53 protein-coding genes and 3 pseudogenes (1 of these 56 only partly in view) are annotated in these 57,671 nt (G+C 67.9%); 36 read left to right on the forward strand and 20 right to left on the reverse strand.

Annotated features, from left to right (window positions below; translation table 11 throughout):
- Nucleotides 1–207 precede the first annotated feature (207 nt).
- Nucleotides 208–1,470 carry an IS256 family transposase gene (locus GIY23_RS12775; protein WP_154078814.1) on the reverse strand — a complete coding sequence of 421 codons (1,263 nt, stop codon included), beginning with the start codon at nt 1,468–1,470 and terminating at the stop codon, nt 208–210.
- Nucleotides 1,471–1,682: 212 nt separating this feature from the next.
- On the opposite strand from GIY23_RS12775, the gene GIY23_RS12780 reads away from it, so the two are divergent.
- Complete coding sequence (locus GIY23_RS12780) at nt 1,683–2,966, forward strand: IS256 family transposase (RefSeq protein ID WP_222850145.1); 1,284 nt, start codon at nt 1,683–1,685, stop codon at nt 2,964–2,966.
- Nucleotides 2,967–2,973: 7 nt separating this feature from the next.
- Here GIY23_RS12780 and GIY23_RS23425 read toward each other — a convergent pair.
- The 3 genes and pseudogenes from GIY23_RS23425 to GIY23_RS12795 form a co-directional block, all read right to left on the reverse strand.
- Nucleotides 2,974–3,563: pseudogene (locus GIY23_RS23425) on the reverse strand (IS30 family transposase); the annotation flags it as partial.
- 569 nt (nt 3,564–4,132) lie between these two features.
- Nucleotides 4,133–4,450: an RNA polymerase-binding protein RbpA gene (locus tag GIY23_RS12790; protein ID WP_154076866.1), complete on the reverse strand. Its 318-nt coding sequence runs from the start codon at nt 4,448–4,450 to the stop codon at nt 4,133–4,135.
- Between the two features lie 549 nt (nt 4,451–4,999).
- A complete protein-coding gene (locus tag GIY23_RS12795) occupies nt 5,000–5,380 on the reverse strand; it encodes a hypothetical protein (RefSeq protein ID WP_154076867.1) in 381 nt (126 codons plus the stop codon).
- An 809-nt stretch (nt 5,381–6,189) separates the two neighbouring features.
- Here GIY23_RS12795 and GIY23_RS12800 point away from each other — a divergent pair.
- On the forward strand, nt 6,190–7,431 hold the full coding sequence (locus GIY23_RS12800) for a helix-turn-helix domain-containing protein (protein ID WP_154076868.1): 1,242 nt from the start codon (nt 6,190–6,192) through the stop codon (nt 7,429–7,431).
- Between the two features lie 20 nt (nt 7,432–7,451).
- Entirely contained in the window at nt 7,452–7,928 is a 477-nt protein-coding gene (locus GIY23_RS12805) for an NUDIX domain-containing protein (RefSeq protein ID WP_154076869.1), read from the forward strand.
- Here GIY23_RS12805 and GIY23_RS12810 read toward each other — a convergent pair.
- Complete coding sequence (locus tag GIY23_RS12810; protein ID WP_187351863.1) at nt 7,925–10,267, reverse strand: AAA family ATPase; 2,343 nt, start codon at nt 10,265–10,267, stop codon at nt 7,925–7,927. The two genes, GIY23_RS12805 and GIY23_RS12810, sit on opposite strands and share 4 nt — an antisense overlap.
- A gap of 250 nt (nt 10,268–10,517) precedes the next feature.
- Between GIY23_RS12810 and GIY23_RS12815 the strand changes: the two genes are divergently transcribed.
- The 25 genes and pseudogenes from GIY23_RS12815 to GIY23_RS12935 form a co-directional block, all read left to right on the forward strand.
- Complete coding sequence (locus GIY23_RS12815; protein WP_154076871.1) at nt 10,518–11,147, forward strand: hypothetical protein; 630 nt, start codon at nt 10,518–10,520, stop codon at nt 11,145–11,147.
- A gap of 196 nt (nt 11,148–11,343) precedes the next feature.
- Entirely contained in the window at nt 11,344–12,381 is a 1,038-nt protein-coding gene (locus tag GIY23_RS12820; RefSeq protein WP_228717263.1) for a diguanylate cyclase, read from the forward strand.
- Nucleotides 12,382–12,508: 127 nt separating this feature from the next.
- Entirely contained in the window at nt 12,509–13,135 is a 627-nt protein-coding gene (locus tag GIY23_RS12825) for an A24 family peptidase (protein ID WP_154076873.1), read from the forward strand.
- 48 nt (nt 13,136–13,183) lie between these two features.
- The gene (locus tag GIY23_RS12830; protein ID WP_154076874.1) at nt 13,184–13,699 is read left to right on the forward strand and encodes a hypothetical protein; all 516 of its coding nucleotides are present in this window, start codon (nt 13,184–13,186) and stop codon (nt 13,697–13,699) included.
- Nucleotides 13,699–14,634 carry a hypothetical protein gene (locus GIY23_RS23030; RefSeq protein WP_228717264.1) on the forward strand — a complete coding sequence of 312 codons (936 nt, stop codon included), beginning with the start codon at nt 13,699–13,701 and terminating at the stop codon, nt 14,632–14,634. The genes GIY23_RS12830 and GIY23_RS23030 overlap by 1 nt, the downstream gene beginning before the upstream one ends.
- Nucleotides 14,635–14,700: 66 nt before the next feature.
- Entirely contained in the window at nt 14,701–15,390 is a 690-nt protein-coding gene (locus GIY23_RS12840; protein WP_154076875.1) for an SAF domain-containing protein, read from the forward strand.
- Between the two features lie 31 nt (nt 15,391–15,421).
- Nucleotides 15,422–16,267, forward strand: coding sequence for a hypothetical protein (locus GIY23_RS12845; protein WP_154076876.1), 846 nt, complete (start codon nt 15,422–15,424; stop codon nt 16,265–16,267).
- Nucleotides 16,267–17,631, forward strand: coding sequence for a CpaF family protein (locus tag GIY23_RS12850; RefSeq protein ID WP_154076877.1), 1,365 nt, complete (start codon nt 16,267–16,269; stop codon nt 17,629–17,631). The genes GIY23_RS12845 and GIY23_RS12850 overlap by 1 nt, the downstream gene beginning before the upstream one ends.
- Complete coding sequence (locus GIY23_RS12855) at nt 17,625–18,476, forward strand: type II secretion system F family protein (protein ID WP_154076878.1); 852 nt, start codon at nt 17,625–17,627, stop codon at nt 18,474–18,476. The genes GIY23_RS12850 and GIY23_RS12855 overlap by 7 nt, the downstream gene beginning before the upstream one ends.
- A complete protein-coding gene (locus GIY23_RS12860; RefSeq protein WP_154076879.1) occupies nt 18,476–19,363 on the forward strand; it encodes a type II secretion system F family protein in 888 nt (295 codons plus the stop codon). The genes GIY23_RS12855 and GIY23_RS12860 overlap by 1 nt, the downstream gene beginning before the upstream one ends.
- 56 nt (nt 19,364–19,419) lie before the next feature.
- Nucleotides 19,420–19,650 (forward strand): hypothetical protein, encoded by a 231-nt coding sequence (locus GIY23_RS12865; protein WP_154076880.1) that lies wholly within the window; start codon nt 19,420–19,422, stop codon nt 19,648–19,650.
- Nucleotides 19,651–19,666: 16 nt separating this feature from the next.
- On the forward strand, nt 19,667–20,056 hold the full coding sequence (locus tag GIY23_RS12870; protein ID WP_187351865.1) for a TadE/TadG family type IV pilus assembly protein: 390 nt from the start codon (nt 19,667–19,669) through the stop codon (nt 20,054–20,056).
- A gap of 3 nt (nt 20,057–20,059) precedes the next feature.
- A complete protein-coding gene (locus GIY23_RS12875) occupies nt 20,060–20,494 on the forward strand; it encodes a TadE/TadG family type IV pilus assembly protein (RefSeq protein WP_154076882.1) in 435 nt (144 codons plus the stop codon).
- A complete protein-coding gene (locus tag GIY23_RS12880) occupies nt 20,491–20,901 on the forward strand; it encodes a hypothetical protein (protein ID WP_154076883.1) in 411 nt (136 codons plus the stop codon). The genes GIY23_RS12875 and GIY23_RS12880 overlap by 4 nt, the downstream gene beginning before the upstream one ends.
- Complete coding sequence (locus tag GIY23_RS12885; protein WP_154076884.1) at nt 20,898–23,186, forward strand: LysM peptidoglycan-binding domain-containing protein; 2,289 nt, start codon at nt 20,898–20,900, stop codon at nt 23,184–23,186. Before GIY23_RS12880 ends, GIY23_RS12885 begins: the two co-directional genes overlap by 4 nt.
- 1,095 nt (nt 23,187–24,281) lie before the next feature.
- A complete protein-coding gene (locus tag GIY23_RS12890; RefSeq protein WP_154076885.1) occupies nt 24,282–24,884 on the forward strand; it encodes a hypothetical protein in 603 nt (200 codons plus the stop codon).
- 88 nt (nt 24,885–24,972) lie between these two features.
- Entirely contained in the window at nt 24,973–25,467 is a 495-nt protein-coding gene (locus GIY23_RS12895; protein WP_154076886.1) for a hypothetical protein, read from the forward strand.
- 96 nt (nt 25,468–25,563) lie between these two features.
- On the forward strand, nt 25,564–26,772 hold the full coding sequence (gene dnaN, locus GIY23_RS12900) for a DNA polymerase III subunit beta (RefSeq protein ID WP_154076887.1): 1,209 nt from the start codon (nt 25,564–25,566) through the stop codon (nt 26,770–26,772).
- A gap of 74 nt (nt 26,773–26,846) precedes the next feature.
- A complete protein-coding gene (locus GIY23_RS12905; protein ID WP_154076888.1) occupies nt 26,847–27,476 on the forward strand; it encodes a hypothetical protein in 630 nt (209 codons plus the stop codon).
- Nucleotides 27,477–27,491: 15 nt separating this feature from the next.
- The gene (locus GIY23_RS12910) at nt 27,492–28,463 is read left to right on the forward strand and encodes a hypothetical protein (protein ID WP_154076889.1); all 972 of its coding nucleotides are present in this window, start codon (nt 27,492–27,494) and stop codon (nt 28,461–28,463) included.
- Nucleotides 28,464–28,791: 328 nt separating this feature from the next.
- Nucleotides 28,792–29,556, forward strand: coding sequence for a hypothetical protein (locus GIY23_RS12915; RefSeq protein ID WP_154076890.1), 765 nt, complete (start codon nt 28,792–28,794; stop codon nt 29,554–29,556).
- Nucleotides 29,557–29,755: 199 nt separating this feature from the next.
- Nucleotides 29,756–30,625, forward strand: a complete 870-nt coding sequence (locus tag GIY23_RS12920; RefSeq protein ID WP_154076891.1) for an N-6 DNA methylase — start codon at nt 29,756–29,758, stop codon at nt 30,623–30,625.
- A gap of 271 nt (nt 30,626–30,896) precedes the next feature.
- A complete protein-coding gene (locus GIY23_RS12925; RefSeq protein WP_187351866.1) occupies nt 30,897–31,577 on the forward strand; it encodes an EndoU domain-containing protein in 681 nt (226 codons plus the stop codon).
- Complete coding sequence (locus GIY23_RS22650; protein ID WP_187351867.1) at nt 31,574–31,891, forward strand: hypothetical protein; 318 nt, start codon at nt 31,574–31,576, stop codon at nt 31,889–31,891. The genes GIY23_RS12925 and GIY23_RS22650 overlap by 4 nt, the downstream gene beginning before the upstream one ends.
- Before the next feature lie 79 nt (nt 31,892–31,970).
- Nucleotides 31,971–32,870: pseudogene (locus tag GIY23_RS12935) on the forward strand (IS256 family transposase); the annotation flags it as partial.
- A gap of 4 nt (nt 32,871–32,874) precedes the next feature.
- Here the strand turns inward: GIY23_RS12935 and GIY23_RS12940 are convergent.
- Nucleotides 32,875–33,689 (reverse strand): IS5 family transposase gene (locus GIY23_RS12940; RefSeq protein WP_187351868.1). Its coding sequence is split into 2 segments (ribosomal slippage): nt 32,875–33,359 and nt 33,359–33,689, totalling 816 coding nucleotides; the frame shifts between segments, so codons are not numbered across the junction.
- A 25-nt stretch (nt 33,690–33,714) separates the two neighbouring features.
- Here GIY23_RS12940 and GIY23_RS12945 point away from each other — a divergent pair.
- Together GIY23_RS12945 and GIY23_RS12950 are read left to right on the forward strand one after the other, a co-directional pair.
- Nucleotides 33,715–34,122, forward strand: a complete 408-nt coding sequence (locus GIY23_RS12945) for a transposase (RefSeq protein ID WP_456061936.1) — start codon at nt 33,715–33,717, stop codon at nt 34,120–34,122.
- 643 nt (nt 34,123–34,765) lie between these two features.
- Nucleotides 34,766–35,224, forward strand: a complete 459-nt coding sequence (locus tag GIY23_RS12950) for a hypothetical protein (RefSeq protein WP_154076894.1) — start codon at nt 34,766–34,768, stop codon at nt 35,222–35,224.
- Between the two features lie 648 nt (nt 35,225–35,872).
- On the opposite strand, the gene GIY23_RS12955 is transcribed toward GIY23_RS12950, so the two are convergent.
- The 11 genes from GIY23_RS12955 to GIY23_RS13005 form a co-directional block, all read right to left on the reverse strand.
- On the reverse strand, nt 35,873–36,832 hold the full coding sequence (locus GIY23_RS12955; RefSeq protein ID WP_154076895.1) for a M23 family metallopeptidase: 960 nt from the start codon (nt 36,830–36,832) through the stop codon (nt 35,873–35,875).
- Nucleotides 36,829–37,878: a replication-relaxation family protein gene (locus GIY23_RS12960; protein WP_154076896.1), complete on the reverse strand. Its 1,050-nt coding sequence runs from the start codon at nt 37,876–37,878 to the stop codon at nt 36,829–36,831. Before GIY23_RS12960 ends, GIY23_RS12955 begins: the two co-directional genes overlap by 4 nt.
- 60 nt (nt 37,879–37,938) lie before the next feature.
- Nucleotides 37,939–40,419, reverse strand: a complete 2,481-nt coding sequence (locus tag GIY23_RS12965) for a type IV secretory system conjugative DNA transfer family protein (RefSeq protein ID WP_187351869.1) — start codon at nt 40,417–40,419, stop codon at nt 37,939–37,941.
- A 46-nt stretch (nt 40,420–40,465) separates the two neighbouring features.
- Entirely contained in the window at nt 40,466–41,278 is an 813-nt protein-coding gene (locus GIY23_RS12970) for a GP88 family protein (RefSeq protein WP_187351870.1), read from the reverse strand.
- An 87-nt stretch (nt 41,279–41,365) separates the two neighbouring features.
- A complete protein-coding gene (locus GIY23_RS12975; RefSeq protein ID WP_154076898.1) occupies nt 41,366–41,632 on the reverse strand; it encodes a hypothetical protein in 267 nt (88 codons plus the stop codon).
- Between the two features lie 13 nt (nt 41,633–41,645).
- Nucleotides 41,646–43,457: a VirB4 family type IV secretion system protein gene (locus GIY23_RS12980; RefSeq protein WP_154076899.1), complete on the reverse strand. Its 1,812-nt coding sequence runs from the start codon at nt 43,455–43,457 to the stop codon at nt 41,646–41,648.
- Complete coding sequence (locus GIY23_RS12985) at nt 43,457–44,494, reverse strand: PrgI family protein (RefSeq protein WP_154076900.1); 1,038 nt, start codon at nt 44,492–44,494, stop codon at nt 43,457–43,459. Before GIY23_RS12985 ends, GIY23_RS12980 begins: the two co-directional genes overlap by 1 nt.
- Nucleotides 44,491–45,411, reverse strand: a complete 921-nt coding sequence (locus GIY23_RS12990) for a hypothetical protein (protein ID WP_154076901.1) — start codon at nt 45,409–45,411, stop codon at nt 44,491–44,493. Before GIY23_RS12990 ends, GIY23_RS12985 begins: the two co-directional genes overlap by 4 nt.
- Before the next feature lie 24 nt (nt 45,412–45,435).
- A complete protein-coding gene (locus GIY23_RS12995) occupies nt 45,436–46,131 on the reverse strand; it encodes a hypothetical protein (protein ID WP_187351871.1) in 696 nt (231 codons plus the stop codon).
- A gap of 218 nt (nt 46,132–46,349) precedes the next feature.
- Nucleotides 46,350–46,799, reverse strand: coding sequence for a pilin (locus tag GIY23_RS13000; RefSeq protein WP_222850147.1), 450 nt, complete (start codon nt 46,797–46,799; stop codon nt 46,350–46,352).
- Nucleotides 46,800–46,846: 47 nt separating this feature from the next.
- Nucleotides 46,847–47,677 carry a hypothetical protein gene (locus GIY23_RS13005; protein WP_154076903.1) on the reverse strand — a complete coding sequence of 277 codons (831 nt, stop codon included), beginning with the start codon at nt 47,675–47,677 and terminating at the stop codon, nt 46,847–46,849.
- A 505-nt stretch (nt 47,678–48,182) separates the two neighbouring features.
- Between GIY23_RS13005 and GIY23_RS13010 the strand changes: the two genes are divergently transcribed.
- The 4 genes from GIY23_RS13010 to GIY23_RS13030 are packed head-to-tail and all read left to right on the forward strand — an operon-like array spanning nt 48,183 to nt 51,977.
- The gene (locus GIY23_RS13010) at nt 48,183–49,013 is read left to right on the forward strand and encodes a hypothetical protein (protein ID WP_154076904.1); all 831 of its coding nucleotides are present in this window, start codon (nt 48,183–48,185) and stop codon (nt 49,011–49,013) included.
- A complete protein-coding gene (locus GIY23_RS13015) occupies nt 49,013–49,894 on the forward strand; it encodes a TRM11 family methyltransferase (protein WP_187351872.1) in 882 nt (293 codons plus the stop codon). The genes GIY23_RS13010 and GIY23_RS13015 overlap by 1 nt, the downstream gene beginning before the upstream one ends.
- Complete coding sequence (locus tag GIY23_RS22810; RefSeq protein WP_222850148.1) at nt 49,891–51,117, forward strand: DNA cytosine methyltransferase; 1,227 nt, start codon at nt 49,891–49,893, stop codon at nt 51,115–51,117. Before GIY23_RS13015 ends, GIY23_RS22810 begins: the two co-directional genes overlap by 4 nt.
- Nucleotides 51,117–51,977, forward strand: a complete 861-nt coding sequence (locus GIY23_RS13030; protein ID WP_154076905.1) for a DNA cytosine methyltransferase — start codon at nt 51,117–51,119, stop codon at nt 51,975–51,977. Before GIY23_RS22810 ends, GIY23_RS13030 begins: the two co-directional genes overlap by 1 nt.
- Nucleotides 51,978–52,026: 49 nt before the next feature.
- On the opposite strand, the gene GIY23_RS13035 is transcribed toward GIY23_RS13030, so the two are convergent.
- From GIY23_RS13035 to GIY23_RS13045, 3 genes are read right to left on the reverse strand one after another with little or no spacing between them, the layout of a single operon-like run.
- The gene (locus tag GIY23_RS13035; protein ID WP_154076906.1) at nt 52,027–52,578 is read right to left on the reverse strand and encodes a DUF6262 family protein; all 552 of its coding nucleotides are present in this window, start codon (nt 52,576–52,578) and stop codon (nt 52,027–52,029) included.
- Nucleotides 52,556–55,036: a tyrosine-type recombinase/integrase gene (locus tag GIY23_RS13040; protein ID WP_154076907.1), complete on the reverse strand. Its 2,481-nt coding sequence runs from the start codon at nt 55,034–55,036 to the stop codon at nt 52,556–52,558. Before GIY23_RS13040 ends, GIY23_RS13035 begins: the two co-directional genes overlap by 23 nt.
- A gap of 3 nt (nt 55,037–55,039) precedes the next feature.
- Nucleotides 55,040–56,179, reverse strand: coding sequence for a tyrosine-type recombinase/integrase (locus GIY23_RS13045; protein WP_154076908.1), 1,140 nt, complete (start codon nt 56,177–56,179; stop codon nt 55,040–55,042).
- Nucleotides 56,180–56,329: 150 nt separating this feature from the next.
- Between GIY23_RS13045 and GIY23_RS22655 the strand changes: the two genes are divergently transcribed.
- Together GIY23_RS22655 and GIY23_RS23430 are read left to right on the forward strand one after the other, a co-directional pair.
- Nucleotides 56,330–56,500, forward strand: a complete 171-nt coding sequence (locus tag GIY23_RS22655) for a hypothetical protein (protein ID WP_222850149.1) — start codon at nt 56,330–56,332, stop codon at nt 56,498–56,500.
- 375 nt (nt 56,501–56,875) lie between these two features.
- A pseudogene (locus GIY23_RS23430) lies at nt 56,876–57,671 on the forward strand (recombinase family protein); its annotated part runs 365 nt beyond the window's last position; the annotation flags it as partial.

A 57,671-nucleotide genomic window follows, 5' to 3' on the forward strand; every position in this document is an offset into this window, starting at 1 on the left:
AAGAAGCCCTAGGGAACGCCTGTTCGATCACGTACCAGCGAGGCCGCCGCGCCGGTCGGGGGACGACCGGCAGGTTCGTCCGCTGGCCGGTGTGGGTGGATCTCGCGCGTCTGTACCCAAGCCCGCAACCGGTACGACCGTTCCCGCTCGGTGGAACCTTCACGAGGGGGGTGTGTCCGATGAACGGTGGATCTGGCTTGGTGTTGGTTAGTTCCCGCTGGGGGTGATGCGGCCTTCGAAGGTGATGGCGAAGGCGTTGAGTGCGGGTTTCCACCGTGCAGCCCATCGTGCCCTGCCGCGCCCGGTGGGGTCCAGGGAGCGGGTGGCGAGGTAGAGACACTTCAACGCGGCTTGCTCGGTCGGGAAGTGCCCACGAGCGCGGATCGCTCGCCGATAGCGGGCGTTGACCGACTCGATCGCGTTGGTCGAGCAGATGACCCTGCGGATCTCCACGTCGTAGTCCAGGAACGGGATGAACTCGCTCCAGGAGGTTTCCCAGAGTCGGATGATCGCCGGGTACTGCTGGACCCAGGTTGAGGCGAACTCGGCGAATCGTTCGGCTGCGGCGGCCTCGGACGGTGCGGTGTAGACGGGTTTGAGGTCACGGGCCATCGCGTCCCAGTACTTGCGGGAGGCGTAGCGGAAGGTGTTGCGAATCAGGTGGATCACGCAGGTTTGCACGATCGCGCGGTCCCACACGGTGGTGATGGCGTCTGGGAGGCCCTTGAGTCCGTCGCAGACCACGATGCACACATCGGCCACGCCCCGGTTCTTGATCTCGGTGAGCACCGCGAGCCAGAACTTCGCGCCCTCGCCACCGTCACCAGCCCACAACCCGAGGATGTCGCGCTCACCGCCGACGGTGACCCCGATCGCGACGTAGACCGGTCGACTGGTGACCTGGCCGTCCCGGATCTTGACGTGGATAGCGTCGATGAACACCACCGGATACACGCGATCCAGCGGGCGGTTGGACCAATCCGTCATCTCCGCTACGACCTTGTCGGTGATCCGCGAGATCGTGTCCTTGGACACCGACGCCCCGTAGACATCACCAAAGTGCGCTGCGATCTCCCCGGTCGTGAGGCCCTTCGCCGACAGCGACAGCACGATCTCGTCGATGCCGGTCAGGCGCCGTTGACGCTTCTTGACGATCTGCGGATCGAACGACGAGTCGGTATCGCGGGGCACCTCGATCTCCACCGGGCCGATCTCGGTGAGCACCGTCTTCGCCCGGGTGCCGTTGCGGGAGTTGCCGCCATTGCGCCCGGACACCTCATGCTTGTCGTAACCCAGGTGCTCGGTCATCTCCGCATCGAGCGCGGTTTCGAGCACGTTCTTCGTCAACTGGTTGAGCAACCCATCCGGCCCGACCAGGTCCACACCCTGCTCCTTGGCCTGCGCCAGAAGCTGCTCCGCCAACCGCTGCTGATCCACTCCATCAGTCACAGGCTCCAGTGTTTCGGTCATCATCGATCCTTCCCACCAAGCACCACGCTCGGCGTGTCAGACCAAGACCAGATCCACCGATGATCAGACAGTCCCGCGTGCCCGCCGTAGCCGACGTGAAAACACCCTTAGGTTCAACCGGTCAAGGCAACGGCTTCGGGGCTGTCCGTGATCTTGTGGGTGGTGGGTGATCTTGACCATGCTGGAGCGGTCGGCTCCGGTGGGAAGGATCCATGGTGACAAGTGAAGACACGGCGGCCGATTCGGCTGGCCCGGCTCCTGCTCATGACGAACTCGATGTTCGGGTAGCGCGGGAGTTGATCGACAAGGCCCGCGAAGATGGCGTGTCGCTGGTCGGCCCGAACGGACTGTTGCGGCAGGTAACCAAAACGGTGCTGGAATCGGCGCTGAACGGCGAACTGGACGACCATCTTGGCTACGAGAAAGGCGACGTTGCGGAGAAGTTCGGGGTCAACGAGCGGAACGGATCGTCGTCGAAGACGGTGCGGACCGATGTGGGTGACGTACGGATCGACGTGCCCCGTGATCGAGACGGTACGTTCACTCCGCAGATCGTGCCGAAGTACGCTCGCCGGGTCGAGGGTTTCGACGACACGGTCATCTCCCTGTATGCGAAAGGGTTGACGACCGGGGAAATTCAAGCACACCTGGCCGACATTTATGACGCACGGGTGTCACGTGAGCTGATCTCGAAGATCACCGACAAGGTGGTCGACGACCTGAATTCCTGGCAAATTCGACCGTTGGATCGCGTGTATCCAGTTGTGTTGATTGATGCCATTCATGTCAAGATTCGGGATGGTGCGGTGGCGAACCGTCCCGTCTACATCGCGGTCGGGATCACCCTGGCTGGTGAGCGGGACGTGCTGGGCATGTGGGTCGGTACTGGTGGCGAAGGAGCCAAGGGATGGCTGAACCACTTGTCGGACCTGAAGAACCGTGGCGTCGAGGACATCCTGATCGTCGCCTGTGACGGCGTGAAAGGGCTGCCCGAGGCGATCTCTGCGTTGTGGCCACAAGCAGAGGTCCAACTGTGTGTCGTGCACCTGGTGCGGGCCAGCCTTCGCTACGCATCGAAGAAGTACTGGCCGGCGATCACTAAACGACTCAAACTGATCTACACCGCCCCCACCATAGAAGCCGCAGAAGTAGAGTTCACCGAATTCTGTGCCGAATGGGAGGATAAGTATCCCGCGATGATCCGGCTGTGGCGCCACAGTTGGGAACAGTTCACGCCGTTCCTCGCCTATCCGCCCGAGTTGCGAAAACTGGTGTACACCACGAACGCGATCGAAAGCCTGAACTCCCGGTTCCGTCAGGCCACCCGACGCCGAGGCCATTTCCCCAACGAACAGGCCGCACTCAAAGTGCTCTATCTCGTGATCAAAAATCCACTCAAAAATCGTTCCAACATCACCGGGAAAGTAGTAGGTTGGAAACAGGCGTTGAACACGCTCGCCATGCACTACGGCGACCGCCTCGACGCGCAGCACTGACAGGTGATCACATCATCACCCACAAGATCGCCGACACTCCCACGGCTTCTGCGGGTGTGCGGAAGTCGAGGCATTTCCGGGGTCTGGTGTTGAGCTTGGTGGCGATCGCGTCGAGCTCGGCCTGGGTGAACGTCGCGAGGTTCGTGCCCTTGGGGAGGTATTGGCGCAGCAGCTTGTTGGTGTTTTCGTTCGTGCCGCGCTGCCAGGGGCTGCGTGGCGCGGCGAAGAACACATCGACCCGGTGGCAGCGGTGAGTCGCTTGTGTTCGGCCAGTTCCATGCCTCGGTCCCACGTCAGCGTGTCGCGTAGCCGCGGATCCAGGCCGGCGTAGTTCGTGATCAACTCGGGAACGACGATCGTGCTGTGGCGGCTGGGGAGCTTCACGATCACGAGGTAGCGTGATTTGCGGTCTACCAGGGTGGCGACTTGACTGTTGTTCGAGCCGATCACGAGGTCACCTTCGAGGTGCCCGAGCGTGCTGCGGTCCTCGGCAGTCTCGGGGCGCTGCTCGATCGGCCGGGCGTCGATGATCTGGGACCGCCATTGACCTTTGACCGTGTGGCGCTTGTTTTTTCGGATCGTCACTCCCAGTCGGAGCAGGTGTTCGTGGATCCTCTGCGGCTTCCGGCCGGTCTGTGCTGCTAGCGCGGTGATCGACATCCCTGCCTGATAACGGGCGACCAGTGCCCGGTCCTTGACAGTGCGGCTCAGGTCGTCGGGGTTGAGGCTGATCCCGCCTTCGGCCAACAGCCGACGAACGAGGACAGAGCGCCGTCCCACAGCTTCGGCCAGGTCCTCGACAGAGACCTCGCCCGTACGGAACCGGGCCGCCAAGAGCTGAGCGAACTCGCGACGCTTCTGGCCACGAAGTTCAGTGGGGCGTGCGTTAGCCACTGTGCTGCCATCTCCTAACCTTGCGATGACGAAGCACCAGATCCACTGGTGCAAGGACAGGACGGACCGGTCGGGTGCTCATGGGGGTCGGTGTGCACCCAACCGGCCGACGACGCGACCGGAATGGGGACGGGCCGCGCCGAATCGTTCGAGTCGCTGGAGCGGCGACACGGAACCGAGTTGGACGCCCGCCCGGGACGTCGTTGTCCCGGGCGGGCACGGACGCATGTCGGCCGGGGAAATCGACATGCGCCCGGGTCTCAAGGAACGGGTCAGCCACGAAGGAGCCGCAACCGCTCCGCAAGGAGGTCTTCTAACTCGGGGATGCTTCGGCGTTCGAGCAGCATGTCCCAGTGCGTACGGGCGGGTTTCGCGTGCTTCTGCTCGTGCTCCGGCTCGTGGAGGATCGTTGCTTCCGTGCCGTGCTGGCGGCAGTCCCACACAGCAGGTGCGTCCACATCGGACGCGAGCGGCACCTCGAAGGTGTGGCCGTGCGCGCAGGAGTACCCGACGCTCCGGCGCCCGGCGGGCTCGTAGGACCCGGGATGCTCGTAGGACGTCCGACCGTGGCGGTCTCCCCGGAGTTTCACGCCGCCACCCCCAACCCACGATCGACCGGGCCTGATGCGGGAACACGGAGGTATCGCACCGAGGCCAGCTCCGCCCCGGTCTCGCACTCGGATGTTGTCGGAGGCAGTGCCAGGGCAGGCAGCAGCACTGTCGGTGTCTCCGCACACGGATCAACTTCCGGCCACACCGGGGACAATGCCCAAACAGGCGGCGCGCGGAACACGCGCGGCACTGCGTATCCGAGCGCGTCCAAACACGCCGGACACACCGACCGTCCGGCCTCCACCACACCCACCGGGATCGGCGGAGCTACGGCAATGCGGCGATGCACCGGACTCTGCACGGTGCCGTGAACGATATGCCCACACAGCATCTCCATCGACCGACCGCAGGCCGACACCAACGCGGCGTGCCACCGTGATTCGCCCACCGCCGCTACCCACGCACGCACCATCACCGCGTACTCCGCTCGTGGTCGCCTTGTCGGCGCTGCACGTCCCGCGCGGTGAGACAGTCGATCCCGACTGCCAACGCCAGCGCCACCACGACGACGAACAGCATCGCGCCCGTCATGCCGTCGCCTCAGAGGTGGCGCGCTCGCGGTGTTTGCCGAGTTCGCGGTACAAGTCCTCGGTTTGGGATGAGTCAAGGACGAAGAACTCCCCATCCGGCGTCAGTACAGATAACCCACTGCCGCCCAACGCATCGCTCAAGCGGAGAACGCGCTCACGACTGGCGACATCGCGGCAGCCAACGGTGATCATCTCAACCCTGGTCACAGCTATCCTTCCTGCTGCTGATCGACCGACCATGCGTTGCCGCCGGAGGCATTGGCACCTGGCCGGATTCATTGACGTCACCGCGCCGGTCTGAAACAGCAGTGACGCGAGAAGATCGCGCTCGACCGGTGGCGAATGGATGAGGTTCGACAGATGTGGAACCTGGCCCATCGATCGCGGCGTCTAGAAATCCCAGTTCGTCTCTCGTGCGTCGAGCTTGCCGACTTCCCGACAGCACTTCGGGCATCGGCCGTTCACCCGTTTCGACTTGGGTACGCGATCGTTCGGGGTGGGCATCGGAACCTTAAACTCGCATCCGCCAACCGCCTCGACCAACTGGCCATGCACCAACGCACCGGGCCGCTTCGTCGTCGCATGACGCACAAGCACACCTGTTTCCGGCGGCGTCGAGGGACAGATCCACCACACGAAAACTGTCGCCGTTGCACATGATGCCGCGTCTGTTTCACGATTCATAATTGGTCTTTCCCTGCGAATTTGCCGCTCCTGGTGCACATGCGAAACAACAGCCGCGCACGTTCCGATTCGCCTTGTCGGCTCCCTGAATAACGGTCGATTCAGGATCTCCTGGCCGACACGGAATTCTCTCAATCGTCGTGGCCACCTCCCGCCTGTATTGTTGTGATCTTCGCCAGGTATGAGAGGTGCAGTCGGATCGCATCCATGAGCCTGATCGCTTGCATCGGTGTTAGGTGGACGACGACGTCACCGCTGAGACGCAGAGTGAGCAGTCCTTCTCTGCGGTCCACGGTCAATCCGGCGTCGGTGCCGTTGCCATGCGGTTTCGGTACGGCGTGCATAGGAACCACCATTGCCCACACGGAAAGGGACCGGAATGTCTCCGGCTGGTCGTTCAGAGAACGCAGATCGCGCCAACTAGTCGTTTTACGACCAGTTGGCGGCGGTCGGACGTGTTTGCCGGTTAGTACCGTTACGCTTGCTGCATCGCGCACGGACGCATGAGCAGAGAGGCTGTGGAAGTTGTGGACGGGCAGGTGATCGGCAACAACATCGCACGTCTGCGCCATGCCCAAGGGATTACGCAGGAGGATCTGGCCACACGCTCAGGGGTCTCCGTGGTGACGATCAGTCGCTTGGAACGAGGGCACCGCAACATGGTGCGGTCTTCCACAGTCGTCCGGCTGGCAGCCGCCCTGGATGTCAAGCCAGCGATGCTGTATCACCACGAACGCACCTCACCCGCCGTCGGCGCGGACGTCCATCGGCACGCCGCAGCGTTGCGCAGAATGATTCGTGGAAACACGAGCGATGCCCTGGACTTCGTCGAGGACGTCGATGTCAGCCCGAGCGCGTCCCTGCGCGCCGATACGTCGCACGCCTGGCAGGACTACCTCAGCGGTCACCACGCCGCGCTGCTAGACGCCCTGCCCGCCCTGTTCGCCGACGCACGCCGCGCCGTGCACGCGGCATCAGGGGATGCCGCCGCAGACGCACAAGAGATCTTGTGCGTGGCCTACCGCCTGGCCACTGGCCTGGCTGGGCGACTCGGCCTAACCGATCTGGCACTATTTGCCGGTCACCGGGCACTGGACACAGCGAGGCTGACCCGCGAGCCCGCCATCGAATCGGCAGTGGCGACGCGGTATCTCGTATGGGTGCTCGTCCGCCAGGGCGAGTACTCGGAAGCCGAGCAGATCGCCGTCTCAACGGCGGAGCGCCTGGACCCCGGGCTGGCCACACCCGACCCCGAGACACTGGGCGTGTTCGGAAACCTTCTCTTCAACGCAGCCACCGCTGCCTTACGACGCGGGAATGGCCAACGCGCCGACGACCTCCTCACCGTCGCCCGAGCCGCTGCACTGCGTTCAGGCCAGGATCGGGTCACCGAGACCGGCATTTTTGGTCCTCGGTCGGCCGCGATCCAGCACCTCGACCACACGATCCGTGCCGGTGATCCAGAACGCGCGCTCCGTCTCGCCATCGACATGCCACCCTCAGCGGGCGCTGTACCCGCGTTCTGGGAGGCGGGCCACCAACTTCACCTCGCCTCCGCAGCCGCCGATGTCGGCCTAGCCGATACGGCCCTCGACAAGTTGCTCACCGCTCGCGACCTCGCGCCCGACTGGGTGGCAGTACAACCACTCAGCGCCTCGATCGTCCGCGACCTGCTTCCGCACTGCCCAAAACGCCGACGCCCCGAACTCACCGCGATAGCCGCGCACGACGGCTGCACCGACTAGCCCGCCAGGTTGGAATCCCCATGTGGTCAGACACCATCCCCGACACCTTCACCCAAGCCTATGCCGCCTCCGCCGCACTGTTCACGGACGACGCGGGACGACTGGTCGCTGTGAAGCCCACGTACAAGAGCACCTGGGACATCCCCGGAGGCTTCATCGACAAGGGCGGAGAAACGCCACACCAAGCCTGCGTTCGAGAGGTCGCCGAAGAACTCGGGCTGACCACGAACCCACGGTCCCTACTGGCGATCGACTGGGCACCCTCTGAACGGGAAGGCGACAAAGTCTTCTTCCTATTTGACGGCGGCAATCTCACAGCGGACCAGCTCGCGAGCATCACGCTGCCCGCCGATGAACTCGAATCGTTCGCGCTGATCACACCGGATCAGTTCCCCGACCGGTTCGTCCCTCGCCTCGCCAACCGAGTCAGCCACGCACTCGACGCCAAACACCACGGCCATGCCGCCTACCTCGAACACGGCCAGCGGCTCTTCTAGCCGGGAAGTTGGTCGAGGCGTTGACGGAGTTCGGCTTCGCGGGGGTCGCTGAGGCTGTCGGCGATGCTGACGGCCAGGCGTAGGTGATGGCGTGCTTCGTCGGAGGTGACGCAGTCAGCGAGGGTGGATAGGGCGGCAATGCGATACCAGTCAGCGTCGTGGTCGCGTGCGTGTTCGTCGGCCGTGCGTGCGGTCTCGGCTGCCTCGTCTGGGCGGTCGAGGTGGAGTTGGGCGTCGGCCAGAGCGGTCCCGATATAGCTGGTGATCGCCGGGTCGCCGACCTCGGGGGCTTGGTCGAAGGCTTCTTGGAGGAAGGCGGCGGCGGTGTCCCAGTCGCCTCGTCGGGCGTGCAGGCCGCCGTAGAAGGCTTTCCCGAGCACGACCCCGGCCGGGAAGCGAATGGACTCGTGAGCTTCGACGGCTTCATCGATCAGTGGCGTGATCTCGTCGTCGGTGGCTCCGGCAGCGAAGGCGAACCGTGCTGCGTTGATTGCCGACCAGCCGATGTCGCGGACGTGGCCGAGGTCGCGGCGGTGGTGCAGCGCGGTGAGCAGATGCCCAACGGCGCGGTCGAAGTCGCCCCTGTCTCCGGCCACAAGTCCGCGTGCTTGGTGCATCCACGCGATCCCTTCGGTGTCATTGGCCTGTTCGGCAGCGATGAGTGCGTCGCGTGCGGCGCGGTCCCAACTGGACAGTGGTTTGGCGATGAACACGTAGTTGAGTGCCACGGCCACCAACTGCCAGGCCAGCCTGGTCCAACCACGTTCGAGGGCGGCGTGGATCGGGGCGGGGTCGTTGTGCCAGTGGGCGTCGGTCCAGGCCATGCCTTCGACGTAGTTGGCGATCACCGGTGGTTCGACGTCATCGGGGCAGGGCACCAGGTTCAGCGGGGTGTCGTCGCGCCCGGCGATGTGGATCGCCGCGCGGGCGCTGCCGTGCAGGATCCAGGTCAAGCCTCGGTAGACGGCCGCGTCCCGCTCCTCGGCGCTGTCCATGCGGCGGGATTCGCGGCGGGCGAAGGCCAAGTGCAGGTCGTGGTAGCGCCAGCCTCCACCGACGGAGTTGAGCAGACACGCATCTGCGGCGCCGTTGAGCAGGCGTCGACTCACGGGCTGGGAGCGGCCAATCATCGCAGCGGCCTGCCCGAGACTCGGCGTGCCGCTGGTCAGCGCACACAGTCGCCACGCTTGCTGCACGTCGTCATCGAGTTCGGCGTAGCTGCGGCGGGTCGCACGGTCGATCGGGCTGAGTTCGTCTAGTTCGGCGTAGGCGCGAGCCATCTGCATGATCGTCTCCTCCGTTTCGTGCTGGCGTGCATCGAGCCCGGCAACCTGCAACGCCAACGGCAGGCCACCGCAACGCGGGATGAGAGGCGCCAGCGCCTCGGTGCTCATGCCGGACTGCACAGCGAGCAATTCGGCTGCGTGGGTGTCGTTGAGGGGCCGCACCTCGTGCTGGATCGCACCGGTGACGTCGGTCAGACGATCACGGGTGGTGACCACAACGAGGCTGCTCCCCGAGGCGGGAATCAACGGGCACACTTGTTCGCGGCGCGCGTTGTCAATGAGGATGACCAACCGTTGCTGTTCGGAGGTAGTGCGCCACACTCCGATGAGTTCGTCGAGGTCACCGCCGAGCGCTTGCGCGGCGGTGTTCAGGCTCCGGCACCAGTTCCGGAGAACCCCGTCGAGCGGTTTGGGATCGAGTTCGTCGTCCCACCCACGAAGGTCGGCGAACAGACTCGGCATCCCCTCAGCGAGCTGGTGCGCGACAGCCACGCCCAGCGCTGTTTTCCCGACTCCACCCGGACCGGTCAGGATCAGCACCGGCGGTGTCGTGCAGGTGCGGTCTGTTTCGGCGGCGATGCGGTGCTGGACTGTGGCGATCTCGTCGTCGCGGCCGACGAGCGGATGCTGCTGCGGCGGTAGCTGCCTGGGCACTGCCTGCGGCCAATGCTCCGACGGCTCGCGGAGTGCGGCGTACGCGGTGGTGATCTCGCGGTTGGCGTGCAGGGCTTCGTCGAGGCGTTCGGCGAGTTGCTGGCTCACGGCACGTGTGCCGCTTTCCAAGTGGAAGATCATCGTGTGGGTGACGTGAACGCGTTGGGCCAGCCCGCGAATGCTGAGCGGGTCATCCGGGTTGGTGGGACTGGGCTGTGCGAGCCGTCGTGCGCGAAGTAGCTCGCCGAACGAGACGCGATCCACTCTCACCTCGCAGCGCTGTATCGGGTTGGTGTGTCCATTCAGGTCGTGTACTACACCACCACTGACACCGCTGAGGCGATACACCCACCCGAGTGATTCAGGGGTGTTTACCAGAATTGTTGACACGGTGAACACTGCCGATCTCGGCTCCACCGCGGCAAGACTCGACATCACTCACAACACACGAATGGCAGGCCGGGGTCTTTTCTGATCACCGCGTCAATCTGCGGTTGTGAGTACACAGTTCCGACGTCGATATGCACGAGCAGCCATACGGGGGTCGACAATGACGAGATCACTCATCCCACGGTCCGAGCAAGCACCACGCCACCGTGAGCCAGGCGCGGCCGAGCTACGCCTCGCCGGTACAGGAACGTCTCAGCGGATGCGCGGCCGGTCGGATCAACGCCCCGGGCTGAACACAACCGACCTCATCAACTCCTCCGGCGCGGAGATCGCATTCCTGCGCGATCGGCTTGCTGATGCGGAGTCGTTCATGGACACACTCGGCGCGTTCGTCGGCACGGAGCTGCACTTGGACCCGCCTCGACGGACGCACTGTTCGCTCGATGACGTGCAGAAGGTGTTGCTCTGCGAGGCGGCCGACATTCCCCATGACACCGATCCGGCCGAGATCCGCAGTCTCGTCCGCGGCCTTTACCACCGCCGCAGCTTGGTCCGAGCCGGTGTCACGGTCGTCGCCAGTGTCGAATCGATCATCATTCCGCGGCGCCTGCCAGTGGCGAAGGTGGACGGTCCGTCGGCGACCGATCTGTTGTTCAGCACGAACCTTCCGCTCGGCAAGGTGCTTGAGCCCTATGGTGCTCGTCGGCAGACCCACGATGTCGGGGTGCGTTGGTGGGCCAGCGACGACACCCCACCTAGCTGGGATACCGACATCCTGCGCATCACCGGGCAACTCGACCTCGAACTCCCGGTCGCTTGGCTGACCGAAACCGTCGATGCCAGCGCCCTACACCTCCACCGCGCGAACCGGATCGGAGCCTCACGGTGAGGGCCGCCCGCGCACCAAGCCCTTGGGGCATGTGTGGCTACAGGTTCAAGCCCTACGGCGAAATCCCATGATGAACAACAGCAATCACGCGCAGATCCGCTGCTGCGTTCAGGCGAGCGCGAACTGTCGAGCACGACATCATCTGGGGAGGGTGAACATGCAAGTACCGGACGGAACGAATTGTCGAGACTGCCCGATGTTGTGCTCCGGCGGTGGGGTCGACAAGTTGACCGGGTTGATTGGCCGTGAGACGTGGGATGCCCGCGCACATCGGATGGTGGGCTCGTGTCGGGACCGTGGCGTGACGGTGTCGTTGATCCTGGCTGACCTGGACGGTTTCAAGGCGGTCAACGATCGGTGGGGGCATCAGGCTGGGGACACGGTGCTGGCTGCCGTGGCCGACGTGCTGCGCAGGGTGGTGGGTGCGCAGGCGCTACTGGGCCGGTATGGCGGCCACGGTGGTGACGAGTTCCTGGTGCTGCTGCCGGACACCGACGAACGCACCGCTCGGGAGTTGGCCGAACGGATCCGGCTGCGACTGCGGAGTGTGGCACTGCGGCTGACCACCACTGCGGGCGATCACGCCCAGTTGAGTGGGGTGTCTGCGTCGTTCGGTGTCACCGCGTGCCGTGCGCAGGACGCGTTGTCGTTGGAGCAGTTGATCCTGTGTGCGGATGCGGGTTTGCAGAACGCAAAGTCCTGCGGACGGGACCACGTCTGTACCGAGCCTGCTATGCGGAAACCTCCCTCCACGGGCGGGATCGTGCACGCCGCTCCGAGGCCGACCGTTGACGAGTTGGCGACGGAGATGCTGGACCGGGACGCGTGCCTGTACCACCTGCTGAACTTCTGCCATGTCCTCCAGGGGCGTTGGTGTCCGGATGTGCTGCTGGCGTTGGCGGCGGGGCCACGTCGCTACAACGAGCTGTTGGCGGCGGTACGGGGCGCGCGGGTGGTGGATGGGTGGTCGGGGCGTAGTCGCCAGATTCAGCCCAGCATCCTGGCTCACACGGTGCGTCGGCTGGAGCGTGACGGGATGCTCCACCGCATCGTGGACGGCGACAGGGACCCACGCGCGGTGCGCTACGAACTCAGCCGCCCTGGGCACGATCTGCTCACCGCGATTGTCCCGGCGGTGTTGTGGAGCCGCGACCACTCCGAGGAGATCGGCCGCGCACAACAACGGTCTCGCCTCCCCCATGTGAAGCCGGGATTTCAGGGGAGATTCTCATGATCTCTTGGCAATGGACCTGTTTGCACCTTGAAGTCACCAATGGTCCCGCGTGTACACCGGAGGGCGTCGCCGGAGAGAAGCCGTTCGTCGCCGTCATTTCCGTCTGGTGCACGAGAGGAGGTGTGCCATGGCAGTACCGACAGTGGCGATCTGGTCCGTGATCGGGCTGATTTCCGGCCTGGGACTGGGAAAGCAGCTACATCCGTGGACCCCGCACGTGAGCCTCGTGAAAGCACGGGTGGCGATGGCGTTGGTGTGCGGTGGGGTGTCAGCGGCGGTGGGCTGGGGGTTCACCGGTGACCCGGCGGTGGTGGCGTGGTGGTGGCTGGCGATCCACAGCGTGGGCTTGTCGGTCGTCGACCTGGTGAGCCACCGCCTGCCGCGCCCCTGGGTCGTTATGACCGCGCAGGGCGGACTTCTCGTGTTCCTTGTCGTCACCTCGCAGTCGGGGGACGTGGGGCCGTTGTTGCGGGCGATGGCGGCGTGCATGGCGGTGTTCGCTGTCGGCCTGGTGTGGCACGACTTCGCTGGGAGTGATCTCGGGTTCGGCGACGTGACGGTCTTCGCCGTGGTCGCGTTCTACTGCGGCTGGCTGGGCTGGCGCGCGGTGGCCATCGGACTCGGCGCCGGAGTGCTGCTGCTGGGCGCGGTCGCCGCAGTCCTGTGGGCCGTGGGGGTGTGCGACCGCACGTCGCGGATCGCGGCCGGGCCGTGCCTGTTGGCGGGCCCCTGGGTCGCGGTAGCGATGTCGTAGAAGTGCACGACACGAACTGATCAAGAACAACGAATAGGAGCGTCCACAATGGTCATCAAGCAGTGTGTGGTGTGGTGCTGCGTGGGGATGAGTCTCGCGGCGTGCTCGGCACAGGCCCCACAGGCAGGACCGGGTGTGCCGACCATCGGCGCCCCACCTGCGCAGGGGGGCGAGCAGGAGGCGGTCACCGCCGTCTACACCGAGTTCTGGAAAGTGTCGTGGATCGGCAAGCGGGAGCCCGACGAACAGTGGGCACATGACGTCCGCGACGTGTCCGGAGACCCCATCGCCGGGCGGGTGATCGAACGGTCCCGCGCGCAACGCGCTTCCGGGGTCGCCTTGTACGGCACGGTCACCACCCGGGTCACCGATGTCCGTGTCGACGGCGACCGAGCCACGGTGACCGATTGCCAGGACGCCAGCCACTCCGGGCAGGCTGATGCCGCTACGGGCGAGCCCCGCACGGTCGGGGTAGCCCGCAACCCGGTGCGCGGCACCCTCACCCAGGTCCCCGGCCAAAGGTGGAAGGTCGTCGACATCACCTACCCAGGCGGTGACTGTTGATGCCGCGGCGAGCAATGAGCGCAGGTGCGGCGGCAGGGCTGATGCTGACGATGTTGGCCAGCACCCCGGGCGCGGCGCAGGGCGAGGTGGTGGTGGGCCCGGGTGATCACAGCGGGAACTTCGCACCACCGACCGTGGATCTGGGGGCGAGCAGTCCCGGCTCCCCGGGCAGCGAGGGCAGTCAACAGTCACCGGCGGAGTCCGGTTCGAGCCCGCAGACCGGGTCGGAGACAGGTGGCGGTGGGGAGGATCTTCCGGTGCCGTTGTTGAGTGCGGATTTCGGGGCGAACCCCCACGGGCCACCCGTCCCGATTAACGACAATCTGTCCTATCTGTGCATATTCCCGCAGAATCGGCACTTGTGCCGCCCCGTGGCCGCGCCGCCGCCAGGACCGGGTGGTGCGCCGGAGCCGGTGTTGCTGCCGAGCCCGGAGTTGTTGGCTCGGCAGGCGGCGGAGCAGTTGGTGTTGCCGTTGCCGGTGCCACGGCATTCGCCGGATCTGCGGCTGGCGGACGGCCGGGCGGCGACGGTGGTGGGTGAGCACACCTGGTTTTGGACCGACCCCGACACCTGGCGGGTCCAGCGGGAGCGGGTGCAGGCCGGGCCGGTGTGGGCCGAGGTCACCGCACGCCCGACCCGACTGCGCATGAACCCCGGCAACGGTGCCACGCCGGTGTCGTGTGCGGGCCCGGGCACACCGTATGAGCGGTCGTTCGGGTTGCACGCACCGTCGCCGGATTGCTCGCTGGTCTACGAGTCCTCGTCGGCCGGTCAGCCCGGCGAGCAGGTGACGGCCAGGTGGTCGATCACGTGGGAGATCACCTGGCGCGGCAACACCGGCACCGCACCCGTCGGCGGAGTCCTGCCGCCGATGACCTCCACCGCCGAAGCCCGCTTGGCCGTGGCCGAAGCACAAGCACTACGCACCGAATAGCACCATTCGAATAGCGGATCTTCCGCACTGTTTTTCTTTTCTTGTCTTTGTTTCTGGGAGAGAACTATGTCTATGACCGACATGCGCGCCCCGAATACCTCCAGCGCGCAAACCAATTCCGCCCCGCAGTCCGTGCGGCGCGAGAGTCCTCGGGTGCCGCGTCGGGGCCGCACCTGGCTGCTGGTGTCCGCCGTGGTGCTCGTGTGCGCGGCGGTGGCCGGTAACGCGTGGCTGTTCACCGCCGCCCACGCCGACGAGCCGATGCTGCGCCTGGCCCGCGACGTCGGCTGGGGACAGCGCATCGGCCCTAGTGATGTGACCACAGTGGACCTTCCCGCCTCGGCGCGGGAGTTCGCGATACCGGAGTCCGCGCGCGCCACGGTGTACGGGCAGGTCGCCGCCCGCCCGCTGCAAGCGGGCGCGTTGCTTGGGGATGCGGATGTCAGCGCACAAACCGTGCCCGGACCGGGTGAGCAGGTGGTCGGGATCCGCCTGGAACCGGGACGGATCCCCGCCCGCGGCCTACACCCGAACGATCTCGTCGCCGTCGTCCCCGTCACCGAACAGTCCAGTGTGGACACCGGGGGTGCGGTGTCGGGTGGTGGGGAGTTTCGGGCGCGGGTGGTGCAGTCCTCACCGCCGGATGCCGACGGCGCCGTGACTGTCGATGTCCTCATCGAGTCGTCCGTGCAGACCAAGGCCAGCGCCGCTGCTGCGGGTGGGGCGTTGGTGATCGTGCTCGGACCCCAACAGTGAACAACCCCGTTGCGACACATGGAGGTGTGTGATGGCTGTGATCAGTTTCCTGTCGGCGAAGTGCGCGCCGGGCGTGACCACGACGGTCGCGGCGTTGGCTGCGCTGTGGCCGGGCCCGGTGTTGGTCATCGATGCCGACCCTGACGGTGGCGACCTGCTGTCGGGATGGGCGGGGCCGTGGTTGGTGGACGGCCACATGGGGGCGGACAAGAGCGTGGTCAGTTTCGCCAGCTCGACCCGGCACATGACCGCGATTCCCGCCGAAGGACTCGCCGACCACGTCCAGTTGGTCCTGTCCAGTCCGCATGTGCGGCTGCTCAGCGGTGTCACGTCCCGGGCACAAGCGCAGGCCATCGGTGTGGAGGGCTGGCGACGGTTGGCGTCGGCGGCGGTGGAGCTGTCGACGTCCGGGGAGCCGGATGTGCTCGTCGACGCCGGACGGTGGGGCGCACAGACCCCGTGGCCGTTGCTCTCGGACGCGGACCTGGTCCTGGTCGGCGTGCGGCCGACTCTGCGGCACGTCACCGCCACGCTCCCGTTGGTGGACGCGTTGCGGGAGAGCGTGGCTGCCGAGCGTATCGGCGCGGCGGTGTCGGTCACGACGAGCCGGGAGGCCGACAACGTCGCCGAAGCCCTCGGTATCCCGGTAGGGGTGGAACTGCCCGACGATCCCGCCGGGGCTCGGATGTTCAGCGACGGCAGCGCCACGCACCCAGTCGCGAATCGACGGTCGCCGCTGGTGCGTACCGCAAGCACGGCCGCTCGCCGACTGCACCACCGCGTCAACCCCCACTCATCGACACGTCCCGAACCACACAGCGATGCCACCCAGGCGGCACGTCGCGCCCTGGTGGCCACCAGCACAGGAGGCCAGTGATGCTCCCTCACCCCGACGAATACCGAAACACCGAGGCGACGGCGGAGATGCGGGCGGTGCAAACGCTGCGGCAAGCCGTGGCCGCGCGACTCGGCGGCACCGACCCCGACCCGCAGGAACTCGACCGCCTCGTCGAGGAAGAAATCTCTGCGTGGACCCGGCAACGCGTCGCTGCGGGGCTCGCTCCGGTTCCGGTCGCCGACGAGCAGCGGCTGGCCGCTGCGGTCATCGCGGCCCTGTCCGGGCTGGGCGGGTTGCAGCCGCTGCTGGACCGAGACGACGTCGAGAACATCCACATCCACGGCCACGACCGCGTGTTCCTCGAACTCGCCGACGGCACCGTGCAGGAGCGGCACTCCCCGGTCGCGGCCTCCGACACCGAACTGGAGGAGATGCTGACCACCATGTTCGCCCGCCTCGGGCAAACCAGCCGCGAGTTCTCCCCAGCCCAACCGATCGGCACCCTCCGTTTGCCCGCGGGAGGCCCGCTCGGGGCCCGACTGGCCGCCGTCCGCGAGGTCACCGACCGGCCCAGGGTCGCGATCCGACGACACCGGCTGCACCACGCCACCCTCGACGATCTCCGCGCCAACGGCACCCTCGACGACCCGGTCCACCAGTTTCTGACCGCTGCGGTAGCCGCCGGGGCCAACCTGCTGGTGACCGGCGGGCCGTTCGCGGGCAAGACCACTCTGCTGCGCGCTCTGTGCCACCAGATCCCGCGGCTGGAGCACGTGATCACGGTCGAGGACGACCTCGAACTCGGGGTGCATCTGGACACCGGGAGGCATCCGTTGGTGACCGCGATGGAAGCCCGTGAAGCCAACGCCGAAGGCGCCGGGCAACTCACCCTCGACACCCTGTTGAAACAAGCCTTGCGACACTCGCCGTCGCGGGTGGTGGTCGGCGAGGTCCGGGCTGGGGAAATCACCGCGATGCTGCGTGCCCTTGGCAACGGCGCGACCGGCGGCATGGGCACGCTGCACGCGCTGTCGGCGCACGCGGTGCCCGACCGTATCGCCGCGCTCGGGCAACTCGCCGACCCGCCGCTGCCGATCGAGGCCGCGCACCGCTGGACAGCCTCCGCACTCGACTTCATCGTGCACTGCACCCGACGCGACACCCGCGACAGTCGGGAGCGGTTCGTCAGCGAGATCGTCGAAGTCGGCGCCCTCGGCGACGCCGCCACCCCCGACCTCACCACCCTGTTCGCACCCGATCCCGACAGCGGGCGAGCCAGGCCCGCGTGCCCACCCAGCCCACCGTTGCGGGCCCGGCTCCAGGAGCACGGACTCGATCCCACCCTGTTCCATCCCGACCAGCGGCTCCCGTTCGGCAACGGTGGAGGTGGGCCGACATGGTGACCACCGTGCTGGCCGGAGGATGCGGAGCACTCGCCGCCATCGGAGTGCTCCTGGCGCTGGCCGCCCACACCACCAGCCGTGAACGTCCCACGCGGCACCGCCGCCGCACCCAGGTCGTCCTCAGTGGACGGTGGCGGACCGTCGCGCTGGCGCTCGCTGCCGCGTGCGCCGCGTGGTGGGCCACCGGGTGGCCGGTCGCCGGGGTGGCTGCTACGGCTGGGGTGGTGTGGCTTCCGGTGTTGCTGGCGCCGTCGGCTCCTCGGGAGTCGATCGCGCTGGGTGAGGCGCTGACGTCGTGGACCCGCAGGGTGGCCGATCTGCTGGCCTCCGGCGCCGGGGGCCTCGACCACGCCCTGGCCCGGTCGGCGGCCACCGCCCCTGAACCGCTGACCGAACCGGTGCGCCGCCTCGCGGAAACCAGCCGTGCTGTCGGTGCGCACCGGGCGTTGACCGAGTTCGCCGACGACCTCGCCGACCCCTGGGTCGATGAACTCGTGCTCGCGTTGCTGTTGCGGTTGCGCACCGGCGGACGTGGGTTGGCCGATCTCCTGCACGCCCACGCCACCTCGCTGTCGGCGGCAGTGGCCGCGCGCCGGGAGGTCGAGGCCGACCGCGCGAAACCCCGCACCACCGTGCGCTGCCTGGTCGGCCTCACCCTCGCCATGATCACCGGACTCATGCTGTTCGCCCACGACTTCCTCACCCCCTTCAACAGCCCCTCTGGCCAAGTGGCGCTCGCCGGAATCTTCGCGCTCATGGCGGCTTCCCTGAGGTGGATGCACCGCCTGGCCTCCACTACCCCGGCCTGCCGCTACCTCGGACGCCCCAGCGAAGGGAGCACCTGATGCTGCTGCTGTCCCTGGCCCTCGGGCTCCTGTTCGGTCTCGGCCTCGTGCTCGCTGTGCGGGCCGTCGCGGGCCCCGCGCCGATGGATCTGGCCGCCGCCTGCGCCCAACTCCACCAACCCCACACCGGTACCGGTTCGCGGTGGGGGTGGCGCGCCCGCACCGACCGCGCCCTCCACCACCTCACTCGGCGCGCCGAGCACACCGCGCACCCCTGGCTCGGCGTCCCGACCAGTGATCTCGACCTACTCGACCGCACACCCTCGAACTACGTGCTGCACCGTCTCCGCAGCACCGCCACGTCCACCGGTATCGCCCTAGTAGGCGGAGTGATCCTCGGCGCGCTCGGCATCCCCGGCGTCCTGGTGCTCCTACTGGTGGTCGGCGCTGCGGTGTTGGGGGCGATGCTGCCCGCCTGGCAGGTCCGCGACCAGGCCCGTGTGCGTCGACAGGACGCGCGGCGGGGGCTGGCGGTGTATCTCGACCTCGTGGCCCAAGAACGCGCCACCGGTCGCGCACCCAGCCAAGCCCTCCGCGAAGCCGCCGACACCGGCCACCACTGGCTGTTCACCCGCCTCCGCTACGCCCTCGCGCACGCCGACCGCATCGGCCAACCACCCTGGGACGCCGTCCGCGACCTCGGGGCCCGGCTGCGGATCACCGATCTGACCGACCTTGCCGACCTGGCGGCCACCGCCGCTGACGGGGCGGCGATCTACACCAGCCTGCGCGCCAAAGCCACCAGCCTGCGCCACAGCACGCTCTCCGACGACAAGGCCGAAGCCAACGCCCGCAGCGAACGCCTCACCCTCCCCGTCACCGTCTTGCTCGTCGGGTTCCTGCTGCTCGTGCTCTACCCGACAGCGCTACGTCTGCTGACTGCGTGACCGATTGTCCCTGCACCACAACCGAAACCACACCCAGTTGGAAGGTCGTGATCGTCATGTTCCGCAACCCCGTCCCCGCCGTCCGCGCTGTGCTGCTGGTGCTCGCGGCGTGGATCGTTCTCGCCCCGCGCGCATTGGCCGACTGGGCACAACGCGTCGCCGCCGATGACGAGGGCTCGGAGACCACGGAGAAAGCGGTGCTCACCGCTATCGGCCTGGCCGTGGCGGTCGGGCTCGGTGCCGCGATCACCGGCGTGGTCAACAAATACCAAGGACAAATCCACTGACATCCAGGAAAACACCATGCCCACGACGCAGAAGCGGAACGCCGATCGTGGTTCGTCCACTGTGGAACTCGCGATCCTCGCCCCACTACTCCTGATGCTCGTGCTGACCGTGCTGCAAGCCGGGTTGTGGTGGCACACCCGCACCGTGTGCCTGCACGCCGCCGAACGCGGCCTCACCACAGCGCGCACCCTGCACGGCACCAGCGGTTCCGCGCACGCCGCCGCGCACTCCTTCGCCGCCCGCCACGCCGACGCCCCGAGCGTCGACGTTCAGCGCGACGACGAGCGCGCCACCGTCCGGGTGACCGCGACAGCACCGCTGGTGCTGCCCATCCCCGGGCTGCCCACCCGCGTCACCCACCACGCCAGCGGCAGCGTCGAGACCTTCACAACACCGGAGAACTAGGCCATGACCACCCGAACCGCACGCGAGGACACCGGCGCGACCAGCATCGAACTCGCCGTGCTCACCCCCGTTGTGCTGCTGGTGCTCGCGCTGGTGATCGCCGGGGCGCGGATCGTCACCGCCCACGCCGCGCTCGACCACGCCGTCACCGCCGCCGCCCGCTCCGCCTCCCTGGCCCGCAGCCCCACCACCGCCGTCTCCACAGCCCGCGACACCGCCCTCCACGGGCTCGCCGACCAGGCGTTGCACTGCCATGGCCACACCACACAGGTCGACACCAGCGGGTTCGGCACCCGCGCGGGCACTACTGGCCGCGTGACCGTGACCCTGGACTGCCCCGTCCCCCTCGGCGATCTCCTACTCCCCGGAATTCCCGGTGTTATCGAGCTGTCCACGTCGTTCACCAGCACGGTTGATCCGTTTCGGGGGCGCACATGACACGCCACCCGCACCGCGACACCGGCTCGGTCAGCGTGCTGCTCGCCGTCCTCGTGCCGTGCCTGTTGTTGGTGTTCGCGCTCGTGGTCGACGGCACCGACCGGCTGCGTGCCCAAGCGCGGGCCGATGCTGTGGCCACCGAAACGGCCCGCGCCGCCCTGGCCGCCGTCGACACTCGCGGCCCAACCGTCACCCTCGACCGCAGCACCGCCACCACGGCAGCACGGCGCTCTCTGGCTGCGGCCGGGCACACCGGCACCGTCGGCCTCGACGGCTCCACGGTGCGGGTCACCGTGACCCATCAGTCTCCGGCGGCGATCGGGCTGCTGTGGTCGACCCATCACGTCACCGGCCAGGCCACCGCCGACCTCACCGTGGCCACCAGTACACCCAGGACCCAGCGATGACACTCCACACCGGACACACCCGCCAGCTCGTGCGACGACTCGCCGCAGCCACCGGGATCTGCGCCCTGCTCGTCGCCACCCCCGCTCTACTGAGCGTCTTCGCCGGGCTCGTCCCACCCGTGATGATCACCTGGCCCCCAGCCGACACCGGGCCCTTCGCGGCGCCGCTGACCGAGCAATGGCGCGGATGGGTATACGAGACGTACCACGCGCTGCGCCTGGACCTCGGGCTCTCCGGACTCGTGCTGCTGGCGGTGCTCGGCGCCGGATGGAGCACCTGGGCGGCTGCGGTGTGGTGGACCGTCTGCGACCTCGCAGCGCTGGCCCGACACGGCGCCCACCACTTCCACCAACGCACCGGCCCACGCGGCTGGGTCACCGCCCTGCTGACCACCCTCGTGCTCACCAGCATCGCCGCACCCGCCCACGCCACACCCAACAACCCCACCATCACCCGCAGCATCGAACCCGAGCATGGCGATGCGCAGCGCACCCCCGAACGCAGCGACGTCGCCGCCCCGCTGGGTGCGGGCGGGCACCCCGACCCGCCCGCACCCAGCACCCCCGACGATCAGCAGCCGACCTACCGCGTCCAACCCGGGGACACCCTCACCAGCATCGCCGCCATCCACCTCGGCCACCCCGACCACTGGCACACCCTCGTCGAGCACAACCCGTACATCGACGACCCCAACCACCTCGAACCCGGGCAACTCCTCACCCTCCCTGAGTCAACCGGCGGCGCTGGGCCGACCTACACCGTGGCCGTGCAGCCCGGTGACACACTGTCCACAGTGGCCGAACGGGAACTCGGAGACCCGGAACAGTGGGACGAGCTGTTCACCCTCAACGCCGGACGCACCCAACCCGACGGACTCACCCTCGCCCACCCCGACATCCTGCTGCCCGGATGGCAACTACTCGTCCCCGACTACACCCCACCCGAACCCGCCGACGAACCGCCACCAACACCACAACCCACGACGCCCCCAGCGAACGCCGCGCGGCCCGCCCCGGTGCCCGACGGATCCCAGCCGTCTCAGCACGACGCCGCGGTAGCGGATCCTGGTGCCGAAGCACTCGCCGCCACCACGAGCGCGGCGCTGGCCGCAGTGACCGCCGCAGCCTGGCACCAACACCACCGCCGACGTCCCGCGCGCCGCGCCGACACTGCTGCGGAGTGCGGCTACCAGGGTCCCGTTCCCGCTGTCCACTCGATCTCTCTCGCCCCGAGACGTGCTCAGCCGGCCAACACTGAGACTCCGCGCGAGACAGCGCTCGACACGGTCACTGCGACGCCGACCTCCGAAGCGGGTGTCACCGAGTCTGAGCCGGACGTCGAGGACCACGTCATCGACGAACCATGCTCGCCCGCCCAACCCACCGACGAGACGCCCATCCCAGATCGCTGGGAGCGCGAGACGGCATTGAGCCAGCAGCAGGAGCCAGAACCCGCCGCCCCGGATCTGCCTGCCTTCTCGGCGTGGAACGAGGCCGACGAGGCCGTGGACGACGAGCGTCGGCCGCTGGGGTTGAGCATCTTGGGGCGTCTCAGGCTGATCCACCGTGACGGCACGAGCGAACCGTCTGAACTCACCAGCAGCCTCACCCGCAAACAGACCAAGCTGCTGCTGTTCGTCGCCCTGCACCCGCAGGGCACCACCCGCGAAGCCGTGCGCGCCGCGCTGTGGTCCGACACGTTCGGAACCCGCCAGTTCAACGTCTTCTACGCCGCGGTCTCCCAAGTCCGCAAAGCACTCCGTCCCCACCTAGACCACTCCGAGCCCGAGGCCGAGGCCGAGTTGGTCCTGTCCGAAGGGGACCGCGTGCGCCTCAACCCCGACCTCGTCGACGTCGACTACTGGCACCTGCTCGACACCGACCACGCACGCCGCAACACCACCGACACCGAACAACTCCACGCCTGCACCACCCTCGTGCAGTGCTACCACGGCGAACTCGCCGCAGGGCTCAGCGACCCCTGGCTCGAAGCACCCCGCGAAGCCGCCCACCGCACCGTCCTCGACGCCTTAGCCGCCCTCGCCGCCCATTACCGCGACACCGACCCCGAACGCCGCCTGCACACCCTCGAACACGCACGCCTGCTCGACCCCACCAACGAAGCCGTCTACCGCGACATCATGCGCACCCAAGCCACCTTGCAACGCCACGAAAGCATCAACGCCACCCTGCACCTCCTCACCACCACCCTCGCCGACATCGGCCAACGCCCCCACGACAGCACCCATCAACTCGCCGACGCCCTCCAGCGCTCCCCGCAGTAGTAGGCCGCTCGATCAGACGGAGGTCGCTGTCGCGGTCCGGGATGCTCGACCGGGACCGGTGCGGCGCATGACGTCGCCGAGGATGTAGGTGATGCTGTTCGGCGTCACCTGCTTGACCGCTTCGGTCATGGCCGGTGAGCAGTCGATCCCATCCCCATACCGACCCGGTGAGCAAGTTCGGCAGCCACACGCGCCACTGCCCACCACATCGAGCCCCCGCTGCCGGGAACGGGAAGATGCCGAATAAGCAGAAGGTGGTGGTAGCTGTTGCGTTTCCAGTCCGGCCAACCCATATACTCATTCGTACCGCACGGGCGGCCGACCGAAATCACCGCGCCGGATAGAGCTGCGACCGCGCGTTCGCCAATTTGACCCCGCGTACTCGGCGGCATAGTCGAACCCTTTCCCGTGCAGTCGCAACGTCATTGTTCCATCCGAACAATCTCGGCGGCTCGCGGTGCGGAATCGGATTCGGTTAGGGAATAGGGCGACGGAATTCTTCTGCGGGATGTGTCTGTGCTGTGCGCAAGGGCACGCGCCCCCGGTGCCGTCGCGAACCGGCAGGCCGATCCGGGGACCTATCGGTTGTCCGATCCGTTGTCCTTTCGGTTGCCCTGCCAAGCAAGAACCCCTCATACCGCGTGTTGTGGCTGGCCAGTGGCCTTGGCGGGGTGTCCTGCGCGTGCCCAGCCTCGGTACCCCACGGGAACTCGTAGACGACAGGAAGAGGAGTGTGAATGCTACGGAAGGGGAGGTAAACGAACGAATTTGTCGACAGCGCCGGACACCTTCTCTGTGTCGTATAGGGTTCTGGATAGATGCTCCTTATTCTATTCTCTGACGTCTCGAATTCGTTTCTCCGTCCTCCTTGCCTCGGTGGCCATTCCTTCGCCGTCTGCCGCCGCTGCGCACGGGTGGTGACACGTCGAATCGAGGCCCAAAATTCCGGTCGATAGGTATTGTCTCAGCGCCTCGGCCGGCGCTACGGTAGATGCAAGGAACACGAAAGAGAGTTCCGAGATTAACTGAAATTGCGGGTAGGGATTGGCACCCCGTTTGCCCGCTCTCTCTCAAGATGCGTGAAAGGGATTTCTCATGACTCGTGTCTCTGTGGAAGCGTGGTCGCACGGTGACGGTTGGCTGTCGGTGGATACCGGCGAGTGGATCGCGGACCGCGGCGAGTACCGCGCGGACCTCACCGACGACCTGCGCGAGTGGATGGACGAGAACGGGCACCAGTGGCCGCACGATGACGTGATCACGGCGTGGATCACCGCGCGCACGGGCGAGCTGCCGTCGGGGCTGCACGGCGACGGCACGGTGTGGCATCACAACCTGTTCAACTTCGCCGATCACCTGATCGACGACCTCGGTTTCACCGTGCTCTCCGCCGGTGAACTGGGCGACCTCATGATCACCGTAAGCGACCACTCGGGCGGCTACGAGGCGCCGACGGTGTACCGGTCGACCGTGGACGAGTTGGAGGAGTGGGCCGACTACACCCACGCCACCGGCGAGTGTGCGCGCGGACACCGCTGGCACACCGTCGACACCGTGCGTCTGCACGCCTCCGACGGCGCCGACATGACGACCTACCGGGTACCTGACCAGGTCCGTGTGCCCTTCGGTGACCGCGCCCGCGCCTACGTGGCGTGCCCGGAGTGCGGCAAGGCCGTGCGCTTCGTCAACCGATTCTGAGCCTCGCGGCGACCGTCCGCGCCCTGTCTGCGCCGCGCGGCCGGTCGCCCCTCCTTCTCCTTGCCCCGCCTGTTTCTGTGAGGTTTCCATGTTTGTGCTTGCCGTTGACGGCGACATGATCACTACCCAGGATTTCGACGACGATTCCACGGCGCTCCGGTTCGAGAACGCCGACGACACCGCGTGGCGCTGCACCGCGTGCGGTGCACGCCTGATCGAGGATGGCGACGGCGTCGCCGATGAGTCCGGCCGCGTCGAGTGCGTGGCATACGACCCCGACGACGACCCGGACCACGACGGGGACACCGGCCCGGAAGCCGGGGAGGGTCCGCATCGGGCGGAGCGTGTGGCGTTGTCGTGGGCCAACAGTGCCGCGATCCACACCGACCCCGGCGAGGACTCGATCACGGTCACGATCAGTGTCGGGGACCCGCGCGGCGCGCTGGCCTTCAGCGTGCGCCGGATCCCGGACGACGCCGACACCAACGCTGGCCGGTTGATCCTGCACACCCCGTACCCCGGTGAGCCGATGCCGCACGTGGATCTGACCGAGGACCACACCGGCACCTACTGGGTCAGCTAAACCCCTGTTTCCCGCGCGGGCGCCCGGACTCGATCCGGTGCCGGGCGCCCCGCACCCCCTTTCACTTCGTTCGCTTGTCGTTCTGGAGGTCGTGACATGAGTACCGCTACCGATACCCGTCCTGCTGCCGCGCTGCTGGAGTGCCAGACCGACCGCGCCACCCTCACCGAAGCGTTGAGCACCGTGGCTGTCGGTGTGCCGCGCCGCCCCGCCGTGCCGCTACTGGGCGGCGTCCTGCTGGAGTCGCGCGGCGGGCACCTGACGTTGACAACGACGGACATCGATACCGTCGTGTCCGTTCGCATCCCGGACGCGGTGAACGCCCCGGGTGCGCTCCTGGTGGACCACGTCGAGCTGTCCAAGATGCTGGGCGCGCTGGTGAAGGGTTCCCGTAAGCGCGAGGCCGACGCGATGCCGGTCACGCTGCGGGCCACTGTGGACGGTCACGCCGTGCTGTCGTTGGGCGGCTACACCATGCCCCTGACCGCCTACCCGGTCGAGGAGTTCCCCACGCTGCCAACGGTACCGGCGAGCATGGCGGAGGCAGACCGCGAGACCTTCACCCAGCAGGCACGACGTGTCCTCATCGCGCGGGGCGCGGATGCGACGCTGCCGATCTTCACCAGCGTGCATGTCCAGGCGGCGCCGGGCGCGCTCACGTTGGCGGCGACCGACCGATTCCGGCTCGCGGTCGCCGAGATTCCCGCCACCACTGCCGCGACTGAAGACCGGTCGGTGATGCTGCCCGCTGAGTTGTTGTCGTCGGTGCTCAAGCACTGCACCGGCGACCGGGTCCGTCTCGGTGTGGACGCGGCGAGCGACTGGGCCGCGCTGTCCTGCGGTGATCTCACCGTCCTGACCCGGACCGTCGACGCCGAGTTCCCACGGTACGAACGGCTGTTTCCGGAGACCACTGCCAGCGCCCGCGCCGACCGCGGCGCACTCGCCCAGGCCACGGTGCGCGCTACGGCCGCGCTGGAGGCGTCCCACTACACCGCCGACCGCGACCAGGCCGGGCACCACCTGGCCGTGACCCTGCACCCCGACGGGCGCGTCTCGGTCGCCCCGGTGCTGGCCGAGCACGCGGAGACGGTCACCGCTCCCGAGCACCCCGCCGAAGTCGGCGGCGTCGCCGAGTCCGTGCGGGTGCTGTTCGGCGCCCGCTACCTCCGGGACGCGTTGAGCAGTCTCGCCGGGGACACCGTGACGCTGCGCCTGGACAGCCCGAACCGGCCCGTGGTGTTCACCGCCACCGACACCCCCGGCTACCGGCACCTGATCATGCCCGTCCGCCCGACGTCCTGACACCGAACCGTCACGGGGGCGACGAGCCGCCGGGCACGCGCCCCCGCCCACGACACCAGGAAGGAGCCGTACCGATGAACACCCGCACCGTGCACGAACTGGCCGCCGAACTTGCCCCCACGTTGGGCAAGGGGTGGCGCGTCGGACCTGCCCACGACGCCGACGGCGCCTATCACGGGGACCACACTGCCCGCCTGTACGGGCCCGACGACGCCGAGATTTCGGCTCACGTCGAGACCTGGAGGGCACCGGCCCGGCAGCGGCTGATCCTGACCGCGTGGGCGCCGTTCGCGCTCACTGCCCACACCGACCTGGCTCGTCTCCCACAGATCACCGTCTCCCGCAGCAAGCCCGCGCGGCTGATCGCGCACGACATGCAACGGCGATTGCTGCCTGCCTACCGCGAGGAGCTGAACGCGGCCCGCACGCGTGGCCAGGAACATCAGGCACAGCAGGTTGCCCGGGACGCCGTCGTCGCCGACCTGGTGGAGATCACGCACGCCCGCCTGGTCGACGCAGCGGGCGGCGAGGTTCACTTCGGCGGCCCGGACGACCGCGCCACCGGATTTTTCCGCATCACCACCGCCGACCAGGGCGCCCGTGTGTCGTTACGCGTCGCCCCGGACGCGGTTCTCCCGCTCGCGCGTGCCCTCCACGCCCTGAACACCGCCACACCCGAGCCCGCGGCGGTTCGTACGCCCTGAAAGGAGTTCCTGGCCATGTCTGGATTCATCCTGCTGATCACCGACCGCACCGCGCTTCACCACGAGATCACCTGTCACACCCGAGGCGCCCGTGTGGTCACCCGATCCCCGGAATCGGTCACCCGGCGCGAGTGGACGGATGCCGACCTGGTGTGGATCGATGCCCACGCCGCGCCGAGCCTGCGCCACCGCGTGGCTTCGTGGTCTGCTCCGAATACGACGACGCTGCTCCTCGACGCCGCCGACCGCCCCGAGCCCGACATCCTCCGCCACGCCCTGGGACTGGGCGCCCGGACCGTGGTCACCCTCCCGGACGGAGCCGGACACCTTCGTCGGCAGGCCACCCAGCTCACCGAATTCATGGCCGTGCTGGTGGTGATTCTCGACCCCACCCCCGGCGCCGAGATCGGCACCGTCACCACCGCTAGCCTCGCACTAGCCGCCACTGCCGCAGGCGAGCGCACCAGTGTCATCGACGCACGCGGCGGCACCCTCGATCTGCACCGAACGCTCACCGGCGCTGTCCTAGACTCGCCCGCTTCCGCACGCGGAACGCTGCGCGTGCTCTCCACCCCGGGCACCGAACCGCCCCCCGCCGAGGAACTACGCGGACTCGTCGGGGACCTCACCGGCCAGCACACGCTCACCCTCGTGCACGCCAATCCCTACGAACCCGTCACGTGGCACCTGCTGCACAGCGCGGACCTGGCCCTCATCCCGGTCGCCGCCGAACGTTCCGGGCTCGCTGCGCGCGGCGTGATCGAGTTGTCCACCAGTCGCGCGAACAACACCCACGTCCACCTGATCGGCGATGCCGACACCGACCTCGCCGAGGCACTGACCGCCTTGTGCGGCACGTCGAGTATCACCGGCCACCTCAGCGCGCTCCCGGCCGACGACCCCGACCAGGTCAACGATCCGGCACACCGCAGCGCGCTCTGGGACGCGGTCGCACGCTCCCGAGCACGCCCGACACACCGGCGCTGACCACGCACAACCACAACTACATCACGACAGGCACGGGACACTCACCAAACCGGTGAGCTACCCTCACCCATGCCTCCCTTCGGGGACGGCGCCCTTTCAACAGGGCATTTGAGAGAGGCCGACGGACCGTGCCAACACCCTCCGGGGTGGGTCCGTCGGCCCTTTTTCATGCCATCACCGCGCGCGCCGCACCGCTCGCCGCGCCTACGGCTGACGACCTTCGCCGACCGCGCGCTCCACGACCTCCGCGGGCAACACCCCAACCCGGCACCGGATCTCCGGGGCGAGGTCGAGAACCGATTCCTTCAGTAGAGACAAGGACAGTGACATGACCGAGAACAGTCGCACCCTGTTCACGCTCGGGCGAGGCCCACAGGCCGAACCACTCGGCGCCTTCGACAACTACCGCGCACCGGACGCGCTCGCGCGCCTGCCCATCGGCTGGCTCCTGCTGGCCGCGACCTCGACCACCCAGGTACGCGAGCGCTTCGCACGGTTCGCGCTGGCCTGGGACGTCGCCGGATTCGACCTCTTCACGCCACCACCGACCACCGGCCGAATCGACGTTCCCGACGGCACGCCGCGCCGCACCGAGTGGATTCCCCCGGCACACCGGCGAATGATCTACGCCTTCGACCACAACCAGTGGTTCTTCTGGGACGCCGACGACCATCCACAATGGCACCAGCTCACCGTCGGCCCCGATCGGCACGTGCAGGAACACCCGACCGCCCGGACCTATGGCGCCGAGTATCCCCTCACGCAAGGACTCGACCCCACCCAACTCGCCGTGTGGATCACCGCAGCGGCGACAGCGCACCTGAACACGCCCTCCGATGCCATGCTCGGAGTCCAAGTCCACACCGGGGAATCGCTGGCCACACCGGAACTGCACTTCATTATCCACACAGGACACAACGACTGTGCGGACGCTCTGGCGGATGCCATCAACACGCTCGCGGGTGAACACAACTGGAGCAATCCGTGCCACCCGGACGACCGTCGTTTCACCCACTCCATCGCACGAGTCAACGGCACTCCGCCCGGGGGCACGCCCATCACGGTCGCCCACTACGACGACGTTCTTGACTGAGTCCGGCCCCCACAAGGGTCAGAGCCGTCTGACCTTTCAATAGTCGCCTCTTCTCACTTTCGCTCACGTCGCCATTCGTCCCTGGGAACCCGTGTGCCCGAAACCGGTTCAGCCCCGCCGATGCGCGACCAGCATCAGGAGCCCAACGATGAACCACCGCACAGCATTCCGTCCGTGCCCCCACCCCGACCGAGCTACCATGACCATCGCCCAGGCCGTGGCCACCGCGTGGAACACCAGCAATCACTCCGGACGACGCGACGTGCCGCTGTCAGTGGTCGCCGGACTCGCCCTGATACACCCACGCGACCACACCCAGCCATGCCCCGGCGAACAGATCCAGGCCCAAACACCCGAAGAATTCCGCCGCACCCTGACCGACATCTACACCCTGACCGGGCGGGCACGCCCGGACCTGGTCCCCGCGCTGTACCCCCTCATGGAATGGCTCTTCCACGACGACGAGAACCCCACGCTCCAACGCGCTGCGAAGACAACCGCCGACGCGGCACTGCACGCCGGACAGATCGCACTGACCGGTACCGAAGCGCGGTACGAAGCTGATCTCCTCGGCATGGTGCTGGGCTCGTTGAAATCCTCCAACGCCTCCAAAGCCAACGCCCAGATCTACACGCCCACCGCGATCGCCGACGTGATGGCGCGAATGAACACACCGCACGAAGGCGCCCGGGTACAGGACCCCGCCGTCGGCAGCGGCAGTCATTTCCGCGCCGCCGCCCAAGCCATGCGCGAAAACGACCACGACCCCACCACCGTGGCCTGGTACGGCGCCGACATCGACAACCTCGCCATCGCCGCCTGTGCCGCCAACAGCCTGCTCTGGGAACTCGGCCCCCATGTCCTGCTGTGCGTGGCTGACACTCTCGCGGAAGGAGACTGGCCCACCCGCGCCGAAGCGCAACACCGCGAGGTCGTCGAGCTGGCCGACAACATCCGACAGACCTCCGCAATGCTCGCCGCCGTACGCACCGCCCAACGCCTGACCGACACCGTGCGGCACGACCAGCCCGAATGCAGCCCAGCAGACCACGACCAGGCACAAGGCTGAACAGGAAGCAGCGCTCCCGACCCCTTCCCGGCCACCCGTAGCCGCGCGGTTGGGGTGGTGGGCGTGGGACGCACGAGCCCCGCCGGGGTGAGTGCGTTCTGGCTGTCGGTCCTGCCTCGTAGGGTTCGGTGCGGGTGGACACCAAGCCCAACGGGATGCGAGCGCAGGAGGTCGGGGCATTTCGTCCATCGAGGAACTCGCCGACACACTGCGCCGGGTCCGATCCGGGCTCTCCGTGGGGCATCTCCAGGGCGCGACTGAAGCACTTGAGGTGGCCGTGCAAGCGCTCACCCAGGCCCGCGGCACCATCGAGTCCGCGCTGGATGCGCCCCTGCACGGACTGACCCGCGCCCGCGACCTCACCGCATCCACCCAGAAGTCACTGGAACGCGTGGCGGCCACGATCGAGACCTACCTCGCGGCCGTCCTCGTCGTTCCGAGCGGTCCGGCCACGGTTCCCGTCGACGCCCACGACGGGGGCCACTCGGCCACCGACGATGCGGCACTGGCCCTACCGAACGACGTGGAGCAACACCTGTTCCACGGCCACACCACCACCCGCAAGATCACCGGCTATCACCACCGGCCCGGCGGCATCGACAACGGCACCTTCACCGTCACCGATCCCCAGGACCCCGACCACATCGGGATCTACCACGGCACCGTGGAAGGCCACACCGCGAACGGCAAGCCCACCCGCAAGACCTTCACCACGTTCTTCCCCGACTCCTGGCCCCGCAACGAAGTCCGCCGCGCGATCCGCGCCGCCTTCACCGCCCGCCAACCCGCGCACGACCGCCGAGGCAACCTCGTGCCACTCAAATGGCAAGGTACCTACTGCGGCATCCGAGTCCAGGGTTTCCTTCGACCCGGAACAGACCTTGCCACCGCCACCCTCGACGACCTCGCCACCGCCTACCCAGTACCGACACCCGAAACGAGGACACCATGAGCACCGTCCGCTTCGGCCGCGACGAACACGGCGCGGTGACCGTCCTCGTCCCCGACGGCTACGAACCCCTCGACCAACTCCTCTACGACGACCTCGGCGACCACCACGGCGCGCTCGTCGACATCCGCGACCACGCCCGCGCCCCCGGAATCGAGCCGTGGGAAGCGGGCGGCAACAGTTGCTCGATCACCATCACCCGCGCCGCCGTCACCATCGACAACGACTACAACGGCCAAACCACCACCCTCGACCGCACCGAATTCCTCGACATCATCGACGCCTACCTCACCGAACTCGACACGACCGCCCCTTGATCATGGGGCTGTCCGTGATCTTGTGGGTGGTGGGTGATCTTGACCATGCTGGAGCGGTCGGCTCCGGTGGGAAGGATCCATGGTGACAAGTGAAGACACGGCGGCCGATTCGGCTGGCCCGGCTCCTGCTCATGACGATCTCGATGTTCGGGTAGCGCGGGAGTTGATCGACAAGGCCCGCGAAGATGGCGTGTAGCTGGTCGGCCCGAACGGACTGTTGCGGCAGGTAACCAAAACGGTGCTGGAATCGGCGCTGAACGGCGAACTGGACGACCATCTTGGCTACGAGAAAGGCGACGTTGCGGAGAAGTTCGGGGTCAACGAGCGGAACGGATCGTCGTCGAAGACGGTGCGGACCGATGTGGGTGACGTACGGATCGACGTGCCCCGTGATCGAGACGGTACGTTCACTCCGCAGATCGTGCCGAAGTACGCTCGCCGGGTCGAGGGTTTCGACGACACGGTCATCTCCCTGTATGCGAAAGGGTTGACGACCGGGGAAATTCAAGCACACCTGGCCGACATTTATGACGCACGGGTGTCACGTGAGCTGATCTCGAAGATCACCGACAAGGTGGTCGACGACCTGAATTCCTGGCAAATTCGACCGTTGGATCGCGTGTATCCAGTTGTGTTGATTGATGCCATTCATGTCAAGATTCGGGATGGTGCGGTGGCGAACCGTCCCGTCTACATCGCGGTCGGGATCACCCTGGCTGGTGAGCGGGACGTGCTGGGCATGTGGGTCGGTACTGGTGGCGAAGGAGCCAAGGGATGGCTGAACCACTTGTCGGACCTGAAGAACCGTGGCGTCGAGGACATCCTGATCGTCGCCTGTGACGGCGTGAAAGGGCTGCCCGAGGCGATCTCTGCGTTGTGGCCACAAGCAGAGGTCCAACTGTGTGTCGTGCACCTGGTGCGGGCCAGCCTTCGCTACGCATCGAAGAAGTACTGGCCGGCGATCACTAAACGACTCAGAGCCCCTAACACATTGCGGTGCGTTCGTGGTGGGCATGGAGTCGTCGCCAGGTGATGAGTCCGCAGGCGAGGGCGAGGAACCCGTGGTGGATGTCGGTGCGGCGTTCCCAGCGTTCGGCCAGGCGGCGGAATTGGTGCAGTAGGGCCAGTGTTTGCTCCACGACCCAGCGCACGGGTTGGTTGTTGTCGCGGGTGCCTCGCCGGCTGATCAGTGGGCGGATTCCGCGCTGTCGCAACAGGTTGCGGTACTTGTCGTGGTCGTAGCCACGGTCGGCGACGATGACGTCGGGCTTGCGGCGTGGGTGTCCGCGACGACCGCGAACCAGCGGTACTGCGTCGACCAGTGGGATGAGCTGGGTGACGTCGTTGCGGTTGCCTCCCGTCAGCGTCACCGCGAGCGGAACACCGCCGCCATCGCAGATCAGGTGGTGCTTGGAGCCGGTCTTGCCTCGGTCGACGGGACTCGGCCCGGTCGCAGCGCCCCCCTTTTCGCGCGAATGTGGGAGGCATCCACACATGCACGTGACCAGTCGATCTCACCGGCAGCGTTCAACTCGCCCAGTAACTCCTGGTGCAGCTGGTCGAACACCCCGGCGTCCTGCCAGTCCCGAAGGCGTCGCCAGCAGGTCATCCCGGAACCGAACCCGAGTTCCTGGGGCAGGTCCTCCCAGCCGATCCCGGTGAACAGCACGAACAGGATCCCCTGCAACACATCGCGATCAGGTCGTGGCTTCGGTCCCCTCCTGCTTGGCGGCCGGACCGGCAGCAACGGCTCGATCCGAGCCCACAACTCATCGGAGACAACCCACGGCGCAGCCACCCCAAGATCATCTCAAGCCAAGATCATCAATGTGTTAGGGGCTCTCAAGCTGATCTACACCGCCCCCACCGTAGAAGCCGCAGAAGTAGAGTTCACCGAATTCTGTGCCGAATGGGAGGATAGGTATCCCGCGATGATCCGGCTGTGGCGCCACAGTTGGGAACAGTTCACGCCGTTCCTCGCCTATCCGCCCGAGTTGCGGAAGCTGGTGTACACCACGAACGCGATCGAAAGCCTGAACTCCCGGTTCCGTCAGGCCACCCGACGCCGAGGCCATTTCCCCAACGAACAGGCCGCACTCAAAGTGCTCTATCTCGTGATCAAAAATCCACTCAAAAATCGTTCCAACATCACCGGGAAAGTAGTAGGTTGGAAACAGGCGTTGAACACGCTCGCCATGCACTACGGCGACCGCCTCGACGCGCAGCACTGACAGGTGATCACATCATCACCCACAAGATCGCCGACACTCCCACCAGCTCAACCAGGACCACACCCGCGATCTCGCCTGGTGGCAGATTCCACGCTGGACGTCCCGCACCGCAGCCGCCCTGATCAGTGGTTTCAGCACCTGGTGCGCGGTCGCGCTCGTCTTCGGCGCGCTGTACCAGCACACCGGAAAGTTTGAGGCCGCGCTTCAGGTCGGGTTCGCTGCTGGCGTGACTGCCGGAATCTCGGCCGCGATTACCGCCGGTCGCCGCTCCGATGCGACGGGCCGTATCCGCGTTTCATGGTGGGGCAGAATGAAACCGAGTAAAGGCGTTCCGGCGGGTCTCGTCGGGGGTCTCACGGCTGGGCTGGCGCTCATGTCCATGCTGGTCGTCATCAATAGTGTCCTCGTGGGGCGCCCCACCGACTTCTTTAGCTCAATCGGGATCGGGATCGGGATTATGTGTGCTGTCACGGTGGGTTTTGGGATCGGGCTGGGGACTAGTCGCCGAGACGGCGCACCACAACGGATCAGGACATCTTGGTGGCGCAGTCCACTGCCGGGCAGAGCCTTGGCAGTCGGGCTGGTGGCTGGGGCGTTGATCGGGCTCCCGACTAGCCAGGGGGGCCGTGCTACTGAGGGGCTCGTGACTGGTCTCGTGGTGGGGCTCGGAGCCGCTTTCGCGGCTGGGCTTGGACGACCTGGCACGGACACCAATGTGCACGGTCCCCGCGACACCCGCCAGCAGGACCGCGCTGCTGGGCTTGCGATCGCCCTCACCACGTGGCTCGCGCTCGTGCTCGCCCTCGGACTAGGGGACGGGTTGGCTAGTGACGCCGTCCCTGTGCTCGTCTACTTACTCAACGCTGGGTTCGCGTTTACTGCCGCGATCGCATTCACCGTCTGGTTCACCGTCACGCAGACATGGCCCATGCTCGTTTCCCAGATCATTCTGGCCCTACGACGACGGACGCCGTGGCGGCTCATGCGGTTCCTGGAAGACGCACGCACACGGCACGTCCTGCGCACCGTGGGACCCGTCTACCAATTCCGGCACGCCAAACTCCAGGACCGGCTCGCGCGGCGCCACCAGACCCGCCCGTAGGGCAGCGTCGTACACCTACCGCGACCGGACAAGAACGTGCCGCCGAAGCGGAGCTTCGGCCAGCAGGCGGCACGGCGTGTTCGCCTCGGCAGGGTGGAGCGTGATGGACAGGTTCGAACCGGGCATCCGCTCTCCGGCGGGGTTGAAGTCAGTTATCACCAGTTCTTCATGCTGGATGCGGATGTCTACCCAGACGACGCTGGGCACCTGCACAGGCGCGCTAACGGCCTGGCCTCCACCGTCGAGGGTCTACTTAGGGTGGTGGCGGGCATCCATACAGGCCCGGTCGAGTTCATGATGGAGCACTGGAACAACGCTCCACCACCCGTCCTCGATCCGTGGGAGGGCGGGTGGTGGAGGTCGTCGTGACCGTGCCGAGCGGGCAGCTTCGCGGGTCGGCCCGCATGAACGATGTCGACCCGCCCCTGGGGACTCCTCTCGCCCTTGCCACGCCCACCGTGCGCGCGAGGATGCCCAGCACCGGCCGCGACCCTTGTGGACAGAGCAGCCAGGGAGCCTACCGAGACGTACCTGATCCAGCCCTGGACCCCGGAGAAACTGACGCCCGACAGCGTGCTGAAGAACAACAGCCGATTCGGTCGAGACGAGACCCACCAGTAACTCACTCCCGGGCACGCCACGATCGGCCTAGGGGCCGCACAAGTCGGGTCCGCGTTGCTGGGCGTAGAAGTCGAGCGGGTCGACGGGTTGGCGGTGGAGGTCGATCTGGAAGTGCAGGTGTGGGCCGGTGGACTGGCCCCGGTTGCCGACCTCGCCGATGGGCTGTCCGGCGCGCACGGCTTGTCCCGTGGCGACGTGGTTGGTGTTGTTGTGCCCGTACGTCGTGATCACGCCGTTGGGGTGTCGGAGGCGGATCCATAGGCCGTAGCCGGAGGCGGGGCCGGAGTCGATGACGGTGCCGTCGGCGGCGGCGTGGATGGGTGTGCCGGTGGGTGCGGCGATGTCGAGCCCGTTGTGCATGGCGCCGTCGCGGGGCCCGAATCCCGAGGTGCAGGTGCCGTGGGCAGGCACGACCCAGCCGCCTGATCCGGTGGGTGTGGTGGCGGCGGCGCGGTAGTGCCCGGCTTGGGTGAGGACCTTGCGGACGTACCAGTCGGCGTGGTTGTAGGTGAAGATCGCGCCGTAGAGATCGCGGTTGTCCCGGGCCCCGTTGTCGCACAGGTAGAAGGTGGCGGCGTAGATCGCGTCGTGCGGCACGTACCGCGACGGCGGCACCGCGCCGCCAGGGGGAATCTCGTGCTGTGACACGACTTCCTCGAAGGTCGGCTCAAGGAACTGCATCGGCCCCCCGGCCCCAGACGCATTTTCCCCGGCCAAAACGCCAGGAGCGTCGAGGCGCCCGTGGTTGGTTTCGACCTTGCCGATGGCGGCGAGGATGGACCAGTCGAGTCCGGGGCAGTGTGGTGCGGCGGCGCGGTAGAGCGCGAGGTAGTTGGCGGGGATGTCGGCTACCGCGTGCTCGCTCGGTTCGGTGCTGTCGTGCGCTGGGGTGGTCACGAGCGCGGCAACGGCGCCGGAGAGGACGGTGGTGGCGAGGATGATCAGTGCTGCGGTGGCTGCGAGGGCGAGCCTGACGGCCTTGATCATGGGCTGGTTGTCCTGCTGGGGTTCCAGTCCAGGGTGGTTCGGGTGAACGGCGGCATGGACGCCGGTGGGCTTAGGCGCACCGCTCTGGTGGCCTCGGGGGTGGGGTTGGTCGTGCCGGTAGGTGCGGTGGGGGCTGGGAGGTGTGGCCATGCGGTGGTCAGGTCGATGAGGTGGAGTCGGCCGGAATCGCTCGGGTGCAGCGGGAGCCATACCTGGTCGGCGCTGGTGCCTGCCTGCTGGATCGTGTCGACGGTGGTGGTGGCGACCGGCACCGTGCGCGGTCGGGAGTGGGTGCGCAGGTGGTCGGCGAGGAGTCGTCGGGCGTGGGCTTCGCGTTCGGGGCGGGCGAAGCAGGTCAGGATGGGTGTGACGATGCGGCTGGTGGTGGCTAGTTCGGCGTAGCCGGGGAGTTTCGCTACCAGCCTGGAGAGTTGGTAGGAGCCGGTGTCGAATTCGAGGAAGAACTCGATCTCCCGATCGCCGATGCGCCAGCGCCCGTAGCCGTCGGGGCGGACAAGGTCGCCGAAGTGCCGGGCGCAGCGCGTTTCGGACCACCAGGCGGCCAGGGCTCGCTGGTCGTGGTGCAGGGCGTGGGCGATGAGGCCGGTGAACAGGTCGTTGACGCCGTGTAGGTGCGCCAGCCGCAGTGAGTGGGCGATGCCGATGGCGCGCTCGGAGCGGAACTTCAGGGCGTGGGGGTCGATGCCGTCTTCGTGGGCGAGCAGGTGCGCGCCTGCGCTGTCGAGGACGTAGAACATGGGTGCCGCCCCGCTGCGCACGTACGGTTGGAAACGGTTAAGTACTCGCCACCGGTACAGCAGGGGCAGCCGCTTGTTGGCGGTGCGGCGGCAGGGAAACGCGACGCGTGCGAGTTGGGTGGAGGTCAGGGTGCCGTGCTCGGCGACCATCCGTGCGATCCAGCGGTCCCTGGCGGTCAGGCGCCCGGCGATGGTGGCTTGGTGTTCATTGCTGATCGCGGCACGGCCGGTGGGTCGTGTCGGGACGGGTGAGCGGAGATCGTGCTGGCGACTTCGAGCGTCGAACATGGCGTCCCTTCCGTACGAAGAGGCAGGGAGGTGAGTGCGCGGGCTCGGGGCTGCTCGGGGTCAGCAGGCGCGCCGCGGGTCGAAACCCACGGCGCCCGTGGGCGGCTCGACCTCATCGGGAGAATCGAGCGGTTGCGTGTGGTGCGCGGACGCGGTTCGTACGAGACGTGAGCGTCCTGGTATCGCTGCGGGCAGCGGTTGGGTCGTGACGGTGCAGGGCGGGGTCTGGGCGCCGTTGACGACCAGCCGGGCGGCGGCGTGGAAGACACCGAGGTGGGCGAGGTCGTGTTCGGCCAGGCGGGGTGTGGTGTGGCGGGCGAGTTCGCGGGCGTCTTCGGGGCTGGCGTTGAAGAACACCTTGTTGCGGGCGTTGGTGGAGATGCCTTCCTTGAGGTCTTTGCCGAGTTGCCCGAGGTGTTGGTGGGCCAGGGTCATCGACAGGCGGTAGCCGCGGGCTTCGGCGAGCATGTCTTCCATCGCGTAGGGCAGGTTGAGGAAGTTGTGCGCCTCATCGATGTAGAGCGCGGCGTCGCGGCGCTCGCGCTGTGGCAGTCGGGCGCGGGCGGTGGTGGCTTGCCACACGCGCGCCACCACCAGCGAGCCCAGCAGTCGGGTGGTGTCTTCGCCGAGGCTGCCTTTCGGGATACGCACAAAGCACAATCCACCGTCGAGCACCTGCGTGAGGTCCACTGTGGAGGCACCACCAGCGATGGCTTTCACGACGAACGGCCGCAGCAGGAACGCGCGGAGCTTGTTCAGCAGCGGTGCGGTGGCCTGCGCGCGGGCGCCGTCGGAGAGTTGTTCGTACCAGTCCCAGAATCCCCGCAACGTGGCGTCGTTGCCGATCTTGCCGAGTTGGGACTCTCTGGTGGCTGGATCTGTCAGGAGGGCGGGCAGGCTGGCCAGGGTGGGGGCGTCGGTGTGGGTGCGCAGGGTCAGGCAGGCGGCGCGGAGGATGTCTTCGGTGCGGGGTCCCCAGGCGGAGGAGAACACGCGGGAGAGCACCGATACGAAGTTGTCGACGGCGGCTTCCTTCGGGCCCTCTAGGGGGTTCAGGCACGGCACGGGGCCGGGGCTGTCGGCGTCGAAGAGGATGACGCGGTCGGCGGCGTGCTCGGGCAGGCGTTGCAGCACGTCGGTGATGAGGTCGCCCTTGGGGTCGATGACCACCGCACCCCGGCCGTGTTCGGCGTCGTGCAGGATCATTCGCGCCAACATCGTCGACTTCCCGCTCCCGGTGGCACCGAGCACGTGGAGGTGGTGGCGGGTGTCGGAGACCTGCACACCGACGGGGCGCGGGTGGCCGGTGTCGGAGACCCCGACCGGTCGTACGAGGTCGCCTTCGGTGGGAGTGTTCGGTGCCGGGGGCACGGCACGTGCTCCGGCACGCGCCAGGCCGGGCAGCGCGGTGTCAGTAGGAATGTGTGCCAGCGCAGCCAGTTCCGGGATGGACAGTAGGTCGCCGTGACGCAGCCGCCGCTGCGCGAGGGCGGTGACTGGGTGCCACAGTCGGGTGCGGCGGTAGTGGTTGTGGTCGGTGTAGCCGGAGAAGGCGCTGGCCAGCCCGTGGGCTCGGCCGCGAAGCTGATCGCGGGCGCGGCCGATCTGTTCCGGTGGCGTGTCGGTGGGCACGGTGGTGCTCACCGCGTAGCGCACCACGGTGTCGAATTGCGGGCCACGTTGTTTGCCGACGACGGCGCGGTTCTGTGCCTGGTATTCCAGCGCGGTCTGCGGATCAAGTTCCACGTTCGCCTGCGGCGTGCTCGGTGTGCGGCCGGGGGTGAGCAAGTCGAGCACCCGACCAACGACGTGGGTGGAGCGCCCGGAGTGCAGGTGACGGGCTGCGCTTCGGGCCTGCTTGACGCGGCGTCCGGTGACGGGTTTCGCGAGGATTTGTACGCAGGCGGTGTCGTGGACACCGAGACCGACCGGGGCACCGAGCAGAGCACGAAGCGGGTCCGCGTCGTGGTCGGTGAGGATCGGCAGCGCTTCCGAGCGCGCCAGCCGCAGGCTGCCGCCGGTGGTCAACCGCCGACGGTCGGTGTCGGTGTCGGTGGGGATGGGGGCGGTGGCCTCGGTGGTGGTGGTGTGCGCGCCGGGCCAAGCGGCCTCCACCGCCCGCTCGACCATCTGCGGGGGCACCGTTCCGGGCACCCACAACCGAATCTGCACACCGTCGTGACTGAACACATACTCCCACGCCAAGTGCGGCTGACCGTGCGCGAGCCGGGCCCACAGTGGCCGGAGCAGACCGACGAGGTTCGACCACACAGCCTTCGCTCCGTCCGGGTCGACCTCCGGCGGCGCCAGGATCGTCACCAGGCGCGCCTGGGGGTGCAGTGCGTTCTGGCAGCGCAAGAACCACCACCGCCGCACGGCCAGCACGGCGACGACAGCCAGCACCACACCGGGCAGCGCCAACGGGGCCCACGCCTGCCACCAGGAACAGACGGCGTTAACCAGGTGACGGAACGGTGCGGACGGGTCGGTCAGCAGTTCACCGAGCGGACTCTCGGTGGAAGGAGAGGCGAACGAAATCACGGAATCTCCCTACGAGGAAGGGATATCGAGGAACGGGACGGCTCGGTCAGGCGGCGTCGTCGTGGGCGCTGGGCTCGCGCGCGGCCGGGGCGCTGGAGATCGACCGCACCGAACCGTGGCGGCGAGCACGACGGGCGGTGTCGACTTCGGCCTGCCACTCGGAGAACCGGCGGCCGTGCAGCCGTCGAAGGAAGTGGGGGATGCGGTTGGCGGGCACACCGACCAGTCGGGGGCCGAGGACGGCCAGCAGATCGGATGCTTCTTGCGAGTCCCACCCGGCATCGGTGATGGCCTGGCTGTCGGGAAAGACGTCGGCGACCCGGTCGACCGCGGGGTTCAGGGCGTGGTCCTGGGTGCCGCCGTAGGAATAGACCCACAACAGGTTCGGCGGCGGATCGGGCTCGACGAGGCGCCGGAACCTGTCGACTTCCTTGGTGTAGCAGTAGAAATTCACATCCGGGCGCGCGCGGATGATGCGCAACCAAGCGTGGGTGTAGGCATCCGAGAAGAAGTCCCCGGCGTCGTGAATCCGGATCCAGCCGCCGTGGAACTTCGTCGCGGCGAGTTCGGCGAGCATGGCGTGTTCCCAGCCGGGCAGGTCGTCGAGGACGAACGCGAGGTTGGCGTGGTGCTTGCCGCGCACCGCGGGCCAGGTGTAGGTGCCGTGCAGGGCGTAGCAGACCTGGCGGCATACCCCAGCCGACGGGCAGGTGTTGTAGCTGCGCCCGTCGGGCAGCCGCCCGGCCCAGGCGGGCAGGGTCCAGTTATGCACCCCGATCTCACGCATCTGGCGGTTCTGCGTCAGCAACCGTCGCGGACGGACCACCGGGTCGGGGCGTGCGGGATCGCAAGAAGGCATACGGGTAACTCCGAACGTCACGCAGGGGACACCGCGTGAAGCGGCGCGAGAAGCGAGTACCTGTCTGTCCTATATGGACTGATAAGGTTAGGCGGGTTCGTCGCCCGAGGAGTGGTTCGTCCGGTTGCGGCGTCGCTGGCGGGCGTCGTCGAGGCGCGGAAGATCGGGCGAGGGCGCGACATGGCGCGGAGCGCGCGGGCGGCGCGGTCGACTACGGCGCAGGTGCGCGAGTGCGTAGAACACGGCCAGCACACCCAGGGCTAGCGCGGTGAGGGCGAGGGCGAGGGTGGTGGTCCACAGCAGTGCCAACGCGGTCTGGGCCCAGGCGAGGAGGGTTTCGGAGGTGGGGTCCACGGCGTTCCTCCGGTCAGTGGTCGAGCACGATGTCGTCTGAGACTTCGTGCTCGTCGTCGGATGTGGCAAGGGCGGCAAGTTCGGCGGGGTCGGTGGTGATGAGCTGGTGCTCGGCGTCGGAGGCGATGGCCTGGAAGGCGACGCGCTGGGTGCCGGTGGACAGCAGTCCCTGGCCGGTGTCGGCTGCGAGCAGGTATTGGCGTTCGCCGTCGGAGAGTGCGAAAGTGCGCGCGATCTGGTCGATGGCTTGGGGTGCTTGGCGCAGCAGGATTTGGGTGGCGGCGTTGGCGATCACCGCCTTGCCCAACTCGGAGCCCAGGACGTCGCCGACGTCTTGGGTGGCCACGGTGAGTCCGGTCCAGTGTTTGCGGGCGGATTTGGCCATGCGCCATAAGAACTCCGCGCCCGCGTGTTGCTGCATGAGCAGCCAGGCTTCGTCGACGACGCACAACCGGGGTGTGCGCTCGGCGGTATTCGCAACCTGGCGCCACATCGCGTCCAGGGTCAGTAGTGTTCCGGCGGGTTTGAGTTCGTCGGGCAGGTGCCGCAGGGAGAACACCAGCAGGTGCCCTGCCGGGGGTGTGGTGGTGGGGCCGTCGAACAGCCCGGAGAAGGCGCCGTCGGTGAACGGATGCAACCTGCTGGCCAGCTCGCGCGCGGTGTCGTTGTCGGTGTGGTGCAGGGTGGTGCGCAGGTCGGCCAGCAGTGGGGCGTGGCGGGTCCAGGTGCGGGGGTCGTCGGTGATCCCTGCCCGCTGGTAGGTGGCGGCCACGGCCTGGTCGAGTACCGCGCGTTCGTCGGCGTTCAGGGCTTGTCCGAACAGGACGGACAGCAGGGTGTGGCAGAACAGGCTGCGGCGGCGCAGCGCGTCGGCGGGGGCCGAGCGGCGCCCGTCGGGGCGGGTGTGCAGGGGCAGGTCGAGGGGGTTGAGCCGGATGCCGTCGACACCGAGCGGCACGTAGGTGCCGCCGACCGCACCAGCGAGGCGGGCGTATTCGTCCTCGGGGTCGATGATGGCGACCTGCACGCCGCGATACAGCGAGCGCAGCGCTTCGAGCTTGACCAGATAGGACTTCCCAGCGCCGGAGCGGCCGAGGATGACGGAGTTGTAGTTGGCGCAGGCGAACCGGTCCCAGTGCACCAATCCCTGGGAGCCGAGGTTGAAGCCGTAGAGCACCCCGTGCGCCGCCGACGTGGAGGCAGGGTCGGGGGGTGGCAGGTCGGGGCTGGTGAAGGGGAACGCGGCGGCCAGGGCGGCGGTGTCGAAGGTTCGGGTCATGCCGATCTGGTCCAACCCCATCGGCAACGCCGTGACCCAGCCTTGCAAGGACCTGTAGGTGGTGGGTTTGGCGTCCATGAGCAGGCTGGAAGTCAATGCGCGCACGGCGCTGACTGCCTCGACCAATTCCTGTTCGCTTTCGGCGTGGACGGTGAGGTACAGGCCGACGCGGAACAGGCGGCCTTCGCCGCGGGCGAGGCGGTCGGAGAGGTCGTAGGCGTCTTCGGTGGCGGCCTCGACCTCGGGGTTGGCGAGCCGTCCGTGGGTGGCGTTGTGGCGGCGGTCGGATTCGAGTTTGCCGAGCTGCTTGCGCAACCGGTCGGCGGCGATCGTGGGGGCGATGGGTGCGATGTGCACCGACACGTCCAGGCGGCCGGGGTAGGTCAGCAGGGGTTGCAGCCAGCCCGGGTGGACCTCGCGGGGAAACCCGGTGACGGCGAAGGAGGCGACCCAGTCCTGCCCGATCTGGAGGTGGCGGGCGCCGACCTCGATCGCCTCCGGGGCGAACCCACTGCTCGCTACGTGGTCGTTGTGGTGGTGGGGCATCAGGGTGTGTCCTCGGTGTCGTCGGGTTCGGGTGCGGTGGTGATGACCTCGTGCGCGGCGGCCATCCCTGCGGTCGGCACGAGCGGGGCGTCGGGGTTGGTGGCGGCGGTGAGCACCGTGGTGGCCTGGTCGGCATCCAGCGGGCTCACGTCGATCCCGGCCGGGGCCAGCAGGTCCCCGGCCTCCTGGACGCGCCGCGTCAGCCGGGCTGTGGCCGCCCGCCGCACGGCATCCGGAGGCCCGCCGTTCCGGGCAGGGCGCCGCAACGGCAGCCGGAGTCGGGGGCCGGTGAGCGTGTCGGTCGGTGTGGTGACGGGTTCGCGGAGCACGAGCAGGATCTGTCGTCGCAGCAGCTCGACCTGGCCGCCCAGGTGGTCGAGATAGTCGGCGTGGTCCAGCGCGGCGGTCTCCAACGCCGGATGTGGCAACGCCGAAGCCTGCTGGCGCAACTCGCCGACGTGGGCGGAGAGATCCAGACGCTGGGCGCGGACGAGGATCTGGATGCTGCCGGTGAGGCTGTGCAGGTAGCGGCCGAACCCGGCGGTGAGTGCGTCCTGCTCGTCCGGGGTGCGCAGCGCGAAGTTCACCGTGGAGCACGCCGCTACCAGCGCCACCCCGTCGCGGCCGAGGTCGACCACCCCCGCCTCACCGACACCCTGGGCGGGCAGGTCCAGCCCCCCGATGGCGGGTGCGGTGGTGTCGTCGGCGACCTCGGCCAACCACTCCGGCACCGCCCCGCCCGGCGAGGGCGTCGACACGCGGCGGCGGGGGTGCAGCCGTTGCCGCACGGCGGCCAGCAGCAGCCGGTCCAGGCTCACCGCGTCCCGGCGCAGCACCACCAGCAGCGCCACCCCGATCCCGAGCGGTACGGCCACCACCAGGTAGGCCACGACCGGCAGCCAGGCACGGGTGACCTGCCACCCGGCATAGAGCACTCCGGCGGTCACCGCGAACACCGCGACCTGCCGGGGCGTGAAGCAAGCCAGGATCCGATCCTCCCGATCCACATCCGCCGGAATCCGCACACTGCGGGTCATCGCTTCTCACCACCCTTTCCGCGCTTCGTCGACCGGGTTTGGGGTTTCGGCTGGGTCTTCGGGGGCGGCGGGGTCACGTTCGGCAGGTTCAGCGGCGGCTGCTGCGCCCGACGCTGCGGACGCTTCGGCGGCGGCTGCTGCGGCACGCCACGTGAGCGCGCGCCGGGGTCCTGGCTGGCCGGGGACCGCTTGGTGTTCCCCTTCGCCTCCGGTGCTGGCCGCGCGGGCAGGTTCAACGGCAGCGGTTCTTGCCGGTCCGGTCCCCGGCGTCGGGTCGCCGGTGCCGGGGGCTGCTCGGGGCGGGAGACGCGAGGGGCTCGGATCGGCAGCCGGTATTGGCCGGTGCTGGTGGGCACCGGGCGGTGCACAGGCCAGTCCCCGGTACGCGGCAACCGCGTCTGCTCACTCCGCTGCGGCCTCGACGTCGAGGGGTCCGCACCGCTGTCGGCGGCCGGTTCGGTGGGTTTCGGACGGGGTTGGCGTTGCAACCCGAACGGGAACTCGTACTGGCGATTCCGGCCCACGCGCGGCTTGTTCTCCGGCCATTCCCCGTCCATCGGCAGCATCAACTGCTGACCCCGCGGCGCAGCACTGCGCCCGGAATCGGGCCCGCCAGCGGGTTCAGTCGGGGCTTTCTTGGGTTTGGGGCGGGGTTGGCGTTTCACGTCCAGCGGCAGCATGTACTGACCACTGGAGGTCGCCTTGACTTTCCGATACGGATCAGGCGCGGTGCGCCCTTGGCTGAAGGACAACCGGCCCATCGCCGAACCCGCCAGGCCGAGTGTCTTGTAGGCGACGAAGGCTTTCACCATCGAGCCGATGTAGGACCGGCCGCCGCCACGGATCGCCGACAGCATCCAGAACGGGATTTTGATCAGGATGTAGCACAGCGCGATAGCAATAAGAAACTTGGCCACAACAATTCCCCTCGCGTGGTGGGGTCAGAACAGGGAGACGCCGCCCGGCAGATAGAACATGCGGATCGCGGCAGCGAAGGTGAGTGCCTGCGCGATCTGAATCGCCAGGACGGCGCCGAAGGCTTTCCACCACCAGAACGCGATGGCTTCGGTTTGCGGCAACGCGTGACACAAGAGCAGCAGCGGTGCCCCGGCCAGCAGAATGACGGTCAGCGTGATGCGCACGACGTAGGTCAACACCACGCAGATGAGCATCACCACGAGCGCGAGAATCGTGAAGATCACATACAACTCGCCATAAGACCCCTCATCGGGAAAGCCTCCACGCAGCGTGTCGGTGAACGCTTTCGTCGCCTCATCCAGCCCGACCCTGTTGCCCAACACAGCCTGGGAGAGAGCGTTGGCGAACGTGATGGCCTTGCCGCCGAGAAACAACGACAGATTCGCCGCGACAAACGCCACCACCAGGCGGGGTAGGGCTTCGCGCACCGTGGTGCGGGTCTGCATCGTCTGATACGCCATCACCACCAGTCCGGCGATGACGACCACCAGCGCGTAGACGGCGATCATGATGTCCCGCGAGGCGCCCCAGACCTGCCCCATCACCGGCACCTGATCCAGCGCCGGGGTCGCCAACAGCGTGGTCCCCAGCATGTCCAGCATCCCGTTCAACGCCGACCGGGCCAGGTTCGCGAACAGGTCCCAGATCCAGTCGGTCATCCAGTGATACAGCCAGTCCCCGACCATTCCCCCACCACCGGAATCCTCGGCAGGCGGCGCCGGGGGCGGCGCTGTGGTGGTGGGTGGTGGGGCCACGGTGGGCGGGCTGACGACCTGGCACGCCGGGTTCTCAGAGCCCGGTGGGCAGTCCTCGCCCGGAGGCAACGGCAACGGCGGCGGTGGCTCCGGTGCGGTGGGTGCAGGCGCGGGCATGGTGATCAGAGCCCGCCGACGAAGTAGGTGAGGATGTCGACCACGACCGGGGCGAGTGCGGCCAGGCCGAAGCCGATGGCGGCGTTCTTGAACGCCTCCTTGGCCTTGCCGATCTCGCCCGGATCACCATTGGCCGTGATGTAGCGGACGCCGCCGATGGTGAGGAACACCGTGGCGATCAGGGCCAGCAGCCCCATGACCCAGTTGCGGATGTTGTTCAACACCGTCTGAAGGTTCGGGGCCACCGCCAACACCTCGGTGGTCTCGGCATGGGCCGTGCCAGTGGCCGACACCAGCACACCGAAGACGACCACGGTCAGCAGCAGCGGGCGGGCCCACCGCCCCCGCCGGGCACGAGCCGGGCGGGGGCGGCGCACCGGGGAGGCCGCCTCCGGATGCTGGAGCAGCCGGTGGGTCGGGGAACAGGAACGGGCAATCGGGTCAACGTCGCTCATACCCATGAAAGCCGTTTTTTGTGTCCCGAGCGTTCTCCGTTTGTTCGCTACTTTCCGTGACCCTGATGTGTGCCCGGCATTTGTGTCGAGCCGCGGGCGGTCCCCGGGGCGTCCCGTTCGGCGGGGGTGTGCTCGCTGCCGTCGTCTTCGTCGAGAAGCCATGCGGCGAGTCGGGCTTCGGCCTCGCGCCGCGCATTGCGCAGGCCCTCGTAGCCCATCCCGTCCGGGCGGGGCCACTGGGCCAATGGCTTCTTGTCGAGCCGGGTGAAGCTGATCAACGCGGCTTCGGTCTCGGTCACGACCCCGCTTCGCACCGCCCGGATGAGCACCAGATCCGGGTGCCCACTGGGCCGGGCGGGCTCGTCCGAGAAGAAGCCCGGCGTGGTCGGTGTCGCCGACAGCAGCGTCCTCGACAGGGCGTGGTGTCCGGCCCGGTAGGCCGACCACCGCAGCCGGGCCGCGATCCCCGGTTCGTCGAGGTCAACGGTGTGCACCTCGTCGAGCAACCCGCGCAGCGCCTCCGCGCACAGGTCGTGGGGATCGTCGCTGTCGTCAGTGCGGGTCAACCAGCCCGCGATCGGCGTCAGCATCGGCAACGCCAACCCCACCGCGACCAACATCCACGTCCCCCGCTCCGCGCGGGCACGCTCGATCACATACCGCCAGACCTCATCCCGCGAGCGCTGCGGGCAGTCCTCACCGAGCAGCACGTCCCGCAGCTCGACCAAGCCCACCTCACGGTCAGGCAGGCACTCGAACAAGCGGCCGTTGACCGTCACCGGATGCGGCCCCGTCACCAGCCAGCCGAATGCCTCACGCGCAGCAGCAAGAGGGTTGGTGGGCCACTGCGACTGCTCGAAAACCTCGGAGTGCGTCATCAGAGATGTCCTTCCTCGATGGCGAATCGATGACGCCGCCGAGAAAGCCAGACACGACACAAAGAAATGCACGCATTCGCACAAAAAATGCTGAAAACGATCTCCCTGTGCAGCCGCCCAGAGATCGTTGTCATCCCGACGTTCAACATCGGTAGCAGATGCACACAAACGTCTGTGCGCTGGGGATGTGTGTGAGATTTGTGCGTGCTGTGTCGCGCCACCCAGGCACACAGCACGCACACAGAAAAGAATCTTGAACCCGTCCCGAGTGATCTTCCGGGGGCACTCGCAAGAAGGCCCAAGCGAGGGTCGTGGAGATCCCCGCGTGTGGTGCGAACTGGGGAAATGTCCACAGCAAGGTCGAATGTGGCGGAATGTGTGTGCACCTGCTGGACGCGGTCGGGTTCGTTGTCGAAAAAATGTCGGCCGTCGGGGAACGCTCGGGACACAAAAAACGGCCTTCATGGGCATACACCGATTCCCGTGACGATCATCGGAGCACCGCATGGCGCCGCACCCCCACCGCACCCCGCCAGCCCAGCCCACTACCTCGACCAGCACCCCGGACGGGCCCGCGCCGGTGGGCCGCTCGACGGCCCCACCCGCCGAGCGGGAGACCGGCGCGGCAGCCAGCGTGCTGCTCTGCCCCACAGCCCCCGATGCCGGACGGTGGGCGCAGTTCGCTGCCGCGCTGCCCGCGCTCATCACCGCCTACACCGACCCCGGCGACCGCGTGCTCCTCGCACCCACCCCCGGACCCGACGACAGCAGGCCGAACACCGACGCCGACGAGAGGGACCGACTCGTCGAGACCGTGCTCCGACTCGGCCGCGGCGCCACCACCCACGCCACGCCCGACGCGCCGCGCTCGCCGCGGTCCGACACCCGCCCCCAACCCGAGTCCGAGACCGGACCCGGACTCAGACCCGCGACTCGCTCCGCCCCGGGACCAACCGCCCCGCCGGATTCCCCGAGTCCGGTGTCGGACCGGTTCGCGTTGATCGTGCTCGGCGACCCGACGACCCCGCAGCGACACGGCCATCTCGCCGAGCTGGCCCCACAGCTCGACGCCGACGGCACCCTCGTCGTGCTCACACACAGTGACGAACCGGGGTGGTTCTGCACCGGGCGATTCCGCCGCCGCGCGCACACCCGAGGAGCGGTCCGGGACGGTCTCGTGCTCACCGACCGACTGATCATCGCCCACGAACACCCCGACCCGTCGCCGCCCGCGAACCCGTCCGAACGCCGGGCGGTCGCCGAGCACGGGCACCGCCCGGCCCACAGCACCGCGTTCGTCTTCCGCCCCCGCCCGACCCGTCAGGGAGGCCGCTGATGCCCCACCCCGTCACCCGGCCCGCCAGCGTCTGGGACACCGGCCGCCACGACCTCCGCCACCAACTCGCACACCGCCACGTCACCGCCACCCGAGCAGGCAGCGCGCTCACACCCGCCGTCGCGCGGCGCATCATCACCACCTACACCGCACCCGGCGACACCGTCTGCGACCCCCAACCCGGACCCGGACTCGTCCTCGCCGAAGCCATCCGCGCCGGACGCCACGCCCTCGGCGTGAAACCGGGTCCGGACTGGGTCTCGGCGCTGGAAGGCAACCTCGACCACGCCCGCCTCGCCGGACCCGTCGGCACCGTCCACCTGCTCAACACCCTCGACGACCCCCACACCGACGGCATCCCCACCCCGATCGACCTCCTCGTCACCGGAGTACATCCCGCAGCCCAGCGCCTCGCCGACGCGATGATCCAACTGACCGACGCACTCGGCCCGATCGCCCGATGGGTCCGCCCCGGAGGCTTCGTCGTGCTCGCCAGCCGACCCTGGCGACACGAACACACGCTGCTGGACATGCCCAGGCTCCTGTGCCGCACCGCCACCACGATCGGGTTCACCCCCGTCGAGCACTGCGTGGCCCTGACCGCACCCATGCGCGACAACCAGATCCGGCCACGCTCCCGCACCCGCAGCGGTCAACGAACCGAACACCGCGACCCGCACGGCCGCCCCACCGCACAACCGACCCACCTCGACGTACTGGTCTTCCGGGCCGCGCCGACCGCCGCCAACCCCACTCCGAGGGATGAGCCGGTGACCGCGCCCCTCCACCACAACGATGACGTCACTCCGCACAACAGCGAATCCCTCGAATCGCCTAAGAGGCCCAGCCGACGTCTCTCAAACGGGGAGTCCGCCCGATGATGGCCAACCACAAAAACGGCGCTGCTTTGCCCACGGTGGGTTCCTTGTGCACCGGATACGGCGGGCTGGACATGGGAACGATCGCCGCCTTCGGCGGCGGTCAATTGGCGTGGTTCGCCGAAACCGATCCACACATGGCTACCGTGCTCCAGCAGCGAATCCCCTCGGTGCCCAACCTCGGGGATATCACTGCCGTCGACTGGAGCGACCTTCCTCGCGTGAACGTCCTGACAGCCGGTTTCCCGTGCCAGGACATCTCGGCGGCCGGAAAACGAGCAGGAATACGGAAAGGAAACCGGAGTGGACTGTTCTATCGAATCATGGACGCCGTTCGCGTTCTACGACCCGACTACGTCGTGCTGGAAAACGTCGCCGCTCTCCGATGGAAAGACGGCGGCCTCGGCGACGTTCTCGCGCACCTGGCCGAAGCAGGGTATGACGCGTTCTGGACAAGCATCCGCGCCAGCGACATCGGAGCGCCGCACCGCCGCGAACGCATCTTCATCCTCGCCCACCCCCATCAACGCCTCCCCAACGACCACGCGCCAACAGCGGCGCACAAGCCGGAACGGAACACTTCGTTGTCCGGGATCGGCACAGCGGGCCTTTCCGACCCCCGACGTTTCCGACGCCACACGCACGGGATGCGACCCGCACCAGCGGAAGACAGCAGGTCGGCAAATCAACACCCTGTTCCCGCCACCCCAGGAACACCATCGCCGCACCTCACGCTCGTTACCGACACCGACGGCCTCGGACGCGACGAAAGGCTCTCCCAACGGCAGGGACTCGAACGGCAACCCCGGCCTCACCGCAGCGGTGATCGAATTCCTGCCCACACCGCTGGCGGGAGGCAATCGCAAGAGCCGCCCGGCAATCGTCCGGCATCGCTGCGGGCCGGGACTGGAACAGGCCATCGAAATGGCCCTCGGCATGATGCCGGAAGAACTGGCGACATGGTCGGAAGCCCCGGGCTCCTGGACTGGGGCGTCTACGAGGCGGCGATCCGACGATGGGAAACGATCCTAGGACGACCCGCTCCACCCCCCACCGAACGCGGACGAACCGGGCGACCTCGGCTCTCGCCGCTGTTCGTGGAATGGATGATGGGCCTTTCTGTCGGGAAATCGATCATTAATGACTGTATTTCTGCTGGTAAGCGCGGTCTTTATGTGCGCGACGTGTGTCGTGGACCGGCGCGGCGGTTGGGGGTGTGTCGCTGATGGGCGTGGTGGTCGGTTCGTTGTGCACTGGGTACGGCGGTTTGGATGCCGGGGCGTTGAACGCGCTCGGTGGTGGGCGGGTCGCCTGGGTGGCGGATCCCGATCGGCACGCGTGCGTGCTGTTGGAGGACCGGTTGCCCGGTGTGCCCAACCTGGGCGACATCCGCGAGGTGGACTTCTCGACGGTCGAGCCGGTGGACGTGCTCACGGCGGGGTTTCCTTGCCAGGACGTGTCGGCTGCGGGCAAACGTGTCGGTATCCGGCATGGCAATCGCAGCGGGCTGTGGTTCCACGTTGCCCGCGCAGTGCGCGAGCTGCGGCCCGCGCTGGTGGTGATCGAGAACGTTGCGGCGTTGCGGTGGCGCGATGGCGGGCTGCATATCGTGCTCGGCGATCTGCACGAGGCCGGCTACGACTGTGCGTGGACGAGCCTGAAGGCCAGTGATGTGGGTGCGGCTCATCGCCGCGAGCGGATCTTCATCCTCGGATGGCCGCGCGACGAGGAGGCGAGGACCGCGTCGCCTCCCGCGAACGGTGAGGACGTGGTCGACGAGCCGCCGGTCGACTGGGGGCCGTATGAGGCTGCGATCCGGCGCTGGGAAGCGGTCATGGGGCGGTCGGCGCCTTACCCGGTCCAGACCGGTCAGCGAGGACGACCGGTGTTGTCGAGTCGTTTCGTGGAGTTCTTGATGGGGCTCGAGGACGGCTACTTGTCCAGTTTGGACATTCGGCGTACCGCGCAGCTTCGTCTACTCGGCAACGGTGTCGTGCCGCAGCAAGCATCGCACGCCATTCGTTCGTTGCTGGCCGACGGCGCCGTCGCGGCGCGTGGCGACGTCGAGGAAGGCCGCGCGGCATGACCGGACATCGTGCTTTCTCATTGCGCGGCAACGGGTTGGCCGCGGCAGGTCAGGGTCGGTTGAGCTCGGTCATGAGTCGTCGGGTGGCTTCGCGGGCGGCGGCGAGTTCTTCGTCGCGTTCGGCCAGGGCGCGTGTGAGGTCGGAGATCGTGTGCTGCTGGTGGTCGATCTCGGCTTGGAGCGTGGCGGTGTTGGTGGCGGCGCCGAGTCCGCTGCGCTGGAACGCCTGCTGGCCGAGCAGTTCGGAGAGCCGGTCTTCCAGGTCGCGGATGTGCTGTGCCTGCCGCCGGTTCTGCGCGTGCAGGTTGGCGTTCTCGGCCAGCACCGACCGGTGGCTGATCGCGGCCGAGGCGGCCGAGGGCGCGGTGAGGGCTTGGCTGGCGGCGGTGAGCACGGCCCCGTGCAGGTCGGGGTGGCGGTGGATGAACGACCGGTGCACCCCGGCCCGCGCGGCGACCGAGGAGACGCTGATCGGTGTCGCGTCGGTGGTCATGTCGGCCAGCGCCTGCTGGACTCGTTGGCGGCGGTGCTCGACGTCACGCTGCCGCGCCTTGACCAGCCCCGACGCCGCAGGCGCGTCAGGAGTGTGGGGTGCGGTCATGGTGTGCTCGCCCGGTCTCGGCGGCGGGTGGGCGGACGCTGGGCATGCCGAGGCTGACTGTCTGCCGCGTGGTGCGGATAACGTTGATCGCTTCGGTGATCTGGGCGCGGTCGCGTTCGGTGAGGGTGTCCAGGTCGGTCTCGATCCGGCGGATCAGGGTGCGCAGCGTGCTGATTTCCTCCTCGGCTGGGGACAACCGGGCGCGCGCCCAGTCCTCGATGTCGGTGGCGGCCTGGACGCGCTCGTGGTCGGCGAGCAGTTGTTGCAGGTAGGACTTCAGCTCGGGCAGGTAGGACGGGTCGCTGCGGAAGTGCCCGCAGCCCAGGCAGGTGAACTTGTAGGGACATGCCTTGCCACCGGCCTTGACGTTGGACGGCTCGGTGCAGATACCGAACGGGACGGCGACCTGCCCGACGCGCAGGCGGGCGTGCTCGTGCGCGAGCAGGCTGCTGACTTGCCCGAACACCTGGCGACCGTGGCCGTCGACCTGGTGGGCGCTGACCCGATCCACTGCGGCCCGGACGCGTTTCTCTGTGACGCGGTAGTACCCGGTAGTGGTTCGGGTCGAGCGATGCCCGAGCAGCTCGCGCAGCACGTCGGGGTTGACGCCCTCGTCGGCGTGCCGCTGCGCGTAGGTGTGCCGGTAGGAGTAGGGCACTACGGTCGTCGAATCCAGCGGCTGCCCGTCCGGCCCGATCAGCAGGTGCTCGATGGTGTCGACGAAGACGCGGTGGGCGTTGGTGTAGCTGGACACCGGGATCGGCTTGGTGCCGTCCTTGTTGCCCTTGACCCGCGGGAACAACGCCAGCTCACCGACCGGCGTGTGCGGGAACCGAGCGCGAACGTCGGACTGCTGGGTGACCAGCAACGCCGCGGTGGCCTCGGAGATCGGCAGCCGCCGGCCGGGCCGGTCGTTCTTCGAGTCGGTGTAGATCAGCGTCGGCTTGCCGTCGTGGTCGCGTTCCAGGCAGTCCCACGCGAGTGCGCACGCCTCGTCGGGCCGACGACCGGTGTCGATGAGCAGCTCGGTGATCCGCCGCTCGTCCAGGCCGGCGCGCGCTTCCAGCAGGCCCAGGTTCTCGGTGATCACCGTCGACGCGGCGGGCGGCAGGTCCCGGCCGCGTGCCTCCCGCTCTGCCTCCCGTGGCACGTCGCCGCGGCGGACTGTGCACTCCCCGGCCAGACCGGCGGCCGGATGGGGTGGTCGGGTCAGTCCGAGCGCGCGCAGGTCGTCCAGGAAGCGACGCACCCGCCGCAGTGTCTCCAACTGTTTCTTCTCGCTCATCTGCCCGGTGCGGCGCAGGTAGACCATCCGGTTGGTGAACGTGACCACGTCGCCCCGCCCCAGCCGGGTGGCGTCGGTGCCGTAGTCGTCGCGGGAGAGCCGCAGGCTCTCCGACAGACGAGTGACGGCGTTGATCGTGTCCCGCGAGGTAGTGGCGGCCTGCCGGCCGCGGTGCAGCGGCAGGTCTTCGGCGACCCAGTGCTTGGTGGCCGCGCGAAGCCACGGCTGGCTGATGCCGGTGAAGTCCAGGGTGCCGGTCAGGCCGAACACCACCAGGTGCCAGATGTCCTTGGCGCGTTCGCGTTCCGGGTCCGACAGCGCGCAGTACAGCTCGGCCAGGATCGAGCGCAACACCGCGCCCGCGTCGTGTCGAATGTCGGTGCTGCGCACCTCGGCCAGGTCGAACACGCTGCCCGCCCGGCGCGCGTGCGCGAGCTTGACCAGATGCCGGATCGTGGTCGGCAGGGTCCGCAGGCTGGCGTCGGTGCGGCGCTGTATACCGAGCAGCAGTTCGAGCTGCACCCGGTCCGGGAGTCCCTTGAGGACGATCACGTGGCCGAGGCTGACCGGCACCGCGCTCCGTACCCAGGCGGCGAGGTCGGCGTCGGGATCGCCGCGCCTGGCCTTCCGCCACTGTTTGACGTGCGGCTTGCACAACCCCGCCTGGTCGTCGGCGCGACGGATGCACGCCGGCACCCGGCAGTCGCCGTAAGAGGGCAGCGGCACGACCTCCGGCCGCGCCAGCCACGCCTGCACCGTCAGGTCGAGGTGCTGCTTGCGATGCCAAGAGTGGGTGCCGCACAGCCGCTCCCGCACCCGCGTCGGGCGCGGGCAGCCGGCCACCCGGCACGGCTTCTCCCCGCGGCTGGCCTTGCCCGACGGGGTGCGCGTGAACGCCTCCAGCGCGATGCCGCTGGCCTTGTGCCGCTCCCAACAAGAGGTGCACAGCTCCGCCCATTTGGCGCGCGTGGCGGCTTGGCAGTCGATGACCACGCACTCACGCAACCCGAGCAGCGCGTCGTCGCGGGCCGGCGCGACCACCCCGACCTCGGCGTCCCAACCGACCCTGGCCAGAAACTCCGGTCGCAGCAACCGGCGCAACTCCTCGACCGGCCCACCACCGACCCCGGCACCGGGGTCACGTGGGGCCGTCGCGATCGCCGAGATCGACATCTCTCACCCACCCGCCGGCCGTGGGGTTCCGACCCGGTCCACCGCATCGCGCAACCGCTGCCGATCGGTGTGGACGTATACCTCGCTGGAGGTGAACGAAGAATGGCCCAGCAGCTCCTTCAACTCGTCCACCGTCGCCCCGGCGGCGATGATGTTCGTGGCGAACCCGTGGCGCAGCATGTGCGGGCGAACGGTGCGAGACAAACGCGCGCGGCGGGACAACGCCTCGAACAGCTCGTTGATCGCGGCTGGGCGCATCGGCGCGCCGATCTCGCCGCGGAACAGGTTCACCAGCACGAAATCGCACCGCCGCGCCGGACCACAGGCGTTGCGTTCGATCAGGTACTGATCGAACGCCTGCACCAGCAGCCAGTCCGCCGGCACCGCCCGAGAGCGGCGCGACTTCGCCATCGCCTTGTTCGGGTTGTCCCGCCGCCGGACGTGCACGTGCTCGCCGCGCTCGGGGCAACCCAGCCGGGTGGAGTCCGGCACGAAGTGCACGTCCTCCAGCCGCAGCCCGGTCACCTCGCCGCGACGATGGCCGATCCGCCACAGCGCCAGCACGATGAACCGGTCACGGGCGCTGCGGCAGGCCCGCAGCAGCGCCAGCACCTCCTCGTCGGTGGCCGCCTCGACCGTTCGTTCCGGCGCCGACAGCCGATGTCGAGGGCGGCTGCGCACCCCGGTCGGCCGTTCTCCCCGCACATCCGCCGGCAAGTCGGTGTCCTCGACCGTGTCGTACAAGGCGTCCAGCGCCCGGCTCGCAACCATGCCGACCGTGACCGCGTACCGGACGAACTCGCGCACCGCAGCCATCACCGCGTTGACCCGGCCCGCGTTGCGCACAACCCGGCGCGGCGCACCAGGTTCGCCATCCGGGTCGTAGTATCGCAGCCAGAACACGAACCGGCCCAGCTCGCCCATCACGGTGCGCCAGTCCCGGCCGGTCGCCGTGCACCACTGCAACAGCAACGCCAGCGCGGTGGCGTACGCCTGCGTGGTGCTCTCCGCCCGGTCCTGACCGAGCCGTACGTGCAGCAGCCACTCATCCGCCTCCGGTACCGGGCGGCAGGCCGAGTCCAGCACCGTCCAGTACCGCTCCCCGGACGGCAACCGAACCGCAAACGACCGGAATGCGCACACCCGCCCACCTCCCAAACACTGTCCACAACGGACCAGGACGATAGGCACGATCCGAACGCGACAATCCACGACACCCCGACAGAACCCGTCGCGCACCACGGAAATCACCCAGCCAAGCGACAGTGCGCCACACCGGAAAGACCCCGACGGATGGGCCTGCCCGAAGCATGGGTCACCGCCGACGACCTCACCCTGCCACGGTCAGCGCAGCTTCAAGCGCTCGGCAACGGCGTCGTACCTCAGCAAGCCGCCCACGCGGTACGTGGCCTGCTCAGCGACAGCCTGCGCACGACCTCCTCTCTCGACCAGGAGGCCGCCTGATGCGCCAGCTCGGATTCCTCGGCGGACGCCGGGAGGGCGTCGGCGCTACCTTCTTGGCACCGTCCGTTGCACAACGACCGCTGCCCGCTGGAGGCACAGGTCATCTCGTTTCACCACGGGCGCCTTCCGGTCCGTCCGCAACCGGTGCGGGGGTGGCGGGAGAACCCCACGCAGCAACACCAACACGCAGCCGCCGCGACCGATGAGGCGCCGTGACTCACCCGAACAATCTGACACCGAGCGGGCCGAACTGACTGTGTTCACCCCCGAGGAACCTCCGGCACTGAACCCGGCTGCGGCGAGGGCGCTTCTCAGGATTCTCACCAGCGCGGCGGACCACATCGACTCTAGCCAGACCAGTGAGGACAAAGCAGCATGACCATCAGATTCGGCTTCTACGGCCGGGTGTCTACCGAGGACCAGCAGGACCCAGAAGCGTCCCGCAACTGGCAACGCACCCGCGCCCTCGCCCTGGTCGAGTCCCACGGGCAGCTCGTCACCGAGTACTTCGACATCGGCCATTCCCGTTCATTACCGTGGAAACGCCGACCGGAGGCCACCCGCCTGCTCGAAGCCCTCAAGGACCCCCATCGCGGGTTTGATGCTGTGGTCATCGGCGAGCCACAGCGGGCCTTCTACGGCAACCAGTACAGCCTCACATTCCCCGTCTTCGAGCACTATGGGGTTGGCCTCTGGGTCCCCGAAGTCGGCGGGCCCATCGATCCCTCTTCCGAGGCGCACGACCTGATCATGGGCGTGTTCGGCGGCATGTCCAAGGGCGAACGCAACCGGATCAAGATCCGCGTTCGAACGGCCATGGGCTCCCAAGCTCAGATCGAAGGTCGCTTCCTCGGCGGTCGACCTCCCTATGGCTACCGCCTGACGGACGCCGGACCACACCCCAACCCCGCGAAAGCCGCCGACGGCAAACGACTCCACCAACTGGAGTTGGACCCTGAAACGGCACCGGTCGTCGAACGGATCTTCCACGAGTATCTGCGAGGTACCGGAGTGTTCGCGATCGCGCAGCAACTCACCGCCGAAGGCACCCCGTCGCCCGCAGCTCGTGACAGGCAACGCAACCCGCACCGGTGCGGCATCGCCTGGTCCAAGAGCGCCGTGCGCACCATCCTGACCAATCCCCGCTACATGGGCCGCCAAGTCTGGGGCA

Origin of the sequence: Allosaccharopolyspora coralli (genome assembly GCF_009664835.1) — a bacterium.
Lineage (GTDB): Bacteria > Actinomycetota > Actinomycetes > Mycobacteriales > Pseudonocardiaceae > Allosaccharopolyspora > Allosaccharopolyspora coralli.

Coding starts and splice junctions, on each gene's coding strand:
- GIY23_RS12775 (WP_154078814.1), bottom strand. CDS start 1,470: ATGACCGAAACACTGGAGCCTGTGACTGATGGAGTGGATCAGCAGCGG.
- GIY23_RS12780 (WP_222850145.1), top strand. CDS start 1,683: ATGGTGACAAGTGAAGACACGGCGGCCGATTCGGCTGGCCCGGCTCCT.
- GIY23_RS12795 (WP_154076867.1), bottom strand. CDS start 5,380: ATGGGCCAGGTTCCACATCTGTCGAACCTCATCCATTCGCCACCGGTC.
- GIY23_RS12800 (WP_154076868.1), top strand. CDS start 6,190: ATGAGCAGAGAGGCTGTGGAAGTTGTGGACGGGCAGGTGATCGGCAAC.
- GIY23_RS12805 (WP_154076869.1), top strand. CDS start 7,452: ATGTGGTCAGACACCATCCCCGACACCTTCACCCAAGCCTATGCCGCC.
- GIY23_RS12815 (WP_154076871.1), top strand. CDS start 10,518: ATGCGCGGCCGGTCGGATCAACGCCCCGGGCTGAACACAACCGACCTC.
- GIY23_RS12820 (WP_228717263.1), top strand. CDS start 11,344: ATGTTGTGCTCCGGCGGTGGGGTCGACAAGTTGACCGGGTTGATTGGC.
- GIY23_RS12825 (WP_154076873.1), top strand. CDS start 12,509: ATGGCAGTACCGACAGTGGCGATCTGGTCCGTGATCGGGCTGATTTCC.
- GIY23_RS12830 (WP_154076874.1), top strand. CDS start 13,184: ATGGTCATCAAGCAGTGTGTGGTGTGGTGCTGCGTGGGGATGAGTCTC.
- GIY23_RS23030 (WP_228717264.1), top strand. CDS start 13,699: ATGCCGCGGCGAGCAATGAGCGCAGGTGCGGCGGCAGGGCTGATGCTG.
- GIY23_RS12840 (WP_154076875.1), top strand. CDS start 14,701: ATGTCTATGACCGACATGCGCGCCCCGAATACCTCCAGCGCGCAAACC.
- GIY23_RS12845 (WP_154076876.1), top strand. CDS start 15,422: ATGGCTGTGATCAGTTTCCTGTCGGCGAAGTGCGCGCCGGGCGTGACC.
- GIY23_RS12850 (WP_154076877.1), top strand. CDS start 16,267: ATGCTCCCTCACCCCGACGAATACCGAAACACCGAGGCGACGGCGGAG.
- GIY23_RS12855 (WP_154076878.1), top strand. CDS start 17,625: ATGGTGACCACCGTGCTGGCCGGAGGATGCGGAGCACTCGCCGCCATC.
- GIY23_RS12860 (WP_154076879.1), top strand. CDS start 18,476: ATGCTGCTGCTGTCCCTGGCCCTCGGGCTCCTGTTCGGTCTCGGCCTC.
- GIY23_RS12865 (WP_154076880.1), top strand. CDS start 19,420: ATGTTCCGCAACCCCGTCCCCGCCGTCCGCGCTGTGCTGCTGGTGCTC.
- GIY23_RS12870 (WP_187351865.1), top strand. CDS start 19,667: ATGCCCACGACGCAGAAGCGGAACGCCGATCGTGGTTCGTCCACTGTG.
- GIY23_RS12875 (WP_154076882.1), top strand. CDS start 20,060: ATGACCACCCGAACCGCACGCGAGGACACCGGCGCGACCAGCATCGAA.
- GIY23_RS12880 (WP_154076883.1), top strand. CDS start 20,491: ATGACACGCCACCCGCACCGCGACACCGGCTCGGTCAGCGTGCTGCTC.
- GIY23_RS12885 (WP_154076884.1), top strand. CDS start 20,898: ATGACACTCCACACCGGACACACCCGCCAGCTCGTGCGACGACTCGCC.
- GIY23_RS12890 (WP_154076885.1), top strand. CDS start 24,282: ATGACTCGTGTCTCTGTGGAAGCGTGGTCGCACGGTGACGGTTGGCTG.
- GIY23_RS12895 (WP_154076886.1), top strand. CDS start 24,973: ATGTTTGTGCTTGCCGTTGACGGCGACATGATCACTACCCAGGATTTC.
- dnaN (WP_154076887.1), top strand. CDS start 25,564: ATGAGTACCGCTACCGATACCCGTCCTGCTGCCGCGCTGCTGGAGTGC.
- GIY23_RS12905 (WP_154076888.1), top strand. CDS start 26,847: ATGAACACCCGCACCGTGCACGAACTGGCCGCCGAACTTGCCCCCACG.
- GIY23_RS12910 (WP_154076889.1), top strand. CDS start 27,492: ATGTCTGGATTCATCCTGCTGATCACCGACCGCACCGCGCTTCACCAC.
- GIY23_RS12915 (WP_154076890.1), top strand. CDS start 28,792: ATGACCGAGAACAGTCGCACCCTGTTCACGCTCGGGCGAGGCCCACAG.
- GIY23_RS12920 (WP_154076891.1), top strand. CDS start 29,756: ATGACCATCGCCCAGGCCGTGGCCACCGCGTGGAACACCAGCAATCAC.
- GIY23_RS22650 (WP_187351867.1), top strand. CDS start 31,574: ATGAGCACCGTCCGCTTCGGCCGCGACGAACACGGCGCGGTGACCGTC.
- GIY23_RS12955 (WP_154076895.1), bottom strand. CDS start 36,832: ATGATCAAGGCCGTCAGGCTCGCCCTCGCAGCCACCGCAGCACTGATC.
- GIY23_RS12960 (WP_154076896.1), bottom strand. CDS start 37,878: ATGTTCGACGCTCGAAGTCGCCAGCACGATCTCCGCTCACCCGTCCCG.
- GIY23_RS12970 (WP_187351870.1), bottom strand. CDS start 41,278: ATGCCTTCTTGCGATCCCGCACGCCCCGACCCGGTGGTCCGTCCGCGA.
- GIY23_RS12980 (WP_154076899.1), bottom strand. CDS start 43,457: ATGCCCCACCACCACAACGACCACGTAGCGAGCAGTGGGTTCGCCCCG.
- GIY23_RS12985 (WP_154076900.1), bottom strand. CDS start 44,494: ATGACCCGCAGTGTGCGGATTCCGGCGGATGTGGATCGGGAGGATCGG.
- GIY23_RS12995 (WP_187351871.1), bottom strand. CDS start 46,131: ATGACCGACTGGATCTGGGACCTGTTCGCGAACCTGGCCCGGTCGGCG.
- GIY23_RS13000 (WP_222850147.1), bottom strand. CDS start 46,799: ATGAGCGACGTTGACCCGATTGCCCGTTCCTGTTCCCCGACCCACCGG.
- GIY23_RS13005 (WP_154076903.1), bottom strand. CDS start 47,677: ATGACGCACTCCGAGGTTTTCGAGCAGTCGCAGTGGCCCACCAACCCT.
- GIY23_RS13010 (WP_154076904.1), top strand. CDS start 48,183: ATGGCGCCGCACCCCCACCGCACCCCGCCAGCCCAGCCCACTACCTCG.
- GIY23_RS13015 (WP_187351872.1), top strand. CDS start 49,013: ATGCCCCACCCCGTCACCCGGCCCGCCAGCGTCTGGGACACCGGCCGC.
- GIY23_RS22810 (WP_222850148.1), top strand. CDS start 49,891: ATGATGGCCAACCACAAAAACGGCGCTGCTTTGCCCACGGTGGGTTCC.
- GIY23_RS13030 (WP_154076905.1), top strand. CDS start 51,117: ATGGGCGTGGTGGTCGGTTCGTTGTGCACTGGGTACGGCGGTTTGGAT.
- GIY23_RS13035 (WP_154076906.1), bottom strand. CDS start 52,578: ATGACCGCACCCCACACTCCTGACGCGCCTGCGGCGTCGGGGCTGGTC.
- GIY23_RS13040 (WP_154076907.1), bottom strand. CDS start 55,036: ATGTCGATCTCGGCGATCGCGACGGCCCCACGTGACCCCGGTGCCGGG.
- GIY23_RS22655 (WP_222850149.1), top strand. CDS start 56,330: ATGGGCCTGCCCGAAGCATGGGTCACCGCCGACGACCTCACCCTGCCA.